General features: G+C 45.2%; 46 protein-coding genes and 2 tRNA genes. 22 read left to right on the forward strand and 26 right to left on the reverse strand.

Annotated features, from left to right (window positions below; all coding sequences use genetic code 11):
• Positions 1-195, reverse strand: a 195-nt coding sequence (locus B5D26_RS16440; protein WP_234985281.1) for a hypothetical protein, incomplete at its 3' end; no start/stop codon positions are given.
• Between the two features lie 377 nt (positions 196-572).
• On the opposite strand from B5D26_RS16440, the gene B5D26_RS11060 reads away from it, so the two are divergent.
• Positions 573-1,154 carry a transporter substrate-binding domain-containing protein gene (locus B5D26_RS11060; protein WP_407668531.1) on the forward strand — a complete coding sequence of 194 codons (582 nt, stop codon included), beginning with the start codon at positions 573-575 and terminating at the stop codon, positions 1,152-1,154.
• A gap of 48 nt (positions 1,155-1,202) precedes the next feature.
• Positions 1,203-1,322 carry a transporter substrate-binding domain-containing protein gene (locus tag B5D26_RS16695; RefSeq protein WP_407668533.1) on the forward strand — a complete coding sequence of 40 codons (120 nt, stop codon included), beginning with the start codon at positions 1,203-1,205 and terminating at the stop codon, positions 1,320-1,322.
• Between the two features lie 83 nt (positions 1,323-1,405).
• On the opposite strand, the gene B5D26_RS11065 is transcribed toward B5D26_RS16695, so the two are convergent.
• A complete protein-coding gene (locus tag B5D26_RS11065; RefSeq protein ID WP_159445651.1) occupies positions 1,406-1,987 on the reverse strand; it encodes a methyl-accepting chemotaxis protein in 582 nt (193 codons plus the stop codon).
• A 60-nt stretch (positions 1,988-2,047) separates the two neighbouring features.
• Positions 2,048-3,109, reverse strand: coding sequence for a cache domain-containing protein (locus B5D26_RS11070; protein ID WP_078745797.1), 1,062 nt, complete (start codon positions 3,107-3,109; stop codon positions 2,048-2,050).
• A 342-nt stretch (positions 3,110-3,451) separates the two neighbouring features.
• Here B5D26_RS11070 and B5D26_RS11075 point away from each other — a divergent pair, with 342 nt between their 5' ends.
• Positions 3,452-4,297: an alpha/beta fold hydrolase gene (locus B5D26_RS11075; protein ID WP_078745798.1), complete on the forward strand. Its 846-nt coding sequence runs from the start codon at positions 3,452-3,454 to the stop codon at positions 4,295-4,297.
• Positions 4,298-4,384: 87 nt separating this feature from the next.
• Here the strand turns inward: B5D26_RS11075 and B5D26_RS11080 are convergent, their stop codons facing one another.
• Together B5D26_RS11080 and B5D26_RS11085 are read right to left on the reverse strand one after the other, a co-directional pair.
• On the reverse strand, positions 4,385-5,092 hold the full coding sequence (locus B5D26_RS11080; protein ID WP_078745799.1) for an anti-sigma factor: 708 nt from the start codon (positions 5,090-5,092) through the stop codon (positions 4,385-4,387).
• A complete protein-coding gene (locus B5D26_RS11085) occupies positions 5,071-5,640 on the reverse strand; it encodes a sigma-70 family RNA polymerase sigma factor (RefSeq protein ID WP_078745800.1) in 570 nt (189 codons plus the stop codon). Before B5D26_RS11085 ends, B5D26_RS11080 begins: the two co-directional genes overlap by 22 nt.
• Positions 5,641-5,769: 129 nt before the next feature.
• Between B5D26_RS11085 and B5D26_RS11090 the strand changes: the two genes are divergently transcribed.
• Positions 5,770-6,075, forward strand: coding sequence for a hypothetical protein (locus B5D26_RS11090; RefSeq protein WP_078745801.1), 306 nt, complete (start codon positions 5,770-5,772; stop codon positions 6,073-6,075).
• Positions 6,076-6,225: 150 nt separating this feature from the next.
• Here the strand turns inward: B5D26_RS11090 and B5D26_RS11095 are convergent, their stop codons facing one another.
• Entirely contained in the window at positions 6,226-7,911 is a 1,686-nt protein-coding gene (locus tag B5D26_RS11095; protein WP_078745802.1) for an acyl CoA:acetate/3-ketoacid CoA transferase, read from the reverse strand.
• Between the two features lie 194 nt (positions 7,912-8,105).
• Positions 8,106-9,539: a sigma-54 interaction domain-containing protein gene (locus tag B5D26_RS11100; RefSeq protein ID WP_139776650.1), complete on the reverse strand. Its 1,434-nt coding sequence runs from the start codon at positions 9,537-9,539 to the stop codon at positions 8,106-8,108.
• Positions 9,540-9,640: 101 nt separating this feature from the next.
• Here B5D26_RS11100 and B5D26_RS11105 point away from each other — a divergent pair, with 101 nt between their 5' ends.
• Positions 9,641-10,162: a DUF3087 family protein gene (locus B5D26_RS11105; protein ID WP_078745804.1), complete on the forward strand. Its 522-nt coding sequence runs from the start codon at positions 9,641-9,643 to the stop codon at positions 10,160-10,162.
• A 21-nt stretch (positions 10,163-10,183) separates the two neighbouring features.
• Here the strand turns inward: B5D26_RS11105 and B5D26_RS11110 are convergent, their stop codons facing one another.
• The gene (locus tag B5D26_RS11110; RefSeq protein WP_078745805.1) at positions 10,184-11,110 is read right to left on the reverse strand and encodes an ion transporter; all 927 of its coding nucleotides are present in this window, start codon (positions 11,108-11,110) and stop codon (positions 10,184-10,186) included.
• Positions 11,111-11,115: 5 nt separating this feature from the next.
• Positions 11,116-12,573, reverse strand: a complete 1,458-nt coding sequence (locus B5D26_RS11115; protein WP_078745806.1) for a CYTH domain-containing protein — start codon at positions 12,571-12,573, stop codon at positions 11,116-11,118.
• Positions 12,574-12,860: 287 nt separating this feature from the next.
• Between B5D26_RS11115 and B5D26_RS11120 the strand changes: the two genes are divergently transcribed.
• The 4 genes from B5D26_RS11120 (at position 12,861) to B5D26_RS11135 (ending at position 17,495) form a co-directional block, all read left to right on the forward strand.
• Positions 12,861-13,535: a TIGR00153 family protein gene (locus B5D26_RS11120; protein ID WP_078745807.1), complete on the forward strand. Its 675-nt coding sequence runs from the start codon at positions 12,861-12,863 to the stop codon at positions 13,533-13,535.
• Between the two features lie 47 nt (positions 13,536-13,582).
• A complete protein-coding gene (locus tag B5D26_RS11125) occupies positions 13,583-14,848 on the forward strand; it encodes an inorganic phosphate transporter (RefSeq protein WP_078745808.1) in 1,266 nt (421 codons plus the stop codon).
• A gap of 142 nt (positions 14,849-14,990) precedes the next feature.
• Entirely contained in the window at positions 14,991-16,301 is a 1,311-nt protein-coding gene (argA, locus tag B5D26_RS11130) for an amino-acid N-acetyltransferase (protein WP_078745809.1), read from the forward strand.
• A 30-nt stretch (positions 16,302-16,331) separates the two neighbouring features.
• On the forward strand, positions 16,332-17,495 hold the full coding sequence (locus tag B5D26_RS11135; RefSeq protein WP_078745810.1) for a DUF2920 family protein: 1,164 nt from the start codon (positions 16,332-16,334) through the stop codon (positions 17,493-17,495).
• Positions 17,496-17,547: 52 nt separating this feature from the next.
• On the opposite strand, the gene ald is transcribed toward B5D26_RS11135, so the two are convergent.
• On the reverse strand, positions 17,548-18,663 hold the full coding sequence (gene ald / locus B5D26_RS11140) for an alanine dehydrogenase (protein ID WP_078745811.1): 1,116 nt from the start codon (positions 18,661-18,663) through the stop codon (positions 17,548-17,550).
• A gap of 191 nt (positions 18,664-18,854) precedes the next feature.
• Here ald and ilvD point away from each other — a divergent pair, with 191 nt between their 5' ends.
• Positions 18,855-20,687 (forward strand): dihydroxy-acid dehydratase, encoded by a 1,833-nt coding sequence (ilvD, locus tag B5D26_RS11145; protein ID WP_078745812.1) that lies wholly within the window; start codon positions 18,855-18,857, stop codon positions 20,685-20,687.
• A 72-nt stretch (positions 20,688-20,759) separates the two neighbouring features.
• Here ilvD and B5D26_RS11150 read toward each other — a convergent pair whose 3' ends face one another.
• From B5D26_RS11150 to vapB, 3 genes are read right to left on the reverse strand one after another with little or no spacing between them, the layout of a single operon-like run.
• Positions 20,760-21,701, reverse strand: a complete 942-nt coding sequence (locus tag B5D26_RS11150; protein WP_078745813.1) for a hypothetical protein — start codon at positions 21,699-21,701, stop codon at positions 20,760-20,762.
• Between the two features lie 34 nt (positions 21,702-21,735).
• Positions 21,736-22,137 carry a type II toxin-antitoxin system tRNA(fMet)-specific endonuclease VapC gene (vapC, locus tag B5D26_RS11155; RefSeq protein WP_078745814.1) on the reverse strand — a complete coding sequence of 134 codons (402 nt, stop codon included), beginning with the start codon at positions 22,135-22,137 and terminating at the stop codon, positions 21,736-21,738.
• On the reverse strand, positions 22,130-22,372 hold the full coding sequence (gene vapB, locus B5D26_RS11160) for a type II toxin-antitoxin system VapB family antitoxin (protein ID WP_078745815.1): 243 nt from the start codon (positions 22,370-22,372) through the stop codon (positions 22,130-22,132). Before vapB ends, vapC begins: the two co-directional genes overlap by 8 nt.
• A gap of 230 nt (positions 22,373-22,602) precedes the next feature.
• On the opposite strand from vapB, the gene B5D26_RS11165 reads away from it, so the two are divergent.
• The 4 genes from B5D26_RS11165 to B5D26_RS11180 all read left to right on the forward strand — a co-directional run bounded on the left by B5D26_RS11165 (position 22,603) and on the right by B5D26_RS11180 (position 23,949).
• Positions 22,603-22,857 carry a type II toxin-antitoxin system Phd/YefM family antitoxin gene (locus B5D26_RS11165; RefSeq protein ID WP_078745816.1) on the forward strand — a complete coding sequence of 85 codons (255 nt, stop codon included), beginning with the start codon at positions 22,603-22,605 and terminating at the stop codon, positions 22,855-22,857.
• The gene (locus B5D26_RS11170) at positions 22,847-23,122 is read left to right on the forward strand and encodes a type II toxin-antitoxin system RelE/ParE family toxin (RefSeq protein WP_078745817.1); all 276 of its coding nucleotides are present in this window, start codon (positions 22,847-22,849) and stop codon (positions 23,120-23,122) included. The genes B5D26_RS11165 and B5D26_RS11170 overlap by 11 nt, the downstream gene beginning before the upstream one ends.
• Positions 23,123-23,210: 88 nt before the next feature.
• Positions 23,211-23,636: a nucleotidyltransferase substrate binding protein gene (locus tag B5D26_RS11175; protein WP_078745818.1), complete on the forward strand. Its 426-nt coding sequence runs from the start codon at positions 23,211-23,213 to the stop codon at positions 23,634-23,636.
• Between the two features lies 1 nt (position 23,637).
• Positions 23,638-23,949 carry a nucleotidyltransferase domain-containing protein gene (locus B5D26_RS11180; protein ID WP_078745819.1) on the forward strand — a complete coding sequence of 104 codons (312 nt, stop codon included), beginning with the start codon at positions 23,638-23,640 and terminating at the stop codon, positions 23,947-23,949.
• A gap of 251 nt (positions 23,950-24,200) precedes the next feature.
• On the opposite strand, the gene B5D26_RS11185 is transcribed toward B5D26_RS11180, so the two are convergent.
• From B5D26_RS11185 to B5D26_RS16620, 10 genes are all read right to left on the reverse strand, one after another.
• Complete coding sequence (locus B5D26_RS11185; protein ID WP_078745820.1) at positions 24,201-25,412, reverse strand: HlyD family type I secretion periplasmic adaptor subunit; 1,212 nt, start codon at positions 25,410-25,412, stop codon at positions 24,201-24,203.
• Entirely contained in the window at positions 25,412-27,664 is a 2,253-nt protein-coding gene (locus B5D26_RS11190) for an ATP-binding cassette domain-containing protein (RefSeq protein WP_078745821.1), read from the reverse strand. The genes B5D26_RS11185 and B5D26_RS11190 overlap by 1 nt, the downstream gene beginning before the upstream one ends.
• Positions 27,661-28,947: a TolC family protein gene (locus B5D26_RS11195; protein WP_078745822.1), complete on the reverse strand. Its 1,287-nt coding sequence runs from the start codon at positions 28,945-28,947 to the stop codon at positions 27,661-27,663. Before B5D26_RS11195 ends, B5D26_RS11190 begins: the two co-directional genes overlap by 4 nt.
• A gap of 1 nt (position 28,948) precedes the next feature.
• Complete coding sequence (locus B5D26_RS11200; RefSeq protein WP_159445652.1) at positions 28,949-29,386, reverse strand: FAD synthase family protein; 438 nt, start codon at positions 29,384-29,386, stop codon at positions 28,949-28,951.
• Positions 29,370-32,672 (reverse strand): tetratricopeptide repeat-containing sulfotransferase family protein, encoded by a 3,303-nt coding sequence (locus tag B5D26_RS11205; protein WP_078745824.1) that lies wholly within the window; start codon positions 32,670-32,672, stop codon positions 29,370-29,372. Before B5D26_RS11205 ends, B5D26_RS11200 begins: the two co-directional genes overlap by 17 nt.
• Positions 32,673-32,750: 78 nt before the next feature.
• Entirely contained in the window at positions 32,751-37,790 is a 5,040-nt protein-coding gene (locus tag B5D26_RS11210; RefSeq protein ID WP_139776651.1) for a beta strand repeat-containing protein, read from the reverse strand.
• Between the two features lie 217 nt (positions 37,791-38,007).
• A complete protein-coding gene (locus B5D26_RS11215; RefSeq protein WP_078745826.1) occupies positions 38,008-39,852 on the reverse strand; it encodes an ATP-grasp domain-containing protein in 1,845 nt (614 codons plus the stop codon).
• Positions 39,845-40,936 (reverse strand): peptidogalycan biosysnthesis protein, encoded by a 1,092-nt coding sequence (locus B5D26_RS11220; RefSeq protein WP_078745827.1) that lies wholly within the window; start codon positions 40,934-40,936, stop codon positions 39,845-39,847. Before B5D26_RS11220 ends, B5D26_RS11215 begins: the two co-directional genes overlap by 8 nt.
• Positions 40,926-43,601 carry a Mur ligase family protein gene (locus B5D26_RS11225; protein ID WP_078745828.1) on the reverse strand — a complete coding sequence of 892 codons (2,676 nt, stop codon included), beginning with the start codon at positions 43,599-43,601 and terminating at the stop codon, positions 40,926-40,928. Before B5D26_RS11225 ends, B5D26_RS11220 begins: the two co-directional genes overlap by 11 nt.
• Positions 43,602-43,689: 88 nt before the next feature.
• Entirely contained in the window at positions 43,690-44,124 is a 435-nt protein-coding gene (locus tag B5D26_RS16620) for a cold-shock protein (RefSeq protein ID WP_078745829.1), read from the reverse strand.
• Positions 44,125-44,382: 258 nt separating this feature from the next.
• On the opposite strand from B5D26_RS16620, the gene B5D26_RS11235 reads away from it, so the two are divergent.
• Both B5D26_RS11235 and B5D26_RS11240 read left to right on the forward strand, forming a co-directional pair.
• Positions 44,383-44,622 (forward strand): SlyX family protein, encoded by a 240-nt coding sequence (locus tag B5D26_RS11235; RefSeq protein ID WP_078745830.1) that lies wholly within the window; start codon positions 44,383-44,385, stop codon positions 44,620-44,622.
• 180 nt (positions 44,623-44,802) lie between these two features.
• The gene (locus B5D26_RS11240; RefSeq protein WP_078745831.1) at positions 44,803-45,687 is read left to right on the forward strand and encodes a tetratricopeptide repeat protein; all 885 of its coding nucleotides are present in this window, start codon (positions 44,803-44,805) and stop codon (positions 45,685-45,687) included.
• Positions 45,688-45,767: 80 nt separating this feature from the next.
• On the opposite strand, the gene gshA is transcribed toward B5D26_RS11240, so the two are convergent.
• From gshA to B5D26_RS11255, 3 genes are all read right to left on the reverse strand, one after another.
• Positions 45,768-47,336: a glutamate--cysteine ligase gene (gene gshA, locus B5D26_RS11245; RefSeq protein WP_200810666.1), complete on the reverse strand. Its 1,569-nt coding sequence runs from the start codon at positions 47,334-47,336 to the stop codon at positions 45,768-45,770.
• Positions 47,337-47,448: 112 nt separating this feature from the next.
• The gene (locus B5D26_RS11250) at positions 47,449-49,773 is read right to left on the reverse strand and encodes a Tex family protein (RefSeq protein WP_078745833.1); all 2,325 of its coding nucleotides are present in this window, start codon (positions 49,771-49,773) and stop codon (positions 47,449-47,451) included.
• A gap of 267 nt (positions 49,774-50,040) precedes the next feature.
• Positions 50,041-51,597: a phosphoenolpyruvate carboxykinase gene (locus tag B5D26_RS11255; protein WP_078745834.1), complete on the reverse strand. Its 1,557-nt coding sequence runs from the start codon at positions 51,595-51,597 to the stop codon at positions 50,041-50,043.
• A 639-nt stretch (positions 51,598-52,236) separates the two neighbouring features.
• Here B5D26_RS11255 and B5D26_RS11260 point away from each other — a divergent pair.
• The 6 genes from B5D26_RS11260 (at position 52,237) to B5D26_RS11285 (ending at position 57,637) form a co-directional block, all read left to right on the forward strand.
• Positions 52,237-52,707, forward strand: coding sequence for a regulatory protein RecX (locus B5D26_RS11260; protein WP_078745835.1), 471 nt, complete (start codon positions 52,237-52,239; stop codon positions 52,705-52,707).
• Between the two features lie 222 nt (positions 52,708-52,929).
• A complete protein-coding gene (alaS, locus tag B5D26_RS11265) occupies positions 52,930-55,557 on the forward strand; it encodes an alanine--tRNA ligase (protein WP_078745836.1) in 2,628 nt (875 codons plus the stop codon).
• An 83-nt stretch (positions 55,558-55,640) separates the two neighbouring features.
• On the forward strand, positions 55,641-56,870 hold the full coding sequence (locus B5D26_RS11270; protein ID WP_078745837.1) for an aspartate kinase: 1,230 nt from the start codon (positions 55,641-55,643) through the stop codon (positions 56,868-56,870).
• A gap of 287 nt (positions 56,871-57,157) precedes the next feature.
• Positions 57,158-57,349 (forward strand): carbon storage regulator CsrA, encoded by a 192-nt coding sequence (csrA, locus tag B5D26_RS11275; RefSeq protein WP_078745838.1) that lies wholly within the window; start codon positions 57,158-57,160, stop codon positions 57,347-57,349.
• Positions 57,350-57,426: 77 nt separating this feature from the next.
• A tRNA-Ser gene (locus tag B5D26_RS11280) sits at positions 57,427-57,519 on the forward strand.
• A 41-nt stretch (positions 57,520-57,560) separates the two neighbouring features.
• Positions 57,561-57,637: transfer RNA gene (locus tag B5D26_RS11285), tRNA-Arg, on the forward strand.
• The last annotated feature ends 34 nt before the right edge of the window (positions 57,638-57,671 follow it).

Below are 57,671 nucleotides of genomic sequence, written 5' to 3' on the forward strand. Positions count from 1 at the left end.
GGTTCCTGCCAATGGAGGCTTGCGTAAATCCGGCCACGCGCCGGTTGCTGCCTGAGAAGTTGGAAGCCTCGCCCGAAAGGGCGGGGAGCAGTCACCGATGTAGTTGGGAGTAAAGCCTCGGCGGTAAAAATGATGCTCGTCAGGCGTTTTATTTTTCATCCAAGGTAATAAGAAAAAACGCATAAAATTCTTCATGTTAGCCTCTTTTATAAATATTGTTCTGTTGAGTGTGAAAATATAGACAATTTTCAGAATAACCTATGATTTGCTCTAAATGCTCTGTGCCTCCTTTTTAAATAGTTTAGCCTTAATCTAAGCTATAACTAGATCAAATTAACCTTATGTTTGAGGATTGATTAGCAAAATTGACTGGAAATGTTGGGGCAATTGCTTTAAAAATGTGACTTTGGTCTAAGCTCAATGCTGCTACATTAGCCTACATAGCTTAGGCAGAGATTGGGGTTTTGACTTGCATTGGATGATGAACAATCAATCCTAAGCGCTTCTCTGTAGCAATCACTATAGCCAGCTTCAATTCAATATAAAAAAATAATAGCCCAGAGGTACAAAAAATGAGTTTGAAAAAAGTACTCGCAACAGTTTCTTTAGTTGCAGCAACTGTTACCGCGCCTTTTGCTTTGGCGGCTGACAATATCCGTATTGCTACCGAAGGGGCTTATGCACCTTTTAACTTTATTGACGAATCTGGCAAGTTGAAAGGCTTTGATGTTGATATTGCAAACGCTTTGTGTGAAAAGATGAAGGCAAAATGCACCATCGTTGCTCAAGATTGGGATGGTATTATTCCGGGTCTGATGGCACGTAAATATGATGCAGTGATTGCCAGTATGTCGATTACCGAAGAACGTAGCCGAGTTGTTGATTTCTCAGCACCTTACTATTCAAACAGTTTGATTTTTGTTGCACCAAAAAACAGCAAGTTTTCTCCAGATAACGTAAAAGGTAAGGTGATTGGTGCTCAGCGTGCAACAATTGCAGGCCAGTATCTAGAGGACAACTTGGGCAGAAAAGTAACCATGAAGTTATATGACACTCAAGACAATGCGTACTTAGACCTAGCGTCAGGACGTTTGGATGCTATCGTGTCTGACCAGCTACCAGCCTATGATTGGTTGCGTTCATCAGAAGGCTAAGCGTTTGAATTTAAAGGCGAAAAGATTGATATCAATGATAAGATTGGTATTGCAGTACGTAAAGGTGACAAGCTACGTGTAGACATGAATAAAGCACTTGAAGCGATTCTGGCAGATGGTACTTATGACCGTATCAACGCGAAATATTTCCCGTTTTCAATCTTCTAAACACTGAAGATATTGTCGGGTAAAAATAATGGCCGCTGAATTGCGGCCATTATTGTTTGAGCAGTGATAGTTAACAGCTCAAGTTAGCACTTAAAACGTGCTACATTCTGCTGTAGCTGCACCGCTAGTTGTGACAGCTCTTCACTGCTTGCAGCAACCTGATCTGAACCTGCGGCAGTTTCTGCTGAAACATCCACAATATTGATTAAGTTACGGTTCATCTCTTCGGCAACTGCGCTTTGCTCTTCTGTGGCGGTGGCCACTTGAGAGGTCATATCTCGAATGGCCTCCATCTGTTGCACAATCAGCTTCAATTCTTCACCGGCATGAATGGCCGCTTGCACACTCTCATCCGCCCATTTACGGCTGCGATCCATCACTTCTACAGCATTTGCTGCAGTTGAGCGCAGGCGCTCATTCATATTGCGAATCTCTTTGGTCGAGTCTTGAGTTCGTTGTGCTAGCTGACGTACCTCATCGGCCACTACCGCAAAACCACGACCCGTTTCCCCCGCACGCGCAGCTTCAATTGCAGCGTTAAGTGCGAGTAAGTTAGTTTGTTCAGAGATGCCTTGAATAACCTGTAGTACGGTGCTGATCTCTTCGGTCTCGACTTCTAAGGCGCGAATAACGCGAGAAGCTTCTTCTACTTCAGCACTTAGCAAAACTCCGCGTAAACCCTCGCCCAATCGGGCGGGGATACAAGCGGGAACCGCGCAGCGGTTCTAATATGCTATATGTGTGATTTTCTCAATGGTATCTTCAACCTCATGGTTGCCTTTATCGGCTTCATTATCGGCGGCATTGGTAGCCTCGGCGCTTGCATTTGCACTGCGAGCGACCTCTTGCACAGTGGCTGCCATTTCATTCATAGCAGTCGACAGCAAGTCGGTTTCATCTGACTGGCGGCGAATACCTGCGCTGGTTTGTTCAGCGGTTGCTGCCAACTCTTCCGCAGAACCGTGTAGTTGATTAGCAGAGCTGGTGATCATAAAAACAAGGTCTTGGAAGACTTGTAGTGTGCTGTCGACTGAACGTGACATGGCACCTAGTTCATCTTTGCTATTCAAATTCACTCGTACACGTAAGTCTCCAGAGGCCACTTCTTTCATAACACGGGTGACTTGGTCTAGCGGATCAAGAATAGAGCGCGCAATGGCCATTGCAATCGCCACCATTACTACTAGAGCAACAACAAGCTGTATGGCGGCGTGGGTTACACCATCCCAAAAAATTTCTTCAATTTCAAAGGTGTAATCACCAGAACCGATCACCCAACCCCATTCAGGCATCACTTTGACATAAGAGATTTTCTCTTTAGGCTCTTTATAGCCCGCTTTAGGCCAACGATACGTAAAGGTGCCGTCCACTTTGCCTTGTCGGCCTAAATTGGCCATGTTTTTAAAGACGGGGGTGCCATCTTCAGTCGTGACGGAGGATAGATTTTTACCTATTACACTGGCGTCACCACCATTGGCCAAGGCTACAGCGTCGTAGTTAAAAACAAAGAAATACTCACCATCGGCGTAGCGCATGGTTTGGATGGCCGCTAAAGCTATTTTTTGAGCCTCTTCTGTATTTAAGGTGCCAGACTTGGCCTGAAGGGAGAAGCCTTCCACCATTGTGTGAGCAGCCTCAACAAGAGTCTTCACCTTTTCGTTTGAGGCAGCATAAAGTTCTTTGCGTTGATCTTGTAGAGCTAATAACTCAATAGTGGCCATAGTGAGAACGGCTAAAGCGATTAAAAAATATAATCGAGCCTTTACTGTGAAGTCCTGTAGTTTCATAACACTCCCTCGGTGATGATGTGGTAAACAAGGAACGCGCCAACAACCAAATCAAATAAGATAGGGGTGGCGTCCAGTGCCTTATTTAATTGTAACAATCATTGCATGCTGATTCACGTGCTCATCAAGTGATTGCCTGTTTTATCAGCAATGAATTTGATATTGGGCAGCCAAACTCGATTGTTATATAACAGACGTTACAATTTCGTGTTGTGAACGGTGAGTCACAGGGAAAAAACAGCTTTTTAGCAGAAGTCGTTATAGTGGTTGGCAAAACAGTCTAGGCTTACCGTCTTTTTAGTGGCGGTTATAATAAAAACAAAAGACAGATAGGTGCCCATAATGACATTGCACACCGATTTATTAATCAATTGCTCAACTCATGTTGTTACAACAGAGGGTTGTAGGGCTCAGTGCCAACAGGTTCAGGTAGGTGAACATCAACTGCATCTGCAACATCTAGAGCCTTCTGAATTGAGAGGTGATAATCCTTTAACGTTAGTTTTCCTACATGAAGGGTTAGGTAGTATTGAAATGTGGAAGCAGTTTCCTGCTCAGCTTTGTGTTGCCACAGGCTGTAAAGGGATCGTTTACGACCGCTATGGCTATGGTTTTTCGACACCTGTAACCTTGCCTCGCCCGTTGGATTATTTAGAAATTGAAGGGTTACAACGAGTACCTGCGTTGTTAGATAGCCTAGATTTAAGCAATGTGGTGCTAATTGGTCACAGTGATGGTGGCTCTATTGCTTTATTGGCGGCAACAGTTGCGCAGGGGCGTGTTAAAGCGGTGATTACTGAGGCCGCTCATGTTTTTGTGGAAGGGATGACGCTGGAGGGTATAGAGGATGCTGTACAGGCGTATGCAACAACAGCATTACCCGAGAAGTTGGCACGCTACCATGGCGAGCATACTGATAATGTGTTTCATGCTTGGTGTGACACTTGGTTAAACCCTGAGTTTAGGGCTTGGAATATCGAAGCGCACTTGAGTAAGATTCAGTGCCCGCTTCTGGTGATGCAGGGCGTACAAGATGAATATGGTTCAGAGCAGCAGGTGCAAAGTATTGCGCATAACAGTAGTGGCATTGCACAGATTGCCATGATTGATAACTGCGGACATGTGCCGCATCACCAGGCAACAGAAACCGTATTTAATGCCATGCGTGATTTTATTCGGCAGCTGTGATCATAATGGGCTGTCCACTCGTTTCTGAGTGCCAACCTGCTTGAGTGCGACCACCGCGGTTAAGCGGTGGTTTTACCGCTTTTTGTTTTAGAAGCGTCGAGTGGAGCCTGATAACGGCATAAAACCACCACGATCAACCACTCGGCCCATCTTGTCTGGGTCGTTGTCGCCATTGATCGGCTCTACGCTAACAAGCACCTCTGCTTTCACTAGCATGGGGCGATAAGGCTCTGGCACCATCATTTTCTCTAAGCCGTTATGTGGCAATGTGCCTAGCATCAAATACTCACCATTAATTTTCAGCCAGAGCTTACAGACCAAACCTGAAGGAAGTTTTGCGGGGTCTATGGTTTGTACCATCACATTACTACGATCCATGCTTGTGTTTACCAACCAAGCAGGCTTTTTCTCATCGTTGTGTACCACATATAAGTGGTCAGCCGTATTATCCATGGGTGGCTTTTGCAGCAACAACGTTAGCCCCAAAACAAACGCGCAGGAAAATGAAACAGCGGTAGACCACTGCCAAAAATTCAGTCGTTTAAACCAAGGTTCTGGCTTCACTATCTCTTCGATGGCTCGCCAAACACGTTTTGGTGGTTGTACAGGCTCTAACTGGCTGTTTAACAGCTGTAAGTGCTCACGCCACTGCTCTACCTCTTTTTGTAGGTCTGTACTGAACACCAATAGCGCTTCAAAAGCTGCTTTATCTTGTACTGACAAAGTGCCCAGCACATATTCACCAGCGGCTTGATTACGCTGTTCGGGATCGGTTAAATCGATTGGGTGATGCATAGCTTTAACCTCTCAAGTCCACGGCGAATCCAAGTTTTTACAGTACCTAATGGTTGTTTTAGGTGTTCAGCCATTTCTTGGTGGCTGAAGCCTTCAAAATAAGCCAGCTCTAAGCATTGGCGTTGATCACTATTAAGTGTTTCCAAACAGTGGTGTACAGCTGTGGATGACTGCCACTGTTCTGCTAAGTGCTCCGTATTTTGGCGTTGATCTGACATCTCCACCAAAACATCATCGCTATCGTGCAAGCGGTCATTTTTGTAACGGCGCAACCAGTCCAGTGCCTGATTACGGGCAATGGTACTGAGCCAAGTCATAGGGCGTGCAATGTCATCATTATATTGTCCTGCGCTATGCCAAATCTTAACAAATATCTGTTGTAAGCAATCTTCAGCATGGCTTTCATTCTTAATAATACGCAGCACAATGGCAAACAGATGCGCAGAGGTTTGCTGATAGAGCTTTTTCAAAGCCCTATCCTCCTGTCGAGCACAGGCTTGTAGCAACTGTTTTAGTTGATCTTGTTCAGGATCTTGGGTGGGTGTCATTATGATAATTCCAAGCTACGCCCTAAGCGATTTTGCTATTTTTACCCGAAAAATCAGTACATTTGTTCGGTAAGCTTTAACGGGGTATGGTAGGGTGCAATAGATCAATTTAACAACAGGAATTTGACAATGGCATCAGATAAACTACAGCACACCGCAGGTATTTGTTGGATTAGCGAGCCACAGTGGACACGTTTTTTAGAAGTTGCCGAAGATGCGAACTTGTTAGAAAACAGCTGGCAAGAATGGGCTGAGAAGACAGACGAGATGATTACAGCGTTCGCGGAGAAAGGCATCACAGTTGTAAAAGTACCTGTAGATGTTGAAGAGTTGATTCAATGGTGTGAAGAGAAAGAGCGTGTGATCACCAGCAGCAGCCGTGCCGAGTTTGTAACCCAGCTAATGACCCAGAAGCATACAGGCGTTAAACATTAGTTTTTGATTAAGCACCAGAATAAAAGAATTTCGGTATTTTCCGGCCAGCGGCCGGAAAAACTCTGCGAGAGTGCTTGGTTCTTGTAAGGGGCGCTTCGTAAAAACCAGATGTTAGTCATCTGGTTCTCTTGGTTTTGAAGCCTGAGATTTTCACTCTGATTCTGCTGTAGTTAACTCATTTAGCGCTTCTGTGTGCTGTGATCCTTCTACTGCCCGATGTCCCCCAGTTTTTTGTGCTTCAACTAAGATTTTGCACATCGAGCGTAACTGCTTTACCGGCGTGCTACCCGCATAGCGAATATTCATTGGTCCTGACTTGAACAGCCGAGAATCCATTAGCCGAAGGTCAGGCGATATGACCGGACGAAAATCCATCTGCTGCAAAATATCACGCTCTAAATCAATACCAGGGGCAATCTCTGTTAGGCAGAGGCCGTCATCGGTTAAACAGAACACCGCGCGTTCTGTAATTAGGGTAACTTTTTGGCCTTGTTCACAGGCATATTGACCATTAAAAGTGATCTGCTGCACCTTGTTACAGAATTTTTTCTGCGAGCCATTACGGATTACTTGCACTTGCTCATTTTCGAAGCTCAGTTGCTGTGAGCCAGAGGTAAATGTACCTAAAAAGAACAACTCTTGGGTGTTTTGCGTGATGTTGATAAAGCCACCCGCCCCCGCCAATTTATGACCAAAGCGGCTGACATTGATATGGCCTACTGCACAGGTTTCCGCTAAGCCCAGAAACGCCTGATCCAATCCGCCACCATCATAAAAATCAAACTGAGCGGGCTGGTCGATAATAGCGCTGGCATTGGCGACTGCACCAAAACTTAAACCACTGGCGGGTTGACCACCAATGCCGCCGGGTTCAACTGTCAGAGTAAAACTGTCCAGCAAACCTTCTTCAGCAGCAACCTCTGCGACCATTTCAGGCATACCAATACCCAAGTTGATTACACCGCCTGTTTTAAGCGCCATCAACGCACGGCGGCCAATCACTTTACGGGCATCAAGTATCACAGGCTTAGTGGCAAGATTAGGGCTTTTAACTTCACCGCTGTAGGCGGGGTTAAATTGTTCGGCAAAGGTTTGTGGGTGATCTTCAGGTGCAGCCAATATCACATGATCCACTAATATGCCGGGAATCCGAATTCGATCAGGACTGACTTGATGCTGCTGCGTAATACGCTCAACTTGAACTAGCACCTTGCCGCCACTGTTTTTTACCGCTTGGGCGATTGCTAAAACGTCCAGAGGTAGTGCCTCTCGCTCCATTGATATATTGCCTTGTAGATCAGAGGTCGTGCCTCTTAACAATGCGATATGGATAGGAAAGCTTTTGTAAAAAAGATGCTCTTGTCCAGCAACTGTTAACAGTTCAACATGATCTTCTAGGCTGATTGAATTGATTTTTCCGCCTTCATAGCGTGGATCAACAAAAGTATGCAAGCCTACTTTGCTGATGACTCCCGGACGCCCTGCGGCAATATCACGGAACAGATGACAAATAACACCTTGTGGCAGGTTATAGGCTTGAATTTGCTCTGCGATGGCCATTTGGCCTAACTTAGGGGCTAATCCCCAATGCCCACCCACCACTTTTTTAACCATACCTTGATGGGCAAAGCGGTTGAGCCCTCGTGTTTTGGCATCCCCTTGGCCTGCGGCATAAATCAGTGATAGCTCAGAAGGGTGCCCTGTTGCTAAAAAGCGCTGTTCAATTGCTTTGGCTAGCGCCTCTGCAAAGCCGATGCCGATAAAACCACCCGTAGCGATAGTGGCTTGGTCTGGTATTAGGTTTGCGGCTTGCTCAGGTGTGATCAGCTTTTCCATAAAAGTTGGTCCTAACTTTTGTTATTGTATAAGTTGGAGCGATTACTTTAACAATACAAACTTTAGGCCAGATATTAATAGTTTAGTAAAAACAATAGGTTAAATTTTTAAATGGGATTGGTTCGAGAAGTGTTAGCGGCCTTTGTGTCTAGATTTATGCAAAAGTGTCTAATCATATTAGACGTATTTTGAGCCTATTTAGACAGTCGGTTCAACCAGTTATACAGTGTTGCCCGTGAGATGCCTAAGTGGCGAGCAGTGGCTGCACGGTTGCCTTTAAACTCTAGTAATAACAGTTGTAACTGTTGAGAATCGAGAGCGTGGCGAGTTGACTTAAACAGATGCTCGGCTGGGGTGTGGAGCGTATTGGCATCATGGGTAAACGCTTCTGTTGAGATACCCTGATTATCGGGTAACGAAACAGGCATAGGGTCTTGTGACCCTAAATCTTGTGGGCTTATCTTAGCCCCTTCCGCCATCACGCAGGCTCGCTCTAGTCGATTGCGTAACTCGCGAATATTACCCGGCCAAGGATAGTGCTCTAACCACTGTATTGCCTCATCTGATAAAGCTAATGCGGGTAGGCTGGTTTGCTTTTGAATCTGTTTAAGCAAATGCTGTGCAAGTAATGGAATATCACCTTGGCGCTGTCTTAATGGTGGTAGCTCAATCGGCAGTACGTTTAAACGATAGTAAAGGTCTGCACGAAACAAGCCTTGTTGTACTTGGGTGAACAGGTCTTTAGCGGTTGCGGCAATAATGCGGACATCCACTTTAATCAGCTGATTGGAGCCTAATGCCTCTACCTCACGCTCTTGCAATACTCTTAAAAGTTTGGCCTGCATGGTGAGTGGCATCTCGGCTATTTCATCCAAAAATAGCGTACCACCATCGGCGAGCTGCACTTTGCCAATGCGGCCTTTACGATCAGCTCCTGTATAAGCACCCGCGCTTGAGCCAAATAACTCAGCCTCAACCAATGACTCAGGTAAGGCAGCCATGTTTATCCCAACAAAGGGGCCATTACGCCGAGGGGACGCTTGGTGAATACCCTGTGCCAGCAACTCTTTGCCTGTCCCTGTCTCACCCAATAACAATAGGGTGGTATCAAGCTGAGCGGCTCTCAGGGCTTGGCGTTTGATTTGCTGAATAGCGGGTGATTGCCCCATCATATCCTCTAGGGCGTAGCGGCTGACTCTCAGCAGATTCTCTTTTTCAAATTGGCGACGCAGACGAGCAAACTTGTCAAACAGTGGTTGCAAGCTGTCGAGATCATCGTGAAATATCAACCCAAGTGCACCAATCACGCGACCTGCTTGGTCTCGTAGGGGTAAACGATTCACCACGCACCAGCGTTGATTAATCTGCATTAAATCGACAAATACAGGTTTGCCCGTTTGCACCACTCTTGGCATTTGTGAGTGTGGCAGTAACTGATCAACTGGCATGCCGATAGGATCAAAGGATTCTGGTAGTGCTAAAAGTTGTCGATAAGCTTGGCTAATCCAGATGATTTTCAGATCAGCATCAATGGCCATTGAACCTTGGCACGCACTAGTCAGCTGCTCTAATAAAGCACCGTAATGTGCCTGATTAGAAAAGAACTCTGATAGCTTGTTGGTGGTCATATCAATCTCCATTGGGCTTACTGATTTCATCGGCCACACGAAAAGTACTGCTTTAATGGTAAAACTCTGGCTAAAATACCACGCTACTAGATGAGGTGACCATGCAGTTACAACCGATTGATAAAGCGGACTATTTGAAACGTAGCCGCGTGCTGAGCATTATTTTGATCAGCTGTTTTGCCGTAATCGCCTTAGGCAGTGCGCCTATCTTGATTCATATCTTTGGAAACCCAGAGGGTGGGAATTTCTACTTAAACCTAGCTGGGGTTGGTCTGGGTGTTGCCATTACGGGCTTTGCATTCTCTTTTTTCCGCCATGATCCTCGCTTAAGCGAGATTTGGTATGTGTTTAGTTTGAAGCGAATGTTGGCGCGTACCACCAATCGTATGCACTTGCTGAAAAAGCTAGCCGCAGCAGGTGACGAGGATGCCATTCAGATTTTGCGCTTTTATTATCAAGGTTTGTCTCAGGTTTACCAGCTTGAAAGCAATGAATACGGCTATACAGAGTTAAACAAAGAGCACGAGGCATTTGTGGCGCAATTGGAAGAGCGTCTAAAAACGGCTGAACTTGTAGTTGTGCAACCAGAGTTTATTGAGTCAGTTGCAAAGCGGGCGGCTTAACCGCCCTCTTTGAGTTTGGTTTTACGACTCTTTCTGTTCTTCGCTTTTCGCAGGCGGCGGATTCTTCATATCTGGCAGGTGTGGTTTCAGGTGGCGCTGGCGGCCATCACGCCGCGACAGTTCTGTGCCACAGAGTTTACAATAATCAGCATCCGCATCGTGTCCCTCTTCGCCACAGCCACGGCAAACCAAATGCATATGGCGCTTCATGGTGTTGGACAACTCTACCGTCACAATCCCTGTGGGTACGGCGATCACGGCATAGCCCATAATCATCACTACGGCAGACAACAACTGGCCTAGATTGGATTGTGGCGTGATATCGCCATAGCCTACCGTTGTCAGTGTCACCACCGCCCAATAGATACTGCGGGGAATACTGGTAAAACCATTCTCAGGCCCCTCCACCACATACATGATTGAACCAAAGACGGTCACCATCGTTAGTACGGTGAAGAGAAACACTGTGATCTTGCGACGACTGGCTTGTAGGGCTTTGGCAAGGGCAGTGGCCTCCCCCACATATTGAAACAGCTTCAATATCCGAAACACCCGCAACACCCGTATCAATCGCACCACCAACATCACCTGAGTCCCCGCAAAAAATAGGCTCAGATAGGTTGGGATGATGCACAGAAGATCGACAATACCGAAGAAGCTGGTGGCATATTTTAAAGGTTTGCCAATGCAGTACAGACGTAACAAATATTCAATGGTGAAGACAATGGTGAAGAACCACTCCAGTAAATAAAAGATGTGGCCGTAGCGTTGATGGATGCTTTGCACGCTATCTAACATCACCAATGCAACGCTGAATAAAATACATATGATCAGCGTCATATCAAAAGCTTTGCCTAAGGGGGTGTTGGCTTCGAATATGACCTTGTAAAGCCACTCTCTATGGTTAGAGCGTGGCGGTTCTGTATTGTTAGAAAGTGAGGCTGACATGACGATTAATAGTGCCTTAAGTTGTCTTGTAAGCTGTTAAACGAAAGCGCAATACGGCCTAGTTCCAGAACTTTTTGATATTGGTCTTCTTCGGTACGCTTTAACAGTGCTGGTTGTTGAGCTTCTGGTAGCTCATTTCTGATCGTCCACTCCTCTGCCATTAAACCGCGTAACTCAGCGGCTTTATTAATTAACAATAAGCAGTCTTTTTGCAGAGCTTTGGTGCCTAAACCCGTTTGGTCAAGATCGTGATAGCTGATCCAACGTGATAATCGCAAAATAGCAGGAGATTGTTGTAGCCACTGATGACGATCAGTTGGATGGCTAGGTAATTTAACAGCGACCAAAAGATTATGAAAAACATCATCGGTAGATTTAACTGCCTTGGCCTTAGGCTCTTTGGCGAACAAATACAACAGCTGGGTGATTTCCAGCAGGGTTTCACCCACCCAGGGTTCTAGTATTAGTTTCTGATATTGCTCGTTCAATACCATGAAGTCTGCTGCTTGGCGCAGTTTGTCGGGGCAGTTTTTTAGACGCTGCCAAGCTTGCTGCTGGTTTTCAATTGCAGCTAGATTTTCAAAGCCGTAATTCAGCATTCTCAGCTTATAAGTCATGACAGCTGGTGGGCGCAAAGTTGACTGCTCTGATAAGCCGTGAAGTTGATACAAACACCAGCGGATTTGAAATAGCGATTGGCTCATGGTGGTCAGTCGTGACCATTGATGATCAAAGTTAAGCTGATCTTTAGCGGCGATAAACTGATCCAGCTCAAACTGTGCTAGCTGTACCAATGTTAACCATGAGGTAGGAGGCGCTGGTTTTCTGGGTGCTAAACCTGCGGCAACAGGGTGAGAGAGACGGAACCCACGCTGTGCTTTGCTAATATTGCTGATCATCAGCGGAATTTGTGCGGAAAGATCATGAGCGATTTTGAATATCAGTTCTGCATCCCCTGATACTAGCTCCAGTTCGATCTCGCTAATAGGGTCACGCTGTTTATTGGCGATAGCATGACCATTATCACAGGCCAATTCAACCTCTGCTCGGCTGTCTTCAAAACTCACATCTAATAGCCAGCGGTCTCGGGTGAAGTTGGTTTCAAAAACAGGGGCAAGATGCTTTTGTAAGTAAGCAGGATCAATGGCGTTAGGCCATAGGTCAGGATCAATCAAACTTAAATCAAGCTTGTTTTGCTTGAGCACCCATTCCCATTCACCACGCTGATGTAAGCCGCCGTTACCTTTGCCTTGAGTTTTTAGGGTTTGAATATAACGCTCGCCAGACTTGCGAATACGTAGCGCGACCTTGGCACGGTTGAGTACTAAGTCAGGTGTGTCAAAGTAGGTGTTTTGTAGCAGGGTTTTATCGTAACTTTTTGCCTGTCTTAGAATTGGATGCTGTCTTATCAGCTCCTGTGCTCTTAATGGGATGGCGAGCTTTAATTCTGTTTCCTTTGCCATAACAGCCTCTGCAACATTCAAGGTACGTGAGTTGGGTTTTTATCGCCTTGCGCTTGATCTTTTTGGCTAAACTAAGGTCATTGTACTGTGTCAGAGCATTCCACCAAAATGCTTTAAAATTATGAATCTGCAATAAAACTGTAACAATAAAGTCATATAAATCTTGTTATCAAATAAAGATGACATTTATGTCAAACAAAGATGACAAAAAGCAGAATTTTTTATGACATGGCAGCAAGCAGCTCTTATACTCTCCGCCCAAATTTCTCACTCCAAGGCAGAAACCCATGAGTAATACATTCTCTAAGCTCTTTGGGCGCTCACCGTTCGGCCCAATGCAAGACCATATGTCCAAGTCTTACGCTTGTGCAGAGCAGTTGATCCCTTTTTTATCCGCTGTTCTGGCTAATGACTGGGAACAAGCGAAACAACTACAGCAACGGATCGCTGTTTTGGAGAACGAAGCCGATGACATGAAGTCTCGTATTCGGGAAACCATGCCAGACAGCTTGTTTATGCCAGTACCTCGCTCAGACTTACTGGAGCTGCTGAGTGCTCAAGATAAAATCGCCAACAAGACCAAAGACATTGCCGGCATCATGCTGGGTCGGAAAATGAGCATCCCAGCAGAAATTGCTGAAGAGATGATCGCATTTGTGAAGCTCTCTTTGTCAGGTGCTGACCAAGCGCGTTTGGCGCTTTGTGAAATTGATGAGCTGATTGAAACTGGTTTTGGTCGTCATGAGTCTGCCATGGTCAAGAAAATGATCATGAAGATTGATGAATTTGAAGGTGAAGCAGACCAGCTACAGGTGACCATTCGCGGCAAGCTTTTTGCCATTGAGGCAAAACTACCGCCTGTGGATGTGATTTTTATGTATCAGATTATTGACTGGATTGGTGATATTTCAGACCGAGCGTCTCGTATTGGTAGTCGCTTACAGATCATCTTGGCGAAATAAAACACAGTTCAATCTGTTATCTCAATCAGGCAAATAACGGTTATTTTATGTCTATTATTGCTCAGTACGCGGATGTATTTATCATTATGGCTTGTATCTTCGGCTTCTTCATGGCTTGGGGTGTAGGTGCAAATGATGTGGCAAATGCGATGGGAACCTCAGTAGGTTCTAAAGCGATCACTATCAAACAGGCGATTTTTATCGCCATTCTCTTCGAATTTGCAGGGGCCTACCTAGCGGGTGGTGAAGTCACCGCGACCATCCGTAAAGGCATCATTGATCCCGGCCTACTGTCAGGCACACCTGAGTTATTGGTATACGGGATGTTGGCATCATTATTAGCCGCAGGTATTTGGCTATTGGTTGCCACCCACTTTGGCTGGCCTGTCTCGACCACACACTCTATCGTGGGTGCAATTGTAGGCTTCGCTGCCGTTGGTATCTCAATGGAAGCGGTCAGTTGGGGCAAGGTCGGTACGATTGCAGCCAGTTGGGTGGTATCACCTCTGATGGCTGGTACCATCGCTTTTGTCTTGTTTAGAAGCGTACAGAATCTGATTCTTGAGAAAGATGATCCATTCGCCAGTGCCAAACGCTATGTACCGATGTACATGTTCTTAGTGGGCTTTGTGATTTCGATGGTCACCCTGCTGAAAGGTCTGAAGCACGTTGGCTTACACCTGAACTATGCACAAGCCTCTATGTGGTCTCTGGTGTTGGGTGCCGTGGTGATGGCAATTGGTGTGATGATGCTGAAATCCATCAAACGTGATGATGCTGCCGACAAAGAGTTTCACTTCTCAAGCGTAGAGAAAGTGTTCGGCGTGTTGATGATGTTCACCGCTTGCGCGATGGCATTTGCTCACGGTTCTAACGACGTAGCAAACGCCGTTGGCCCATTAGCTGCGGTTGTTGGTGTGGTTGAGTCAGGCGGTGTTGTGGCGAATAAGAGCGTTATGCCGGGCTGGATTCTGTTGCTAGGTGCAGGCGGTATCGTTGCAGGTCTGGTGATGTACGGCCACAAAGTAATTGCCACTATCGGTACTAACATTACTGAGTTGACCCCTAGCCGTGGTTTTGCTGCAACTCTAGCCGCTGCTACTACAGTGGTAATTGCATCAGGTACAGGCTTACCTATTTCGACCACACACACCTTGGTAGGTGCGGTACTGGGCGTAGGTTTAGCGCGTGGAATTGCAGCACTGAATATGAATATTGTGAAAACCATTTTTCTATCTTGGATTATCACACTGCCAGCAGGCGCTGGTCTGTCGATTCTATTCTTCTTCATTATTAAGGGCATATTCAGTTAACAGGCCGTATTTCTGTTACATCTGAAATAGTCTCAACAAAGGTCGGATTATCCGGCCTTTGTTTTTTTGCTAATCCGCTGATGCAGGTCTACAATCCCGTCCGTATCTCAGACCTTTTTACACACTAAGGGGTAGGCTGACTTTGGACTACACACAAGACTACGTACGTTGGTTTCGTAACTCCTCACCTTATATTAATGCCCATCGTGGCAGCACCTTTGTGGTGCTGATGGATGGCTATGCTTTACAGCATCAAAATTTCACTAATATAGTGAACGACCTTGCCCTGATGAACAGCTTAGGGGTGCGTTTGGTGTTGGCATTTGGTGCACGACCACAGATTATGCAGCGCTTGGAAGATCGAGGTTTGTCACTCTCCTATCAAAGTGGGCGTCCTGTCATTGGTCCTGATGCTATGGACTGCATCAAAGATGCCGCAGGATCAGCTGCCATTGATATTCAAGCACGTTTATCAATGGGGTTGCCTAACTCCCCAATGCATGGTGCCTCCATTCGTGTGACCACGGGCAACATGATTACCGCTCGTCCTGTAGGCGTGATTGATGGTAAAGACCTAGGCCACACGGGCTTAGTACGTAAAGTTGACTGTAATGCCATCAACCGCCGATTAGACGATGGCACAATCGTATTATTGCCCCCTTTAGGCTTTTCACCTACGGGTGAAGTGTTCTCGCTGACCGCTGAAGAAGTGGCCACCCGTACAGCGATTGAATTAAAAGCAGACAAACTGATTGTGTTTGGCGAAGCCAAAGGCTTATTTGATGAAGACGGTGACATTATTCGAGTGATGTCTCCACGGGATGCCAGTCAGCGTTTAGATCAAATGCCTGACACTGACCCGACCAAACCTGCTTTACAGGCTGCATGGCAATCGAGTCGTTTTGGTGTGGGTCGTGCGCACTTGATTAGCTATCAGCAAGATGGTGCCCTATTAGAAGAGTTGTTCACCCGCAACGGTGGCGGCACCATGATCACGCAAGAGTTATATGAACAAGTACGTGATGCCACCATTGAAGATGTTGGCGGTATCTTAGAACTTATCCAACCTCTTGAAGAGCAGGGTATTTTAGTGCGTCGCTCCCGTGAGCGCTTAGAAAACGAAGTGGATCTTTTCACCGTAGTTGAACTTGATGGCATGATGGTGGGCTGTGCCGCGTTATATCCTTTCCCTGATGCTAAAACAGGCGAGTTGGCTTGTGTTGCTGTTCACCCTCAATATCAAGGTGGTGATCGTGGTGATCTGATTCTGCAACATATCGAAAAACGTGCCTATCGCTTGGGGCTTCGCTCTCTGTTTGTGCTCACCACCCACACCGCGCACTGGTTCCGTGAGCGGGGCTTTGAGCCGACAGGGGTTGAATCGTTGCCACAGAGTCGACAGAAGCTTTACAACTGGCAGCGTAACTCAAAAGTGTTTATGAAGCGGTTGTAGAGCCTAATAAGTATAAATAAGGAGTAGTTTATGGAGAGTGGCGCGCGTTATTGTGAGCGAAGTCCTCACCCCGATGTTGAAAACAACTTTCCTAGGAAGCCAATATCCTATTATATAGATTTTCCATCTAATGGGACTGATTCAGAAACAGGTTTTCTTTTTGTTATTAATGGCTATGGCGCATCGCCATCCGATAGCTATTATCGTCATATTCAAGGCTATTTTGCAGATAGATATAATTGCATAGTTGTTGGTGTGGAGTATTTTGACATAGAAAACAAAAGAAAGAGTATTGCCTCTTGTCGCCTGAGAGATGGTTTTTTTGATGTTTTCAATAGAGTCTATGGCTCCAATATATCTAAAAATAATAATATTGATGATCATGCATTGTTAGTATATTTGGCTAAAGCGCTGGTCGATGCTAAACATAGTCAATTTGATTCTGAATTATTCCTTACTTATACCCCTGTCGATTGCTATCAATCATTTGGTTTAATATCTGCCTTAGATCACCTACAGGTTCTATCTGAAGTGTTGTCTATGTGCAAAATTAATAAAGAAAGAATGTATATAATGGGTACGTCTTTTGGCGGGTATATCGGTTTGTTACTAGGGAAACTTGCACCGCAGACATTTCAATTGATAGTTGATAATTCAGGATTTACAGAGCCAAGGTTGGTAGATGTATATGGTAAAGGTTTTTCAAAAATAAACATATTAGGCTGTGATATAGCAGTTCAGCATATAGGTTATTGGAATGATGATCCATCTAGTGGTAAATACTTTGATGTACATCACTCAGAAATAAGAAGTTTATTGGTAAGAGATCATATCTTTAAAACAAAGACACAATATTTTTGCGCCCATTATGTAGATGATAAAATGGCTCCATTTGATGGTAAAGTTGAATTCTCCTCGCTTCGACCAGATGTTGATGTAACATGTGATTTTGTTGATGAGAGTATGATTGATGGAGCACTTTATAAAATACCTGAACATGGTATGGATGCATCTTTGAAGCTTCTTTTCGAAAGAGCGTATAGTGATTTTATAGCAAAAGATAAAACCTTATCCGTGGAAACTGATTTTGATTTATGCTCTAGCTATAATTTTATTTGTAGTAACGGGGTTTCCTATTTGATTGATTTCTCAAGGGATGACCTGAAGTTTAGAATCAATATGCCTAGTGCATAAAAAAAGCGGGAATTATCTATTCCCGCTCAATAACTTAAGCAAAAGACCTGTATCACCCGACGATTTCTGTCGGATTAATGTAAGCATAGCCCAAAGTCTTAGCCACTGCTGAATTTGTCACCTGACCTGCATGAATATTTAGCCCGTTCATCAAATGCTTATCGTCTTTTAATGCAAGTTGCCAGCCTTTATCCGCCAAAGCCACAATGAAAGGCAGCGTTGCATGGGTCAGTGCCAAGGTAGAAGTACGTGCCACTGCTCCCGGCATATTAGCCACGCAGTAGTGAATCACCCCTTCCTCAACAAAAGTAGGCTGTTCATGAGTGGTGGCACGACTGGTTTCAAAGCAACCGCCCTGATCAATCGCCACATCCACCAATACACTTCCGGGCATCATCTGTTTCAGCATCTCACGGCTGACCAGTTTGGGGGCTGCTGCTCCGGGAATTAAAACAGCACCAATCACCAAGTCACTTTGTTTGATGCAGCTTAAAATAGCATCATGAGTAGAGTAGACCGTACTCAGGCGACCTTGATAGCGTGCCTCAAGCTCTCTCAATCGAGGTATTGAGCGATCTACAATGGTCACACTCGCCCCCAAGCCCATCGCCATTCTGGCGGCATTTTCACCCACCACACCGCCGCCAATTACGGTGACTTGAGCAGGTGCTACACCGGGGACGCCACCCAACAATACACCCCGTCCGCCCATAATTTTTTCTAAACAACGCGCACCCGCTTGTACAGACAGCTTACCCGCCACCTCACTCATCGGTGCCAGTAAAGGCAAGCCGCCCTGTGCATCTGTTACGGTTTCATAGGCGATGGCGGTACAGCCAGAATCAATTAAGCCCTGCGTTTGTGGCGCATCAGCAGCCAAATGCAGATAAGTGAATAAAATCTGCCCCTCTCGTAAGCGCTGATACTCCTGCGGTTGTGGCTCTTTCACTTTGACAATCATCTCTGCACGGGCAAATAGGCTGTCGACATCGGCGACAATTTCCGCCCCTGCATCGGCATAATCTTGATCACTAAACCCTATGGCCTGTCCTGCCGATTGTTCGACCAAAACCTGATGCCCTCTCAGATTTAACTCGCGCACACCAGCAGGGGGCATACCCACCCGAAACTCTTGGGTTTTAATCTCTTTGGGAACTGCGATTAACATAAGCCTTCTCCTGTCTCGACCTAAACAAAGCACCCTAATTGCCTTCAGTATAGTCAGGGCTTTGCCAGAAAAAACAGGCGATACAAGCTGATTACCTAGCAAAGCAGCGGCCAGAATGGTAAAAAAGCGCTCTAGCAAGAGTCTAATAAGTCGCTACCAATAAAGCGTTAACGTATTACAGAGGACAAGAGATGCCTGAGTATCGTTCAAAAACCTCCACCGCTGGCCGTAATATGGCGGGTGCCCGCGCCCTATGGCGCGCAACAGGCATGAAAGATGACGATTTTCAAAAGCCAATCATCGCGGTCGTCAACTCGTTTACTCAGTTTGTACCCGGTCACGTACACCTGAAAGATATGGGACAACTGGTTGCCCGTGAGATTGAAAAAGCCGGTGGCGTTGCCAAAGAATTCAACACCATCGCCATTGACGACGGCATCGCGATGGGTCACGACGGCATGCTGTACAGCTTACCTTCACGGGACATTATTGCTGACTCTGTAGAGTACATGGTGAATGCACACTGTGCCGATGCAATGGTCTGTATCTCGAACTGCGACAAAATCACTCCAGGGATGTTAATGGCCGCAATGCGCCTGAACATTCCGGTGGTTTTTGTCTCTGGCGGCCCAATGGAAGCGGGTAAAACCAAGCTGTCTGAGCACAAGTTAGACCTTGTTGACGCAATGGTTCTGGCGGTAGACCCGAACGCCTCTGACGAGCTGGTAGATGCAGTTGAGCGCTCAGCCTGTCCAACCTGTGGTTCATGCTCTGGCATGTTCACCGCCAACTCGATGAACTGCTTGGCAGAAGCGCTAGGTTTGGCGCTACCGGGTAACGGTACAGTGGTGGCCACTCACGCCGACCGTGAGCAACTGTTCCTACGCGCAGGTCAGCGTATTGTTGAAATGACCAAAGAATATTACGAACAAGACAACGAGCGAGTACTGCCGCGCTCAGTGGGTTTCAAAGCTTTTGAAAACGCCATCACGCTAGACATCGCAATGGGTGGCTCTACCAACACCATTTTGCACCTGTTGGCGATTGCGCAAGAAGCTGAGATCGACTTCACCCTAAAAGATATCGACCGCTTATCTCGTGTCGTACCGCAGCTGTGTAAAGTGGCACCGAACACCCAGAAATACCACATTGAAGACGTACACCGTGCAGGCGGCATTATGGGTATTTTGGGTGAGTTAGACCGTGCGGGTAAACTGCACACAGACGCCCCAACGGTTTACAGCGCCAGTATGAAAGACGCGCTTGATCAGTGGGACATCATGCGTAACCCTTCACCTGAAGTGGTCGAGTTCTACAAAGCAGGCCCAGCAGGTATTCCAACACAGGTGGCCTTTAGCCAAGCGACCCGTTGGCCGACACTGGATGGCGACCGTGAAAATGGCTGCATCCGCTCGATTGAGCACGCATTCTCGCTAGAAGGCGGCCTTGCGGTATTGTATGGCAACATCGCCTTAGATGGTTGCGTAGTGAAATCTGCAGGGGTGGACGAGTCTATTCTAGTGTTTGAAGGCCCTGCCCATATCACCGAATCTCAAGATGAAGCGGTTGCCAACATCCTAGAGGACAAAGTGGTCGCAGGTGACATCGTCATCGTGCGTTACGAAGGCCCACAAGGTGGCCCAGGTATGCAAGAGATGCTGTATCCAACCTCTTACATCAAGTCAAAAGGCTTGGGCAAAGCCTGTGCGTTGCTAACCGATGGTCGCTTCTCAGGTGGTACTTCAGGTTTGTCGATTGGCCACGTGTCACCAGAAGCCGCAGCCGGTGGTGCCATTGGTTTAGTGCGTAATGGCGACATGATCCGCATCGACATTCCAAACCGCACCATCAACGTACTGTTGTCTGATGAAGAGTTGGCAGCACGTCGTGCAGAGCAAGACAAACTGGGTTGGAAACCCGCCAAAGAGCGTCCACGTAAAGTGTCAGCGGCATTGAAAGCCTATGCAAAACTAGCAACTTCAGCGGATAAAGGCGCAGTGCGGGATCTGTCTAAGTTAGATTGATATTGTGTTGATGCGTTAAAAACAAAGCCCATCATGAGTTATCATGATGGGCTTTTTTGTGAGCCATAGTTTTCAGTTATCCATTACAGGCTGATCCAACAGCTCTTCCAGTTTCTGGCATAGTAAAATATATTCTTGAAAGTATTGAGGGATGCACAAGGTACTTTTCATTGGGTCAAGATAATAAGGGCTTGTAGGATCACATTTTTGCGGTATGTATTCTTGCATTAGATAACATGAGTCTATTTTCATTAGCACTCTGACGTATTCATTACCAATTTCACTCCCATGCCAACGGATTGATTTTAAGATATTGATTTGAATTGATTGATAGTGTCGCCACAGTAGCTCGCTAGTGTTACACATTTTATGAGGAGTAATGGTTGTATCATAGGCTAGATATCGGGACTCTTTTGAACCATCTAGTATAGAAAAATACTGGCTAAACTCAGGTTTCCAAGATAGTTTTTCATTCTCACTGATATTACAAATGGTTGCAGGCTTCTCATGTATCTCGCCTAACCCCCTGATCAAAAGCTTAGCGTGCCCCACTATATTTTTCAGAAATTTATTGGAAAGCTCATAAGCATTTTTTTGTTTCTGGTTTCGGCTGTAATTAACGTCAATCACGTAGAAAATAAACGCAGCCACTATGGATTGTAGGATAGGTGTGACTAACTCATGAATCGTACTAGCTTCGGTATCGTTTATCGCTAGTATTACTGAGCCTGCAATGGAAAGTATGACGATTCCCCACAACCAAGGCGAAATACCTCCAAAAGCCATTTTCAGCATTTTGGGTAGTTGGCTACGAAGTTGTGATATAGATATTTTACAAATAATAGAAGGCAGCAAAAGCACCCCGCCCAATGCTATATACCCTGCCCACTCAGGAGCAAATGAGCCGCCGATAACAGCACCAAGTACAATTGCTGTAACAAAACCTACCGCAGTTAATTTTGATCCGTTCATAACAGTCCGTGTTTGCGTAAAATTGCTGCTATCAAACAGCATTGCCAACCTGCTCGCAATAGAAGAGCGATCTGATTTACTCAATCCAGTTCTGCAACCGTAGCCCTTCAACCCGCTCAAACTCTTTCATATTATTGGTTACCAACGTCGCACCTATACTTCTAGCATGAGCAGCAATATGTAGGTCATTAACACCAATTGGTCGTCCCTGCTTTTCTAGCTGTGCACGAATATCGCCATAGTGAAAAGCGGCCTGCTCGCCATACTCAAGCACTTCTAATCGGCTATAAAAATCTTCTACCGCTCGTAGGTTTTTAGCAACTTGTTGGCTTTTCTCAACACCGTGCAACAGCTCGGCCAAAGTTACTGAAGAGATTGCCAAATGCCCCGCTGCCTCATTAAAACGCGATAACACCTCAATTGGGCGGCGTTTAATGACATAAATACAGATGTTCGTATCCAATAGAAACTTAATCATCAAAAGCTTCCCTTGGTGTTTCTATCTGGTCGGCTCTTTGCGCCATAAAGTCTTCGCTAACGGTGGCCTCAGGGTTCATAAAAAAACTATCCCAACTGTTCTCTACTGGGCTAATAATACGATCTGAACCTACCACGCGAATCATCACTTTCTTCACCGATGGCGTAAAACGCACCGCCATTGGCAAACGAACAGCCTGAGTTTTATTGTTTTCAAATACCGTACCTGTGATCATAACGACCTCCTATATACCTTGCATATATAGTATCAGGCAGCCGAGTTTGAGCAAGCAACCTCACTCCAACTGATAAGCCAAGATTGATAACAGTCCCTCATTGTTCCCACCATAAACCGGACAACCCCCTTAAAAACTACCGCTAACGACATCACGAAAACCAAAAAGCTAGCCGCTTAGACCTGAATTCCATGCTAGAATACGTTTAATAGTACGATTAGGAGTGCGATATGATTATTTCTGCCAATGATGTCAAAACCAAAGGTGTCACTTTTTTCGCTAAGCTGCTGAAGAGTGCAGATGAACTCATTATTAACGTGAGAGGCAAAAATAAGTACGTGGTACTGGATATTGAACGCTATCAGGCCTTCCGCCAGCAGGAGCTAGACTTGGCGCACTTACTGGCGATGCAAGATATTGAAGCGGGGCGCTGCAAGACTCAGACCGCCAAAGAACACCTCGATGAGCTGAGAAATGCCTTATAAGATCATCCAAACCGACAGCTATTTTAAAAAGCTGACAAAGTTTATTAAAAAGCACCCTGATCTGTTACCACGCTACGCAAAAGCAATCGAACTGTTAGAGATAGATCCTTATCACCCCTCTCTCAGGTTACATAAACTTAAAGGCCGTTTAGGCGATTATTACAGCGTTTCAATCACGATGCAGTATCGCATAGTGATCGACTTTATTTTGATCAACGACGAGATCATTCCGATCGATATCGGTAGCCATGACGAGGTTTATTGAAGTGGAAGTTGATAACAAAGCCCCGCTGATCCTGCCATAAACCTGATAAACTCCCAAAACCACTTTCAACCAAATCAATAGGCTTGTTATGACAGATGTGCGTTGGTCTCAGCGTTTTAACCACTTCAAAAAAGCTTATACCCAATTGCAGGAAGCGCTTGACCTGATGGCAGCGCGTGAACTCAGTAATATCGAAAAACAAGGCGCTATTCAGGCCTTTGAGTTTACCTATGAGCTGGCTTGGAATGTGCTGCGAGATTTTTTAATCTGGCAGGGTATCGAAACCGTATCCGGTTCCCGTGATGCGATTCGAGAAGGCTTTAAGCGTGAGCTGATCTCAGATGGACATGCTTGGTTGGCAATGCTGCAAGACCGCAATAGAACGGTGTATACCTATAATGAAGAAACGGCGAAAGAAATTCTGAATCATCTGGAGCACCAGTATGCCGTTTTGTTTGCTGAGTTTTTTCAGACCTTTACAGAAAAACAAAACCAGTTAGAGGATGAATTTTGATATGACCGACCGCTTTGGTTTATCTGAGCAGGATATTGCTGCTTATCAATCAACTTTTTCGGCTTTTCCCAGTGTTAAACGTGTAATGATTTATGGCTCTCGGGCGAAGGGGAATTACCGTCGGGCTTCCGATATTGATTTAACAGTAATGGACAAGATCGACTGGGCGACCTTTATCGCATTAGAAGCCCAGATTGATGACCTGATGCTGCCTTATCAGGTCGACCTGTCGATTTATACTCAAATTGATAACCCTGACTTAGTGGATCATATTCAAAGAGTTGGTCAGGTATTCTACGAGAAAACGCCATAAACCCTCACACCAACTGATAAGCCGAGATTGATAACAGTCCCTCATTGATCCCGTTATCAACCTGATCAACGCCCAAAACCCTTCACAAAATTAGATCTAACGACACCCCATGAGCGGATCTCAGAAGTGGCGATACAAAAGTTGCCACCTTTTTCGCTAAGCTACTGAAGAGTGCAGATGAACTCATTATTAACATGAGAGGCACAATACTGGATCTTGAGCGCTATCAGACTAACCCTAAGACAGTATCTCTATCGCTCGCCAAATGCTTCAGACAAGGTTTTGCGTAAAGGTTTTAGCAAATACTCCATCACCGTGCGCTCACCAGTTTTAATATCAAGCTGTGCGGTCATGCCTGGTAAAATCTCTAGGCTTCTGCCTGTTGTCGTTACGGTGCTACGCTTAAAAGAAACATGGACTCGGTAATAGATTTCCTCGCCTTTGGCGCTTTCTTCTTTAAGCGTATCGGCACTGACATAAATCACTTCACCTTGAACGCCACCATAAATGGTGTAATCAAATGGGTCGAAGCGAATTGTTGTCTCTAAACCTGAACGAACCAATGCGATATCCACAGGACTTACTTTGGCTTCAATGACCAAATCTTCATCAACTGGAATGATTTGCATCAGTTCTTCACCTGCTCGCAGTACCCCGCCTACGGTTGTGACTCTAATATTTTTCACGATACCTGAAACTGGCGCGGTGAAGACACTGTCATCCAGCTGCTGTTTACGTTGTGTCAGTATTTGCTCATTTTGAGCAATTTCATTTTCAACTTTGGTTAGTTCAGTGCTGGACTCTTCTAAGTATCTGTTTTTTCTAACAATATATTTAGTTTCTGTTTCGTTAAGCGCCCGCTCTACTCTGATCACTTCTGAGCGATTTACATCACCAGAGCGAGACAGCTTCTTGACTAAGCTAACCTCTTCACGAGCCAGTTCGATAGCATCATTTAGCACTCGCAGCTCTTCATTAAGTCCTGTTCTACGCTGCTCAAATAGCGCCTGCTCAACCTGAACCTGTTCGCTATAAGCTGCAAAAAATGCTGGAAATACCAGCTTTTTTTGACCTGTAACTTCTGCGCGCAAACGTACTGCCTTAGCTTTCAGCGCAAAATAACGTGCTTCAATTTCTTTTACATAGGCATCAAGACGAACTTGGTCAAATTGAGCCAAAACCTGTCCCGCTTTTACTTGATCGCCTTCACGTACATTAAGCTGAGATAAAACACCTGCATCAACCGCTTGGATAATTTGCACTCGGCTACTGGAGATAACTTCTCCGGTAGCGCGGGCAACTTGATCAATGTAAAAAGAATTAGCCCAAGCAACAAAGCCTATAAAACCAGCCAATAGCAGCAGCAATACGGCTGAATAGTGGCGCTTATGATAGCTTTCTAATTTGCTATGCTGGTCAGGTGAGCGTTGATGGTCACTGGAAAAGAAACTGTCTAATAGCATTACACTGTATCCTCACCAGATTGGGCTGAGCTGCCGTTGCTACTTCTAGGATTTGGTGCCGTATCTGTATTGGATGCCGCTGCTGCTCCGGCAGATACCGCCTTTTGCGGGCGTACCATCATTTTGGGCAGTATTTTATCGGCTGGGCCATCGGCAACAATCTTACCCTGTTGCATCACGATGATCCTATTCGCCATCTGAGCCGCCAATGCTGGGCGATGTGTTGCGATGATCAGAATATCTTCTGGCTTCACATAAGCACGCAGTGCGGTCATCACTTGTCGCTCACTTTCATTGTCTAATGATGCGGTTGGTTCATCTAATAACCACACTTTGGGTTGTGCCAAAAAGATACGCCCTAAACCAACCAGTTGGCGTTGGCCTCCAGATAGACCTTCTCCACCCTCACTGATCACTAAGTCCATGCTGTTGGGGCTATCAGCGGCGATACGATCAATTCCTAACGATTCACAGACTCTTAGTAGATGCGAGTCACTGGCCACACCCGATAGTGTGAGATTACTGCGCAGTGTGCCTTTAAATAAATGTACACTTTGGGGTAAATAACTCACATGGTCGGAGACGACTCTAGGATCAATCTCCCACAGGTCAGCTTGTCCTAAGCGGATACGTCCTTCAGAGGGGCGATATAATCCGGCCAAAACTTTCAGTAACGTGGACTTACCTGAGCCAATACTGCCTAAGAGTGCAATGCGGTCACCCGCCTGTGCATTAAACTGTGCAATATTGAGCTGTTGAATAGGGCTGTTGGGATAAGAGAAGCGAATATTCTCTAGCCCAATCTGCTTAGGTGGTTCATCGGGCATTAATAAAGACTGATCAGCACGTCGCTCTGTATCTAGCTTTAAAACTTGATCGACCATGCTGAGTGATTGAGATACGGTTTGCCATTGCACCAAATACTGCACACTTTGGGCAACAGGTGCGATGACACGCCCGCCTAAAATACTACAGGCGATTAATGCCCCCATCGTCAAGTTACCCGCTTCAATTTCAGCGACACCGACAACAATGGCGGCTACAGAGGTCAGTGATGCCAAGGTGCCTGTTGTAACGGTGGCAAAGTTACTGATCGCTTTCTGCCGAATGTTATAGCCTGAGATTGAAGCGGTTATTGATTTCCACTCTTCTGAAAAGCGCCAAGTGGCATTGTTAGTGCGTATAGATTCAGCACCTTGAATGGTATCGACTAGTAAGCCTTGACGTTCATTAGAACGTAACATCTGCTGTTTCAATAACTTACGTAATCGTTTTTGGCTCACCCAGCCCAACATAGCGGCTATTGGCAGTGCCAATAAATACACCCATGCAATAGAGCCACCTACTACCCAGATAAAGGCAATAAACATCAAGGCAAAGGGTAAATCCACTAGCGCAAAAATAACCCCAGATGAGAAAAACTGCCGAACAGAATCTAAACCTCCCACTTGAGCCGCTAATGTACCTAAACTTCTAGGTCGCGTGTCTAATTGCAGCTGCATTACATGGTCAAACACTTTCTGAGTAACTGATTTGTCGGTAGCGCAGGACAAGCTGTCTAAGATTCTGGCTCGTATTGTTTTCAGTGACCAGTCTAGAATCATAACGATGCCCATCCCCGCTACCAATGTCCATAACGTGGCATAGGCCAAGGTTGGCACAACGCGGTCATATACCTGCATGGCAAATAGCGATGACATCACGGCCAGCAAGTTGACAATTAAAGTAGCCACTACAACATCTAACAACCAACGCTTAGTTTTAAACACTTCCGATAGCACTAAGCGCGCGGCAATACTCTCTTTTATAGAGGTTTTACCTTCTGGGTTAGACTTAGGCAAAACTTGCAGCCAAAGGATTAAAGCTTCTTCGATCTCTTCAGCATCAAGCTTTTGGGTTTCGTTATCCGCACCAGTCAGTAAGAGCTGACGCTCTGCATCTCGCTCAATCAGCTGCCATTGTTGCTGATAGAAGATCATGGCAGGTAGTTTACGCTGATCAAACCGACTCCAACGCAACTGTGCCACTTTCACTTGGGTGATCTTTAACGTTTTTAAAACTGCGTTCATACGCTGTGTTGGTGTCGCACCCGCATACTCTTGTTGCGCGTGCTGACAGGCTTGATTAAGTGCACCTGTTGAAACTGATATATTGAGCTTGTCCAACAGGCTTTTTAATATCACCGCAGAAAGTGGCTCTGTTGCAAATCCTGCCTCGGGTGCCTTTGGCGCTGCTGTGGCAGTATTGGTCATAACGCTTCTATTCCCGCTAGGCTATCTAATTGGCCTGTAATCGCTTTTATTCTGAGCGAAAAAACCAGCCATTCATTATTAATTTGAGATTGTTGTAGACGTTGCTCGGTTAAATCGCGCTGAGTATTCAGCACTTCAACCCATGACTTGCGTCCTGTCTCGTATTGCCTGAGAAATGAATCTAAGGTCGCTTGAATAGCCTCTACTGCTTTTTGCTGTGATGTCTGTAATTTAAGCTGTAAATCTCGATTTAAGATTAACGTATTAATTTTTCGCTCTAGTTCATTTGAAGTAACGTCAAGATCTTGCTCGGCAGCATCTAAACGTGCCAAAGCGCTTTTGGTGCGGCCTTGATGAGCAAATCCTAAGCCCTCTAAGTTTGCTTGTAACACCAAACCTGCTCGGGTTTTATCTGTATTACTAGGGGTGTCTAACAGCTCTTGTTCAACTCGAAAAAATAGGGTTGGCATGATAGAAATTTTTTCTTTATTAACCCCAAGCTGCACAACATTCAACCGCTCACGTTGATACGCCACATTAGCACTGGCCGTTTTAGCCAGTTGCTTTGTGTTAAATGCGGTGTTAATTGGACTGAGTTCTAACTGTTCTGATACTGCAAGATTGGCGTTAACCTTTACCTGAGTCAGTGCTTGCAACTCACTTAATGCCACTTGTAGCTCTGCACGTACTCGTTCACGCTGAGCATAGGCTTGAATCAATCGGGAGTAGGCAATATTGACATCAGCCTCTGAGGCTAGCTGCCCTTGGCGGCGGCGTTCTACACGCTGGTGTAAACGTTCATGCTCTTCAATATTTTGATCTGTAACTTGCAGGCGCTGAGACACCCCTTCTACCTTGGCATAGGCAACCGCAGTATCTTCTAATAGCTGGCGCTGTACCTTCAGAACATTGTACTGCTCTGTTCGGTAGTTTACTTGGCTGAGCTCAATTTCATTGTCTATTTTACCAAAGGCCCATAAAGGCTGTTGCATGGTTAATGTGCTTTGCGTATAGCCTTTGGTAAGCGTGTTAGCCTGTAATGATAAAGATGGCAAGCGCCCTGCCTTTGCACTATCTATACCGTGCTCATGAACCCGCAGTTCACTTTTTGCCGCTTGTACAGAAGGGTGATGTTTTAAAGTGGCTTGTAATGCCGCAGATAGTCCTGAACTTGCAGGCTGCTCAATATTTGCAACTGCATAGCCACTTAAAAAAGGCAGTAAACTTGCCAGTACAATATTGCGAGTGTGTTTATGTTTAGCAAAATGATAAAGACTGTACATATTAATGGGTGCTTCTTATTTTATTCACAATACCCGTTGTCGATATTTCAGTTGTATAAGGTGAATACTCAACGGAAATACCTTTGCTATTCAGCAAAGGCTCTAGTTTTTGCCATCGTTCGCTGTGCTCCCAATCGCCACCCACAACAACATGGTCAATACGCCACTTCAGCATCCATGCCACAGACTGCTCTGTCTCACTTAATGAGCAAGGAATGAAGTTAACCTCATCTATCCAGCCAAAGCCTTGTAAAAGCTCCATACGTTGTGATTGGGGGATAATAGGAAGTTTGCCTTTACTACGAAGGCACACTTGATCGGAGCCTAAGGCGACCACTAATTGCTGAGCAACACTTCTGGCATACTGTAAGTATCGAAGATGCCCTACATGAAAGAGATCAAATATTCCGATCACTAATGCTCTATTTTTCACTGTCATTGTTCGCATCAACTGCACGTTTTATCTCAGAGAGCCATTTTTCTTCCGGCAATTTAAACTGTATTTGTTCCAACAAGTTTGAGGCTTTCTCCAACAGACCCGCTCGCCAGAAGAGATAAGTACGTGTTAAAGCATAGCAATAAGTCAGCAATGAAAAACCACTCATATTTTTGGCAGAAACAATAGAGTTAAATTGTTTATTTGGTGTACGCCAATCACCATAAAATAGCGTTAGCCATTGTTCTGGGTTTTGCAACATCCACACCTTGCCATAGCGGGTTATGACCTGTTTTAACGCCAAACAGCTATTAGGAAACACTGTAACACGCTGCCAGTCATTACGGATATTGTTAAGCCATAAGCCACCCACTGAGTGCTCAGTGTCTACACGTCGTAACAGACATAGGTCAAGTACAATCCCTGTTTTAATGTGCCGAAAGGGTACAGGGTTAACAACGGGAAGCTCTGTTTTTTCTCGCTTCCAGCCACTTGTTAGTAACAAAGCTTGTGCCTTTGGAAACTCGTGTTCTGGTAAGCCAACATCTAAGTCTTTATCAAAAGGCAGTAAGTGGCCGTCTCGAATCAGCCCCAACAACGTGCCTGACTGAGGAAAAACATGCACATCTATTGCCGTCAGTGCTGCCAACGTTTGCCACAGTAAATTCTCAATATCGGCATGGTCAAATGAAACGGCAGGTTTAACTTGTTCCATCCGCTTAACTGAAAGCTTACTTTGGTGCTGTAATGCCTGCTTTAAATGAGACAAGGCCACATCAAGCTGTCCTTGCTCCATCAGCTTGCGAGCATAATCTTGATGACAAACCGCTGCGTTACTATGCCAAGCGGTGTTACTACAAGATGAGTGATCTATGAGCAGCTCTGTTGAGCGGTTCATAAGAGGCAGCGCTTCTTTCAGTTTACCTTGCTGCTGTAAACAAGCGCCTAAATAGTGATGGGCGGCAGCATGATTAGGATTGGCTTGTAGTAGCTGCTCGAAAAGCAGCTGAGCCGCCCTCAAATTATTTTGTTTTAGTAGCGCCATACCATCAGAAAAAAGCCCTGCATCATGCTTTGCTAGTGGAAGCGGCTCAGGGGGATTGGGCACCACTGCCAATGCAGCCTCTAAAGGCGAAAGGAACTCGGCATAGCGTTTCCATTTTGCTTTTGAGCTGGTGTAAATCGGCTGCCTGACTTGCCAAGATGAAGCGGTTTTAACTGCACGCTCTAACTTTTGGAAAGAGAGCACAGTCTCCTCCCATGGCAGCTGTAAGTAATCAATAATTCTATGCGCCCAGCTTTCGACATCTTCAACCAGCAGGTCATAGTCAACTTCTAATATCTGCTCTGGAAGCACTTGATGCCAATGGTTCATCAATCGCTGATGATCAACCAACTGCTCACCAATCCAGCTTTGATCATAGGCAAAGCCCATACCACCAAATTTAGCCGCATAGTCGATAAAATAATTAGAGATGGCCACATCTCTTGGTTCACGTTTTAAGTGAATAATTTTAGCGTTAGGGAATAAAAGCTTAATAAAGCCAATATGTTCAAAGTTATGAGGCAGTTTATCGACAATTCTAGCTTTATCAGGTGCAAGAGCTTGTAACTCAGCCAGTAAACGTTGGGCTTCTTTTTTAGACGCAGCCAACCCCAAGTCTTGCAAGCACTCTGGGTAGCTACGTTGAGAGCCTTGCTTATATTCCCACAAATTTAAGCGATGAATAGCGGCAGGTATTTGAGACAGCTCACCCGCACCAAATACCTGACTGTGGCTGCCCAGAATTTGCTCTACTAAAGTGGTGCCAGATCTTGGCATACCCAAAATAAATACAGGCACATGGCTTGAATCACCATAACCCTGACGGCTTTGCATAAACGTTGCAGAGAAAAAAGCCATTTCATGCTCAACTTGGCTACGGTGCTCAGCGGGGCAATAGGGCAGATGCTTTTTAGACGCTTCATTAGCCGCCTCTGCACAGCGCCATGCTTGAGCATAATCAGCTTTTTGCTCCCAAACCTTAGCTAAAGTGAACAATAGATGTGCTCTTACAGGGCCTTCTAAGCTGGGCTGATAGGCTGCTGTTTCTAAGCGTTGAATCACTTCAGGTTGATCTGGAATTTTACGGGCGTTAATTAGCTGGCTCCATCCTTGCAAAGGTGCTACATGGCAGAGCTGCTCAAAAAGTGTTACCGCCTCATCAATTCTACCCAGCAACATCAGCAAATGGCCTAAGCCACTCAACGCATTAGGTGCAGTGGGTATCAGTTGCAATGCTTGTTGATACACTTGTTCTGCTGCTTCCAACTGCTCTTCGTTTTCCAGCACATGAGCCTGCGCACAGAGCGCCAAAACCCGTTGTTCAACCCCTTCTTTTTGGCTGAGCTGCAAAGCCTTATCTGCCGCGATACGGCTATCAAAGTCTTTGAAGCGTTTTGATGATAATAAAGCCAGTTGGCTCCACAGGGCGCTGCTTTCAGGCTGACGCACAATGGCTTGTTGCAGCCAATGTGCGGCCTCGTAAAAACGGCCAGAAACATTGGCTAGCTCTACCGCTAAAGACAGTAGCTCATCATTGTTAGGCTCTGCATCTAAGGCTTGGTGTAACTCTAAGCGGGCTTGGTCATGCTGACCTGATGCCGACAATAACAACACCAATATCGCATGGGCGCGTTTCACCTGATTGGCAATACCTGCCCGTGCCAATACCTCTGCTGCGTTATAGTCTTGCTGTAGTAGCAGTACTTCAACACGGCTTTTTAAATAAGTGGCCTCGTCTTTATCCTTTAATGGCGCAGCGGTTTGTAACGCTTGCGTGGCTTGCTCTAACTGCCCTTGCATTAAATAGGCACGAGCTAGGTTAAGCCACACCCCGCCTGTATTGGGCAATAACTGCGAGGCCTTTTCTAAGTGGGGTTGGGCAGTCTGCTGCTCACCCAAAATTAAATAACAAGCGCCAGTACGGGCTTGAGCCAAACCATTGTTAGCGTCTAGCTCAACCGATTTTTTTAAATAGGCTATGGCTTTAAAAGGTTGCTTTAAAAGATACCATGCACTGCCAATCCATAGTGCTGTTTTAGCACAGCTAATGGTTTTGGCATCGGCTAATTTATCAGCTAAGGTTTCAGCTTGCTCTGGCTTAGATAAAGCTAAAGATAAAAAATATAAAGCCATATAGGGCTGTATATTAAATTTTTCATCACAACCTGAAATAAAGTTTTCTAATTGATCGTTAAGATCAATAAAACAAGATTTAGACAGTAGTATTTCTAGATTTTCAAGCATGATTATTGATGTCTGATAAATATATTAAAAAAACACCCAGCACAAGGCTGGGTGTACATTTTTAATGTTAATTAGGCCTTAAATTGAACCTGATCCTGGTCCTGATACAGAGTAAACCAAGAAATCAATATCTTCGAAGTTAACACTGCCTGCATTATTACCAATAGTATTGGTGTTATTAAATGTGACGTCATGAAGATACGAGGTATGATAACTATTTGAACCAATTGAGAAACGATCAGTGTAATGTCTGCTTGTTTTAGTCCCGACTAGTAAATTGCCACTAATATCAATGCCTATAGCTTTGTTTGGGCTATTTATGTATTCAATATAATAGTACTTATTATCTGCAAAAGTATTATAGTCTTGAACCTTTTCAAGGTAGCTAAGGCCTATCAGGCTAGAAGGGGACAATATGGCAGAAATATCTAGCTCTATCTGATCATCTTCACCAAAGCCTGTTAAATCAAGCGCTGTGCTTGGAATAGCGTTATAATGAATAGTAACCTGCTTGTTAGCCAAGTCTGCATTGTCACCTGAAGCGAAACTGGCAGTTGTTACTTCATCTTCACCTTTAATACCATCACCATTAGCATCAATGTAAGCACCCGTTGTTTCAACAATAACGCGGATAGGTGTGATATTTTCAATAGCTAAGGTACTAAATGAGGCTAGATCATTACCTGCAATATCTTGTATTGCACTTACATCGTTATTGGCAGTTGGGCCAGTATAGCTAAGCTGCAAGGTTTCCCCTGGCACCACAGTACTAGTCAGCGTTAAAGTCACCGTTTTGGCGGTTGCATCAACGCTTAGGCTGTTCACGGTTATAGTATTTGACACACTACCCGTTACCGTAAAGGCACTTGCAGCAGCAATATTAGTGCTGTCTAGGTTTAAGCCATCTTGTAAGGTAAATATCAGCTGGTTGCCATTGGCATAGGCATTTTCAACATTTAAGTTCAGTATACTAGGAGCTACAGTATCTAAAGTGTATGACAGCGAGCTTGAGGAACTTGAACTATTGCCCGCTAAGTCTTCCACTGTTGCGCTCAGTGCTTTTATGCCATCTTCGCCTAAGCTGCTAGTGGTAATGTCTACATAGCCATTATTTAAATCTTCCCTTGTGATATTCGCAAAACCAACCTCTTCACCATTCAACATGATGCTGGCTTTACCCTCAAGGCTTGAGTCTTCACCACCAAAGCTTGAGTCTTCACCACCAAAGCTTGAGTCTTCACCATCAAGGCTTGAGTCTTCACCATCAAGGGTGATGCGTATTGTAGGCGTGTCATCACTGCTGATATTGTCAGAGCTAGAAGCGCCTGTATCAGAGTCTTCTCCAACAACGTACAAGGTTGGGATATTGGGTACTGTTGTATCTAATGTATATTGCAGTGAGGCAGAGGAACTTGAACTATTACCCGCTAAGTCTTCCACTGTCGCGCTCAGTGTTTTAACGCCATCTTCGCCTAAGCTGCTGGTTGTGACCTCAACATAGCCATTGCTGAGGTCTGTATTCGTGATACTCGCCCAGCCCACCACACTACCATTCAATGTGACGTTGGCTTTACCACCCTCAAGGCTGGCATCTTCACCATCAAGGCTGATACGTACTGTAGGGGTTGTGTCGCGGCTGATCTTGTCAGCGCTAGAAGCGCCCGTATCAGAGTCTTCACCGACAATGTTTAAGGTTGGTATATTAGGTGCAATAGTATCCAGCACATAGTCTTGACGACTTTCTGTGCTGCTATTACCTGCAATGTCTGTCACTTTAAACCTGATAGAGCTGCTACCGGATAACGACACTGAGCTCCAACTTAGTTGTGTGCCATCCTCTCCCAGCATGTTGTTCAGATTAACCCAGTTTTCGCCACCATCACTTGAGCCATACAAGGTGTCACCGCTAGCTAGTTGAGTATTTAATGTCCCTCTTACCCACTGGTTTGATATGCTGGTTACAAAGTCTTCGCCACTGATACCCGTGTCTTCACCTATGGTAATGTTGTTCACAGTCTCTGTCGCAACTGTGTCAAGTGTATAAGACAGAGTATCCGTCGAATTGGTGCGGTTGCCTGCAAGGTCTTCCACAGTCGCGCTCAGTGCTTTAATGCCATCTTCGCCTAGAGCACTACTGGTGATCTCTACGTAGCCGTTGCTGAGGTCGGTAGCGGTGATATTCACGCTGCCTACTGCACTTGCCCCTGAGCTCAAGATCACTTTGCCACCAGTGAGGCTGGTGTCTTGGCCGTCTAAGCTAATACGTATGGTTGGGGTGGTGTCATAGCTGATATCATCGGTATTTAAGGTGCCTGTATCGGAGCTTTCCACAAGATCCAGCGTAGGTGCTGTTGCTGCTTTGCTGTCCAGAGTATAGGTTTGGCTGGTTTCTTCCCCATTATCACCTAGGCTGTTACGCACTTTAAAGCGCAGTGAGCTACTGCCATTGAGTGTCACTCCTGTCCAGGTTAGGGTGGTAGTGTCACTGCCTATCATGTTGTTGATATTCACCCAATTGGCACCACCATCGGCTGAGCCATATAACACCTCGCCTTCGGCCAATGCTTCACTTAGCGTTGCGGTAACCGTTTGACTGGCAACATTGGTGATAAAATCATGACTACTAGTGCCGCTGTCTTCGCTGATATCAATATTGGTGACTTTAACGGTGGGTAGAGCCGGCGTAGTGTCTTTTAGGGTATAAGACAGTGACTGAGTCTGAGTATTTCCTGCAATATCTTTGATGCTGATGGCGATATTTTTTACGCCACTGTCACCTAGGTCTCGGGTCTTAATATCAATGTAACCCGTGTTTATATTGGCTTGGCTTATGGTGGCAGAGCCTATTGGGCCCAGACCCGAGTACAGGTCTATTTTACCTCCTAAAAGGCTGGAGTCACTAGAGTCGAGACTGATGCGAACGGTTGGTGTTGGATTGCTGTCCAATCCATCCAGTATCTTAGCTGACAACGCAGGTGTTGTTGTATCTAGGGTATAGGCATAGATGGCAGAGGTAGACTGGTTGCCTGCGGTGTCTGTTAGTGTGGCGGTTAACGCTTTACTGCCGTCTATTCCTAACGTGCTGGTTTCTATTTCAATGTAACCACGACTGATATCGGTTGTACTGATCACCGCGCTACCGACTGGCGCACCATTTGCGTTGAGTTGTACGGTAGTGCCAGCTAATCCTGCATCTGATTTTAAGCTAATGCGTACGGTGGGCGTTGCATCTTGGCTGATGTTGTCGGTGTTAGATAGCCCTGTATCCGAGCCCGTATTAAGGCTGAGCGTTGCAGCCTGTAGATTGGTATCTAGCGTATAAGATAAAGCGGTGGCTGCACTCTCGTTACCTGCTTTATCGACTATTGTAGCTACAAGCTGTTTAACGCCATCTGCACCCAGTGCCGAGGTTGTAATGTCAATATAGCCTTGACTACGGTCAGCTTCTGTCAGAGTTACAGAACCAATCAATGCACCATTACTGGTTAAACGAAGCTGCCCTCCCACTAACGAGCTATCAGCGCTTTCAAGACCAATACGCAAGTTAGGCGTGGTTTCTTTACTGATGTCATCGGTGTTTGACAATCCGGTGTCTGAATGGTCTGCAACGTCTATTGAAAGAACAACGGGGGCGGTGGAGTCAACTAGAATAAGGGTTGCAGGGCTTTCGATCCCCTCATTAATATGATAACTAACAGAGGTACGCCCTTCTTGTGTTGAGCTGATCAGGTTGCTAGGCACTGCTAGGTTTGCTAGGCCTGATGCGTCAAAATCTGTGCTGGAAATGGTGGCTGTAAATATACTTCCTCCCCAGTTTACCGTCACCACATCCCCTGCTACCGCACCTTTAATGCCTACAGTAATACCTGCTGCTTTTTCCGCGGCATTAATACCGTCTGTGGCAGAAGAGATGATCGGTGGTTGAACTAACGAGTTACCTAAGTCTGCTTTGTCTTTATTCTCACCTTCCTCGAACTTTTCAACCCCTTTTTTAAGTAAATCTACCCCTTCTTGGTTCATCGCAAGGCTATTTTGGCCAGTTGTGCTTGAGGCTTGGGGCACAATAGCATCTTCTAACTGCTTCAGTGTGTTCGATAGACTGCCAGTGTGTTTATCTGCACCCGAAAGTTGAGCCAGTACTTCACCGTAACGCTCAGCACTATTGATGCCATCAGTTGTCTGGAAATTAACATCCACCACCGTAGTCACAGGGGCTAGAATGTCGTCCAAGCCGAATAAGGTGGCCACTTGAGCGTTTGCTTCAAGGTTTGCTTCAGTCACAATGACTGTTTGTGTGCCATTGGCTTTATTCGCATCAATAGTGGCTTTATCTGCGATATTGGCTTTACGCGCTGCTAACTCCGTTAAAGGGGTTACGCTTAAATAAACATCACCAGTCCCGTTGGCATAGCCCATTGCTCGTAAAGGTTCACTACCCAAGCTCACTAAAGTATTGGTTGCTTCATCTAGGTAGTCGCCTTGGTCACCGTTAATGTCGCTGACAAACACCACAAAAGGGCCTTTATAGTCACTGGCGATGTTCAGCTTGAATTGGCCGCTTGCCACATCATATTGACCGCTGCCTAATGAGTTACCATTGTTATCATAGATGTCCACTTGAACTTCTGAGACAAAAGGTCCCGCTACGGCAGAGACCACAATGTTGTAGCTTGAAGGTGTTGGTGTCGGTGTGACCTCTTCAGATGCACTGCTAGAACCATTGCTTGAAAATAATGCACCAGCACTTGCCAGAGCGCCCCAGAGTATGCCTGAGCCATCGGAGGTAGGCCATACAACCACCTCACCTTCATCACTCTTTGTTGTATCTTCACTGCTGGCGACAATATTCTCCGCAGAAATTTCAGCACCGATGCTGAAACTGGCAGCGGTACCTTCAGTATAAAACTGATCAATAATGGCGACGGGTTTATCATCAACTTCAATTTCAAGTTGATCACCCTTGCGTTTTAATACCAAGTTCTCAGGTTGTTGTTGCGTCTCAGAGTCTACAATAATGTAAGTAGCACCTTGCGATGCAGTTAAGGTTGCAAGGTTATGCAAGGCGATTTCACGCGTAATTTGCCCACGTGTTTTTTCAATTAACATTATTGTATTCAAGTAGAACTCCGGCGAGCAGGATTAGGGTTCGGTATTATCGGTATTATCGGTATTATCGGTATTATCGGTATTATCGGTATTATCGGTATTATCGGTATTATCGGTATTGTCATTAAATTATTTATTTTATTGATTTTTATTTATTAATAGATTGTACGCATTATTTTATTTTTAGATACTAGGGTTTTCCCTAAGTTTTAATAGAGTGGCTAAGTGTTTAATAATATTGAGTTAATTGTATGCAGATCTCTTCAATACCACAGGTCGACAGAGTATTTTTGCTCGGTAATCCCTTCAGCATACCAATCCAAGGTCTAGAAAGCACTTTTACAGCCATAGGTGACACTAAAACTTGCTCACACTGGCTGATTGGTGCGCCATAGCGCATAAGCTGTTCAGTGTCGTAAACGACAATCGCTTGATGTAAACTTTGATGTCGCAACATCACCTCTGTTGCTTGCTGTGGCGACATACCTTCTGTGTTCAGTGTCAAGCTTCCGATGCTAACCTTTTGCTTACAGCTCCAGCCTTTGTCATCTGACAGGCTTTTCTGCTGCAAAATCTCCATTACAATATCTAGCTCCTCAGGCGACACCACAATAAAACAAATAGGCACAGAAGCAATAGTCTCACCTAAAACTTGCGTCCCCACGGTTAATGGATCTAGCCCAGATGAAATTAATACATCAAGTCCGGGAGTTGTATTAACCTCAATAAATGTGCCTGCTCCCTCGCTCCAAGAGCGACTAATATCAGTGGTAATATAGTCAACCCCTGTGGTGTGAAGCCCCATTGTTGTTGCTATCGCTTCTGCTGCTTTAATTAAATCAGGATGAACGCCTGTACTAACATCAGTACCACTGCCACCTGTTGAAATATTGGCATTGCTTCTTAAGCTAATTTTAACTCCAGTGGCAGGTACATAGTTTAAAGAAACATCCTGCTGCTCAAGTTGAGCAATTAAGACATCGTCAATCATAATCGGTCGCTTATAAGCCGATTTTACTAAATTAGTAGTTCTGTTTTTGTTGAGTTGTTTTATTAGCTGGGAAATAGTTTGAATGCCATCCCCAGTAATAGAGGCAGGATCGCGTCGAATAACCGCACTTACTTTTCCTCCTATCACCATTATTCGGTAGTCATCGCCTTCAATGTGACGCTCAACCATTAAACTGTCACTACTGAACTTTCGAGCATAGTGATAACCTTTCTTTAATGTTGCTAAGTTTTGAATGTTAGCACTAACCCCTTTGCCGCCTCCGCAGTTCAGCGGCTTAATTACACAAGGCCATCCTACTTTTAACGCAGCCTCTTCAAGCTGTTCTTGATGCTGAACCAGAAGGTACTGAGGAGTGGGCATTCCTAACTGAACAAATATCTGTTTGCTGCTCACTTTTGAACCTGCCCAATGGGCAGCAAGCATACCGTCTTTATTTGAGGCCGATTCCATAAAAACTCTGGCATTGCAGCCCCATCCAAACTGCCAAAATCTAGAGTTCTCAATAAAAGGTAGAAATGGGATGCCGAGTTGTTGAGCCGCATACATTAATATTCTAGCTTGATAATCTGGATGGCACTGCTTGCAATCTAGCCACAACGCATTGAGTTGCTGATCAATGATGGCTTTATTCTGTATGCTGATACCTTCTGTAGAGTCTCCAGCTAACAATAATGCTCTAAGTGTAAGCTCTAAGGCCGTTTTACTGACTTGAATATGGTGAAAACCTAGCCAAACTTGAATACGGCCATCTGGAGTAACATCCGCACCTGCTGCCTGTATAAAACCTCTAACTTCATTGAGCGCTGCCAAGGTCCACTGGGCAATGGTTTTACCAAGAAGAACTTGAGGTGATAGCTCAAGTGGAGGAGGATCTTTCATCTCAGTTAAGTGCTGGCTGAGTTCATCAGAAAGCCACTCTGGATAATGAGCAAATAAATTCAGGCACCGTTGATATATTTCTTTGCTTATCAAACCTGATGGTGTGATTAATGCGAGCAGTATTGGTTCTTTAGCGAAAGGGCTGATACCAGGGTAGTTGTGAATATATTGAATATCAAACATAATCAGATTTATTTCCCAAGGTAATTCTAGCGATTTCTTTCAATTCTTTATTACAAAACCAATGTGCATTAACCACTTTTTCAGATTGAAATCCCCTGTAGTTTTTGTGTGATGCACTAACACTTGTGTTGATAAATTTGATGTTGTTTTCTATCGCATATTCAATGGGTTTGTAGCAAACAAGCTCAAAACATAAGTTAGGAGTATTTTTTGACATAGACCAAGTCTGAACATGAAGAGAACTTTTACTTAATAGGCAGAATACTCCTCCTAAAAAAACATTATCTTTATAAGCGGAAAAAGTTAGAATGGAATTAGGGATTCTCCTATGTAATTGTTCGAAAAAAGCTGTTGTTAACCAAGGTTTGCACTGATGAGAGGTGCAAACCTTCTCATAGCCTAAGTAAAATTCATGCCAGAAGTTTATATCAATATCCTCTCCTCTATGAGTTAGTATTTTTATTCCATTGTCATAGATTGAACTTCTGTCAAGGCGCATCATTCTACGTTTTCTATGTCCAATACTAGCTACGTAATGATCAAATGATGAAAAATTATTGTTATACCAAACAGAGCTTTCTTCTTGACTTATTAACCAACCTTCTTTTTCTAAAATATCTGCATCCTCTGGCTGAGTATGCATAATGTTTAAAGCTTGTATAGAAGGGTTTGAGTTGGTAATGTCATAAAGTGCTTGAATTAGAAGCTTTTTTATATATTGCTCTTTTTCACCTTTAAGTGTGAGCAACCTTGGTCCTGTTACTGGGAATAGAGGTACCCCTACCTGTAGCTTTGGCCAGTTAAAACAATGTCTCTCAATTCCTTTGTTCAGCCAGTTTATTTCTGGGCCAAACTCTCGCTTATTTCCCCACTTCATAGCAGCAGGAGCGCAGGCAAATATTTTCCCTGACTGATCTGTCATCGTAATATAAACGGGCTTAATTCCTTTTTCAGCAAGATTAATACTGTGTTCTAGCGCTAAAAAGAACTCATGCCGTAGATAAGGCTCATCTTCGGAGCAAGCATTCCAACCAATAGAATCAATTTCAGATATAGATGAATAAATATTTGTTCTAAGATTCATGCTTATTGAGCTCTTTTTCTACTGCAAAAAATATTTCTGGCTCAGATAAAACAACTAATATATCGCCATCCATAGAGTCATTCATCGCCATTTTTATTGCTAAAGATTGATCAGGCTCCAGCTGTATTTGGCTCAAAGCCACGCTTTGCTTTTCTAGTTCTTTAGAAAATGCTGTCAGCATATTTTGAACGGGATTATTTCCCTTATAGTCAATGGATTTTTCAACAAGCTTAGCATCACAACCTAGATAGAAATGGTTGAATGTTTTTGCAAGATAGGGTGCGCAAGCTGATAGGTGTGAGCGATGACGGTTACCCAGCTGTAAACACAGTACCCGTTTTTTTCCAGTAACTTCTAAGCTATCAATAGCCTGACATAATACCTTGACGCCATCAGCGTTATGTGCGAAATCAAGCAGGACTTTGAATGGATAGCCTTCAATAAAGTTGTATCGCCCAATATTATGCAAAGGAGTATTAGTAAAAGACGCTAAGCCAACTTTAATATAGTTAAACTCTACACCTTGCGCCCAAGCCAAAGTCGCAGAGAATAGAGCATTCATTTCATTAAAGTACCATAATCCTTTCATCGTTGCAGGAATGCTATTCACTGACATAAGAGGCGTCTGAGTCGCACCCTCTGCGAATACAATCCAAAGCTCTCCTTTGTGTTGTGCTAGGAATGCAGCGCGATTACCTTTGTGGAGATGCTGTTGAATAGCTGTATTAGATGCACTTCTTGATACTAGAATTAGCTCAGGTTTGCTGATAAATTTCTCTGACAATTGAGCTTCATTTAAACAAAGAGCATCATCTGCGTTTACAATAATCGCATTTTGTGTTCGATGTAGCACACTAGCCTTTAGATTAGCCATCTCCTCTAAACTATTGATACCATCAACACCAATATGGTCATCTTGAATATTCAATAAAGCTGAGACTTGATACTGATCACAAGGATGACCAAAATACAAAAGCCCTTTTCTAGGAAGCTCAATTACAGCAGCCTCAACCACTGGGTCTCGTAGTAATATTTTAGCTCCCGGATGGCCTGAAAGATTCCGATCTATAATTAAATCATTGTTAATCCAAACTCCATTGGTGGTACAAACACCACTTGTTTTACCAGAAGTTTTCCAAATATGGTGCAGCATTTTAGCAACGGTGCTTTTACCATTACTTCCAGTAATCGCGGCAACAGGTATGCGCGGCGATTGACCTTGAAATAGGGTGTCGAGTATCTCACTGTTGATATCGCGTTCAAGAGCAGAAAGCCAATGTGGCCTAAAGCCGGGTTGTGCGTTTACCTCAATAATTCCACCGCCTACATCTCGCCAAGACTGGCTAATATCTGGACATAGTAGATCAATGCCAGCAATATCTAAGCCTATAATTCTAGCTGCTCGCTCAGCAATAAGGCGATTATCAGGGTGTACTTCGGCACTAACATCAATAGCGGTTCCCCCCGTGCTAATATTAGCTGTGCGTCGCAGATAGATTGACTGGCCTGCTTTAGGTATTTCATTCACCTTCAAGTTTTGCTCAGCTAAACAAGATTGAGCTTCTTCATCTAGAATTAGCCTCATTAAGAGGCTGCGTTTATCCTGCCCTCTTCGGCTATCTTGATTGGCAAGCTCTATTAATTGGGCTACTGTCGACTGCCCATTACCAATCACAGATCCTGCAACTCTTTCTGTCGCAACTAGTAACTGCCCCTTAACAACTAAAAGACGGTAATCCTTACCTACAATGTGTTGCTCAACAATAACTTCTTGGCTTAGCGCTTTGGCTGCTTTAAAAGCCTGCTCCAGTTGTACCTGATTCCTAATATTTGGCGTAATGCCAACACCTTGGTCTTGATTATTCGGTTTGACGACTACAGGCCAACCAAGTTGCTGTGCAACCTGAAGTGCTTCTGACCAAATGCTCACTAAACAAGTATTAGGTGTAGGTATGCCATTGGCTGATAAGATTGCAATTGTTTGCGCCTTGTTTCTAGCTAATCGAGTAGCGATAGTACTGGTTGACTCGGTAAAGCTACTGTCTAAACGTTTCTGCTGGGCAGCCCAGCCAATGTTTAACACCCCATGTTCGATATCAATAGGGTAGCGTTTATCCAATGCTGATAGTGCAAAGCGCAAAGTGTTAGGTAATAAACCTGCTGGCTGGACTTGGTTAAGCCAAGTGTTAAGTTCAGCTGAAAGTTTCTTTTGAACGGTTGTATTAGTTGTTTCTTGTGACCAGAGCAGTAAATGTTTTATAGCCAATGACAAGGCTGCTTTTAGCACCTCTTTTCGTTGCCAAGGCAGTGCAATAGCGACACGAGTGCTTGACGCCTCTAGAACTTCACCTTTGCCCACCGCATCTCTAGCAAGGCGTTGAATGGCGATAGTTAAAGAAATCACTTGTTCTGCAAAAAAAAGTGCTCCGCTGCTTTTGGTGGAATAGGATGAGTCTGCTGACACCAAACACCGCTCATCCATCGATTTATGGGTCTGTGCTCTACTGTGCATTGCACTTATATTTGCAGTAATTTGGGCTGCATTTTTAGGCCAGTTATGAAGATCCGTATCAGTTGTTAGAATAGCAGTAGCAGTTGAGCCTGATAGTTTAGACTTAGCGCCGACATAAAAAAAAAGCGAGCTGAGATCTACATGAGAAAGCATAAATACCCCAATAACTTAAATCACAAAAAAGCCCGATCAATAGTATTAATTGATCGGGCTATTTAGAACAACAGCATACGGTATTGGATTAACTGATAACAGTTACATCCTCAGCCTGCATACCTTTGTCACTTTGCACTATGGCAAAACGAACGCGTTGCCCTTCAGCCAGTGAGCGATGTCCAGTTCCACGAATAGAGCGGAAATGAACAAAAACATCACCACCGGAGTCACGGGTAATAAAGCCAAACCCTTTTGAAACGTTAAACCACTTAACAGTGCCCATTTCACGGTCATCATTTTCATCAATAACAATATTATTCGCAGGCTGCGGAGCCAACTGACCAACAATCGCAGCGCCAATAAAAGTGGTGATAAAAAACACAACAGCAGCACTAATATAGTGGCCATTTGCCAATAAGCCCTGATCCGCAGCTCCAGTAACCACATCAAGAACAAACGGGGCAGGGATTGCCATAACCAAACCAATTAACACACAACGAACAAATGAACTTTTGCTCATACTTACTCTCTCATATACGCTTCGTTATTATTAAAATTACTTCATAAACAAAGGAGTAGCAGCCAGATCTCCTTATCTAGGCGGCGTCAACCCAAGGGCTGGGTGAGGCAAAAAATGAAGCAACTAACCGAAAAACAGGCATAAAAAACGACATCTTGCCCCTACTTTGCATAGTCTATTATACAGAGCATGCTCTGCACTTGAAGCCTATTGTGCAATTAAGCGTTATAATCTAGACAAAAGTCAGGAGTATCTCTCATGAAGGATGAAAAAATGGAATATGGCGTTGAAGGCCGAATCGACGAGCTTGAAATTCGAGTTGCCTTTCAAGATGATGCTATTGATGCTTTGAATAAAGTAATCACGGCTCAAGATAAGCGTATCAAGCTACTGGAAGAGGCTATTCGCCATTTGTACCAAGAAGTAAAAGAGCGTCAACCTGCGGATGAAAGTTCTCAGGCTTTTAATCCTGTTAATGAAGTACCACCACACTACTAAGGTTTAAAGCGGGCTTTCCCGCTACAAGCACTTTGTCTAACAGGCTATCTGCTGATAACTATTTAATATATAACCCTGGCAAAACATAGGGTTTTCCCTAATATTTTTTGCAGCGCAGAAGCGTTATCATGGCCGCAATTTACAAAGCGTTACTTTTCTAGCTGTGGCCATATCCTATCTATGAATATTGTGTCTAAAATCACCATTGCTTTATGTTTGCTTACTGCGCCAATAGTCTCTAATGCTTCTTATATTGAAGGACAGCGTTACTATCAGCAGGAGCTTTACACTCATGCTTTAAATCTTTATCTAAAAGCAGCTGAAGCAGGTGATGTCAAAGCACAGGTTGCCGTGGCGCAGATGTATCTATCAGGTAAAGGCTTAGGCGGTTTGGTAGATGTTCCACAAGCTCTGCACTGGTTTAACAAAGCCTCAAAAGCTCAAGATAAAGTGGGTCAATATGGCCTAGGCATGCTTTATTTTGAAGGTAAAGGGGTTGGTTTAGATCGAGTTGAAGCCCTGCATATTTTGTTAAGGTCAGCAGCACAAGGCTACGCACCTGCTCAGTATCAAGTGGGACTGATGTATAAGAAAGGTTTAGGTAATGGCATTAATTATCAAAAAGCTGAACATTGGTTTACTTTGGCCTCACAGCAGCGACATGCGGAAGCTCAATATCAACTAGGTTTGCTGTATGAAGATGGTAGTGGCGCGCGTCAAAATTACAAAAAGGCGTTGCAGTGGTACAAAGCCTCTGCTGAGCAGGGTTATACGAAAGCGCAAATGTCAGTGGCATTTCTATATTACTATGGTTTAGGGACTGAGGTTGATGAATCAATAGCGCTGCACTGGTTACAGAAGGCGGCCAATAAAGGTGTTGCGGTTGCACAATATAATATAGGCATTCTTTATGAAGGCTATCCAGCTAGAAAGCCTAATAAAGCAGCTGCATTACAATGGTATAAAGTTGCTTGTAGTAATCACTATGCCCGTGCTTGTGAGGCTTATAAAAAGGCTGAAACCAGTTATAAACGCCAGCTAGAGGTGGCGCTAAGTGATAGGTAATTACTAAAACCTGATAATAAAAAGCCAATGTATTTCTTAATACATTGGCTTTTTTGTTTTTACAATAATCTATTTTAGGCTCAACCTAAATTTGCCATGTAATTGGCCAGATATTCTTCAAAACTGATTTGATCAGCAGCTTCAATATCAGCTTGTTGCTGAATTGAGGTTTCAGCCAATTGGCTAAACAGTGCCTGACGGGCTTTATCCATCTCAGTGTTATTGAGTTGTTCTGCCTGTGCTACGGCTTGTTGTAAGGCAAAAGGCACAAAGCCCCCTGCGGCTTGAATACCCGCTAATACCTGTGCGGAAGGTGTCAGTTCCGGTTGGTCAATCATCGGGCGGTATAGATCCAGTGCGTTTTGGTGTTCTGGTTGTTCCAAGCCTGAATCCAGTAGTGCGGCAACAGCTTGTAGCTGATCAAACAACTGATGGCTCCAAGCTTCGCGGCTGATTTCACCCTCTGGTGTGTGCAGCATTAAGTTGCTTTGACGACCAAAATTCACAATCTGATGGTGGTTTACATCAAGTTGCTCACATTCGTCATCAGGAATCTGCGGGCTGTTTTCCAACAGGCAGAACAATAAAAAAGTATCGACAAAGCGCGCTTGGCTTTTGTTAATGCCGATTGCTTCAAATGGGTTCAGGTCGATACAGCGTACTTCGATATACTCTACACCACGCTTCAGTAGTGCTTCTGACGGACGCTCGCCAGATTTGGCAACACGTTTAGGGCGAATGTCGCTGTAATATTCGTTTTCGATCTGCAAAATATTGCTATTCAGCTGACGATATTCCTCACCTACCTTTACGCCGATCTCTGCATAAGGCTTGTGAGGGGTTTTAATCGCATGGCTTAGGGTGGTGACATAGTTGGTCAGCGAGTTGAAACAGATCTTCAAACTGGCTTGAGCATTGTTCTGATAACCCAAGCCGCTCATACGCAACGAAGTGGCATAAGGCAAATAAAGGGTTTCATCATCTAATGTTTCAAGCTGATGCTGTTTGCCTTCGACAAAGCTTTTATGAATTGCTGGAGAGGCGCCAAACAGATATAACAACAGCCAGCTATAACGGCGGAAGTTACGGATTAAGGCAAAGTACTGATTGGATTTAAAGGTCTCAAGCGGCTGTTTGTCACCTTGTAGGTGTTGCAAGGCAGGCCAAAGCTGATCAGGTAATGAGAAGTTGTAATGCAAGCCCGCAATCGCCTGCATAATGCGACCATAACGATAAGACAAGCCGTTACGATACACCGTCTTCATGGTGCCTGTGTTCGAGCGGCCATACTGTGCAATTGGCACACTCTCATTGCCCTGTAACTTACATGGCATACTGGCAGGCCAGATCAGCTCATCTTGCAGATGACGATAACTGAAACGGTGCAGATCCTGCATAAAGGCCAAAGTATCATCCAGTTTGCTAACCGCTGGTGTGATAAATTCCAATAGCGCTTCAGAATAGTCGGTGGTGATATGGGGGTTTGTCAGCGCAGAACCTAAGGCCTTTGGGTGCTCAGTTTGAGCAAGATCACCCTTGTGGGTAACCCTTAGCCCTTCTTTCTCTAATCCGCGTTGAATTTGATTAAAAAGGCCACGTTGAGCAACTGGCTGCAGGAACTGCAAGCGGTCATGAAGTGTGACTGACAAGGTAAATCCCCTATGGTTACAACCGACAACCGCCGGTAATCTGAGCCTGATCAGCCAATATGGGGGCGACTAATCAGGCTTCAAGTGGTGGCTAACATTTAGTGAGCATAACTCACTTATTCTGTTTCTTCTGCGCTTGTGCTAACAACATACCCAAAGAACCTAATGCCCCTGAGTTTTTAGGTTCAGCTTTACTCTGATAGCTGTTTTGGCTGTTACGCTTACGGGGAGCTTCAGCACTGCTGCCACCTTTACTGGTTTGTGCAACAGGCTCATCATTTAAGCGCATCGATAGGGCAATTCGGCGACGCTGGGCGTCTACATCCAACACTTTTACGGTGACAATATCACCCGCTTTGACGACGGTGCGCGGATCTTCAACAAAGCGATCTGCCAGTGCAGAAATATGCACTAAACCATCTTGGTGTACGCCAATATCTACAAAGGCACCAAAGTTGGTCACGTTAGTGACGGCACCCTCTAAGATCATACCAAGTTTAAGGTCGCTGATCTCTTCAACCCCTTCCATAAACTCTGCGGCTTTAAACTCAGGGCGTGGATCACGACCCGGTTTATCCAGCTCTTGCAGAATATCGGTCACTGTGGGCAGACCAAAATGCTCATCGGTGTACTGGGTCGGATTCAAGGTTTTCAGAAACTCACTGTCACCAATCAGGCTCTCTAAACTACGCCCCGTTGTCGCTGCAATTTTCTTCACCACCGGATAAGCCTCGGGGTGAACCGCAGAAGCATCCAGTGGGTTTTTGCCGTTCATCACACGCAAGAAACCGGCACATTGCTCAAAGGCTTTTGGCCCTAAACGCGGCACCTCTAATAGGGCTTTACGGCTGTCAAAAGCGCCATGAGTGTCACGATGGTTGATAATATTTTGCGCCAAGGTCGCATTTAAACCTGACACTCGGTTCAGCAACGCCACAGAGGCCATGTTCAGATCAACCCCTACCGCGTTTACGCAATCTTCAACCACGGCATCAAGGCTACGCGCCAATTGGGTTTGTGATACATCATGCTGATATTGACCTACACCGATGGATTTAGGGTCAATTTTCACTAACTCTGCCAATGGGTCTTGCAAACGACGGGCGATTGACACCGCGCCGCGAATACTCACATCTAGATCGGGGAACTCTTTGGCGGCCAGCTCAGAGGCGGAATACACTGAAGCTCCCGCTTCACTGACCATGATTTTGGCCACTTTGCGATCGGTGATCAGTTTCACCAGATCTGCTGCCAGTTTGTCGGTCTCACGGGATGCGGTGCCATTACCAATACTGATCAGATCAACATTGTGTTTCTGTACTAATTTTGCCAATACTGCCAGTGATTCATTCCACTGATTTTTGGGGACATGGGGATAAATTGTGGCATATTCCAGCAGTTTACCCGTGGCATCCACTACCGCCACTTTTACGCCAGTACGTAAACCGGGATCAAGACCTAATGTCGCCCTTGGCCCTGCAGGTGCCGCAAGCAATAGGTCTTTTAAGTTACCGGCGAATACTTTGATGGCTTCTGTTTCGGCTGCCTCGCGCAAGCGCCCCATTAACTCGGTTTCCAGATGAGTGAGCAGCTTCACACGCCAAGTCCAACGCACCACCTCTTTTAACCAACTGTCTGCCGCACGACCTTGATCTTGAATGGCAAAGTGGTTGGCGATCATCTCTTCACAAGGGTGAACTTTGAGTTCTTCGCTATTGGGAATCACTAAGGCCAGTTGTAACGCCCCTTCGTTACGCCCCCTAAACATGGCCAATGCACGGTGAGAGGGTGTGTTTTTAATCGCTTCGTTGTGAGCAAAGTAGTCGCTGAACTTCTCACCCGTTTGCTCTTGGCCCGTCACCACGCGTGACTGTAACTCACCCTGTTGCCATAGGGTGTCACGCAAGCGTTGCAGCAGTTGCGCATCTTCGCTGAAGCGCTCCATCAAAATTTGTTTGGCGCCATCTAATGCTGCTTTTACGTCAGTAATGCCTTGATCTGGGTTGAGATAAGATTCAGCAGTGCTGCTCGGATCAAGTTCTGGCTGAGAAAACAGCGTCTCGGCCAAAGGCTCTAAGCCTGCTTCCCGTGCGATTTGCGCTTTGGTACGGCGCTTGGGTTTATAGGGTAGGTAAAGGTCTTCTAAGCGAGTTTTGGTGTCCGCTTCTAAAATCTCTTTTTTCAACTCGTCGTTGAGTTTGCCTTGCTCTTCAATACTTTTTAAAACCGTAGTACGGCGATCTTCCAACTCGCGCAGATAACGCAAACGCTCTTCCAAGTTACGCAGTTGAGTGTCATCTAAGCCCCCTGTGACCTCTTTACGGTAACGGGAGATAAACGGCACTGTTGCGCCTTCATCTAATAAGGCAATGGCAGCACTGACCTGTGGATGACGAACGTTTAGTTCATTGGCGATTCGCTGGGAAATCAGTTCCATGAGTGGATTCTCTAATCGGTAAATATCAATAGCGGTAGTCAGCTCAACAGAAAGGCAGAGTGTAAATGAAATAGACGGCACTGCCCTAAGAATAGATGCTGAATTCTATCTGGCTTTTTATACAGTAAAACAGTCGGTTAGGCAAAAAAATGACATAGAGGAAAAGACTGAGTGTATTGAGAGCGGGCATTCGAGAGTTGTAAAAAACATGCGTTAGAAACAACAAAGGCGGACAATGTCCGCCTTTGCAGTGCCGAAATCAGAAGATTACAGCTGTGGGCCTGCCGCGATGATCGCTTCGTCCACATCTTTGAACTTTTTGAAGTTCTCAACAAACTTAGCCGCCAGCTCTTGAGCTTGTGCGTCATAAGCTTCTGGATTGCTCCAAGTGCCACGTGGATTCAGCAGTGCTGTATCCACACCTGGTACTTCAACTGGAACAGACAGGTTGATACCTTCTAGGTGAACAGTTTCAACTTCTTCCAGCGCGCCGCTCTGAATTGCAGAGATGATGCCACGCGTGGTTGGAATGCTGAAACGTTGGCCTTCACCGTAAGAGCCGCCAGTCCAACCTGTGTTCACTAGGTAAACTTTAGAGTTGAACTCTTCGATACGCTTGATCAGTAACTCTGCGTATTCAGCCGCTGGACGTGGGAAGAATGGCGCACCAAAACAAGTTGAGAACGTAGACTTAATGCCGCCGCCTGAACCCATTTCAGTTGAACCTACCAATGCGGTGTAGCCTGATAGGAAGTGGTAAGCCGCAGCTTCTTTAGACAGTACAGACACTGGTGGTAGTACACCTGTCAGGTCGCATGTCAGGAATACAATAGACTTTGGCTCGCCTGCGCGGTTTTCCAGAACGCGTTTTTCAACGTGCTCTAAAGGATAAGCGGCGCGGGTGTTTTGCGTTAGGCTCACGTCGGTGTAATCCGCTACGCGGTTTTTGTCCAACACCACGTTTTCTAACACAGCGCCAAACTTGATCGCATCCCAAATGATCGGCTCATTTTTCTGAGACAGGTCGATACATTTTGCGTAGCAGCCGCCTTCAATATTGAACACAACGCCTTTGCCCCAACCGTGCTCGTCATCACCGATCAGTGAACGCGCTGGGTCGGCAGACAAGGTGGTTTTACCTGTGCCAGACAGGCCGAAGAACAGTGTAGTTTCACCGTCATCACCCACGTTGGCAGAGCAGTGCATTGGCAGCACGTCTTTTTCAGGCAGCAGGAAGTTCTGTACAGAGAACATCGCTTTTTTCATTTCGCCCGCGTACTGCATGCCAGCCAGAAGCACTTTGCGTTTTGCGAAGTTGATGATCACTGCGCCATCAGAGTTGGTGCCATCGCGCTCTGGTTCGCAAACAAAGTAAGGAGCGTTGATGATCTGCCACTCACTTTTGCTTTTCGGGTTGAACTGCTCTGGACGTACAAACAAGGTACGGCCAAATAGGTTGTGCCATGCAGTTTCAGTGGTCACACGGGTTGGCAGATAGTGCTCAGGATCAGCGCCAACATGCAGCTCAGAAACAAAAGTATCTTTTTGAGTCAGATACTCTTCAACTCGATCCCATAGGGCATCAAATTTCGCCGCATCAAATGGACGGTTGATTGCACCCCAGTCGATGGCATCCGCAGTGCTTGGCTCTTCAACAATGAAACGATCCATTGGAGAGCGGCCCGTGCGGTGACCAGTAGAAACAACCAAAGCGCCATTGCTGGCTAACTCACCTTCCTGACGCTGAACGGCCAGTTGAACAAGTTCAGCAGTGCTAAGGTTAGTGAAAGTCATTACAGAACTATCGTTAATCGATGTCGTCATTTACTTGTGTCCTTCGGCTCCAGCCGATCAACTACTACCAAACGGTTAAAAACCGCCCTGTGCCTATGTTTTTCAGGAGCCCAAAGCGAGTCCGAAGAGGTTTTAGGGCGGTATTATGGCAAAAAAAAGCACCTTGTGCGAAGCCTTGCACTAAAGAAAATCTGAAAAAATGGTTAGAAAACAAAATTCTTGGTGCGGTTGCACAATTTTGAATAGCAAATTAGTTTGAAAAAAAAGCCATTTCTAGTGTTTAAGGTCATTAGATTTGTTTTTAACGATAATAATTGCTGATAACTGCGAAAATGTCTTTTTTGATGGGGTTATCAATTTTTTTGATAGGGCAATCGAATTTTTCTATCAAGAGCTTCGATAGTTTGAATATAACACTTAGATCTATTGATATCTTGTTTTTATAACCCTTGTCATTTTTTATTCCACCATAGACAGATAGATCCAGTTTTATTACTACCTAGATAGCTGTCTGATGTCGCAAAAACTGTGCCGTGTGAAAAGGGGAGATTCAGGCTGAATACTTGGTTGATCAGAGTTAAGTTTGATCATTTCATCAATATGCACAAAAGCCTCAGGCTTCAATTCATCAAATGATAAAATAAGCTTATTTGCGGATAAGTTGGAGGCATGCTTTTGAGAATCTTAACGACAGAGTCCGAAGTCTACCAAGCAGCGATTGACTACTTGTCACGCCGAGAGCACGCTAGCCAAGAGCTAAAGTCTAAGCTAAAAGCCAAAGGCGCTGATGATAACCTGATTGATGTGGTGTTAACGCGTGTACAGACCTTAGGGTATCAAAGTGATGAACGTTATATAGAGATGATCATTCGGTCACGCAAAGCTCGAGGCTATGGTCCCAACTATATCCGTCAAATGTTGCAGCAGTTTCGTTTGGACAGCAGTTTAATAGACGCTTATATCGATAGCCGAAATCCTGAATGGAACCGCTGTGCGTATCAGCAACTCAGCAAAAAATTTAAACAGCCCGAAACAGAATTTAAGCTGCGCCAAAAACAACAACAGCATCTTTATCAGCGTGGTTTTAGCCCTGAGCAGATTCGCTCGGCGCTCTCTCTGTTCGATCAGGCCTTTGAATAACCTATAACACCAAAAATGCCCCCAAAATCGTCAATAAATGCTGAGCTAAGATCAAAGTAATACTACCTTTCCTTCGCGCAGGTCTTATAATGTTTGCCTTTTTATATTGCGTCAGATCTATTTCTGGCGTTTTGTTGCGCCCTTTTATCGGGTGAAAAAAGAATTAACTTACACGCCCGACAGACGGGCTATTGCTCACGTATTCGCCAACGGACCAGTTGTATGAAAAGCGCAGAAATTCGTCAGGCATTTTTGAACTTCTTCCAGTCAAAAGGCCACCAAATTGAAGCCAGTAGCTCACTGGTGCCTGTAGATGATCCTACCTTGCTGTTCACTAACGCAGGTATGAACCAGTTCAAAGATTGTTTTTTAGGCCTTGAAAAGCGCCCATACACTCGCGCCACTACGTCTCAGAAGTGCGTGCGAGCAGGCGGCAAACATAATGATCTAGAAAATGTGGGTTATACCGCACGTCACCACACCTTTTTTGAGATGCTGGGTAACTTCAGCTTTGGTGATTACTTTAAGCAAGATGCGATTAAATACGCTTGGGAATTTTTAACCTCTAAAGACTATATGGGGATTCCCGCAGAAAAATTGTCGGTGACCGTGTATGCGACCGATGATGAAGCTTACGACATCTGGACTAAAGAAGTCGGTGTACCTGCGGAGCGTATGATCCGTATTGGTGACAATAAAGGTGCACCATACGCATCAGACAACTTCTGGGCGATGGGTGATACAGGCCCTTGTGGACCATGTACTGAGATTTTCTACGATCACGGTGAAGATATTGCGGGTGGCCCACCGGGTTCTCCAGACGAAGATGGTGATCGTTTCATCGAAATCTGGAACGTGGTTTTCATGCAGTTTAACCGCACAGCAGATGGTGTCTTGCACCCGCTACCGGCCCCTTCTGTTGATACCGGCATGGGCTTGGAGCGTATCAGTGCCGTGATGCAGCATGTCCACGCCAACTATGAAATTGATCTGTTCCAAAGCTTGTTAAAAGCAGTGGCAGACGCTGTGGGTTGTGCCAATGATGACAACCCATCACTTAAAGTGATTGCGGATCATATTCGCTCATGCAGCTTCTTGATTGCCGACGGCGTGATTCCTTCAAATGAAGGCCGTGGTTATGTACTGCGTCGTATTATTCGCCGTGCTTGTCGCCATGGTAATAAGCTGGGTGCTAAAGGCTTATTCTTCCATAAGGTTGTGGCTGCTTTGGTGGCTGAGATGGGCGAAGCCTACCCAGAGCTGCGTAGCCAACAGAGCACGATCGAGCGTTTACTGAAAACAGAAGAAGAGCAATTTGCCAAAACCTTAGAGCAAGGCTTGCGCATTCTTGAGCAAGATTTAGCTGAGCTGAAAGGCGAGCAAATTCCGGGTGAAACCGTATTCAAGCTTTACGATACTTTTGGTTTCCCAATGGACTTAACCGCCGATATCGCCCGTGAGCGTGGCTTAAGTATTGATGAAGCAGGTTTTGAAGCTGCGATGGAAGCACAGCGTGCACGTGCACGTTCTAGCAGCAGCTTTGGTTTAGATTACAACAGCTTGATCAAGGTCGATGTGGACACGGTTTTCACTGGTTATGAACAGACGGCTGGTGATGCGACCGTGTTGGCGCTGTTTGTCGATGGCCAAAATGTTGAGCAAATTAATGCAGGTGATCAAGCGGTTGTTGTGCTGGATCAAACGCCATTTTATGCTGAATCGGGCGGTCAAGTGGGTGACTGTGGCTTGTTAACCGCAACAGGTGTGCGCTTCGACGTGCGCGATACTACGAAAGCCAGTGGTGCCTATCTGCATCATGGTGTATTGGCTGAAGGATGCCTGAAAACAGGCGCAACCATTCAGGCCAAAGTTGAAGCGGATGTTCGCCAGAGAACAGCTCAAAATCACTCAGCTACGCACTTGTTACACGCTGCTTTACGCCAAGTCGTAGGTGAGCATGTACAGCAGAAAGGTTCTTTGGTTGACAGTCAGCGCTTGCGTTTTGACTTTAGCCACTTTGAAGCCGTAACTGCGGAGCAATTGGCTGAAGTTGAGGCTTTAGTGAATGCTCAGGTTCAGGCTAACAGCGATGTTCAAACTGAGATCATGGATTTAGAAGCGGCCAAAGCTAAAGGTGCAATGGCGCTATTCGGTGAAAAGTACGCGGGTAACGTGCGTGTTTTAACCATGGGCGATGGTTTCTCGATGGAGCTTTGTGGCGGTATCCATGCCAAGCGCACAGGTGATATTGGTTTAATTCGCATCACGTCAGAGGCGGGTATCGCTTCTGGTGTCCGTCGTATCGAAGGTGTGAGTGGTGCAGAAGCTATTGCGTATCAGCAAAGTCGTGATGAGCAGTTAAACGCGGCTGCCGCTTTGCTAAAAACCAAACCTGATCAGCTAGTTGAGCGTTTAACCAGTTCAATGGAGCGTACCCGTGCTCTAGAGAAAGAGTTAGAACAGCTGAAAGCCAAGCTGGCCAGTGCCGCAGGCTCTGATCTGGCAAGTGAAGCGATTGAGCTTGCAGGCGTTAAACTGCTGTCTGTCTTGGTGCCGGGCGCAGATGGCAAATCCCTACGTGACTTAATGGATCAACTAAAAAATAAGTTGGGACATTGTGTGGTTGTGTTGGCAGCAGCAGAAGGCGAGAAGGTTTCCCTGATTGCAGGTGTCAGCAAAGATCTGACCAGCAAAGTAAAAGCTGGTGAGCTGGTTAACCATGTTGCAACCCAAGTGGGCGGCAAAGGTGGTGGCCGACCTGATATGGCTCAGGCTGGAGGTAACAATCCAGCAGCATTGCCGGATGCGTTGGCATCGGTACAGGCTTGGGTTGAGGCAAAATTGGCCTAACCCAATTGAGTGACTCAGTTGACTTAAGCTCCGGTGCTTTATAGTGCCGGAGAAACTATAAAATGCTAACGGAACGCTGAACAATGGCTCTTTACGTTCAAAAGTTTGGTGGAACTTCTGTAGGTTCTATCGAGCGTATCAAGGCCGTTGCTGAAAAGGTTAAAGGTTATCGCGAGCAAGGACACGATGTTGTTGTCGTAGTTTCTGCTATGAGCGGTGAAACCAATCGCCTGATCGCACTGGCTAATGAAATTAATGATGATCCGACTCCACGTGAAATGGATATGCTGGTTTCTACTGGCGAACAAGTGACTATTGCACTGTTGTCGATGACGCTGAACCACATTGGTTGCCCTGCTATTTCTTATACAGGGCCACAGGTGAGTATCGTAACAGACAGCTCTCATACGAAAGCGCGCATCAAGCAGATTGATGATCAGAAAATTCGTAATGACCTGAAAGAAGGTCGTGTAGTTGTGGTTGCTGGTTTCCAAGGCGTTGATGAGCAAGGCAATATCACAACCTTGGGGCGTGGTGGCTCAGATACAACGGGTGTAGCACTGGCTGCTGCTTTAAAAGCGGATGAATGCCAGATCTTCACAGACGTTGATGGGGTTTACACCACTGATCCACGTGTTTGCTCAAGAGCGAAGCGTCTGGAGACCATCACTGTTGAAGAGATGTTGGAATTAGCAAGCTTAGGCTCAAAAGTGCTACAGATTCGTTCTGTTGAGTTTGCTGGTAAGTACAATGTTCCGCTTCGGGTTCTGTCTAGTTTTGAAGAAGGCCCGGGCACCCTGATTGTTGCAGAGGAAGTCGAAGAGATGGAAGATCCATTAATCTCTGGTATCGCGTTTACTGCGAACGAAGCCAAACTAACTGTATTAAACGCACCTGATATGCCTGGTGTTGCTTCTCGTATCCTAGGCCCAATTGGCGATGCCAATGTCGAAGTCGACATGATTGTGCAAAACGTTGCACATGATGGTAAAAGCACAGACTTCACTTTCACTGTAAGCCGTGGCGACTACAAAAAAGCCAAAGCAGTTTTAGAAGGTGTGGTAGCTGAGTTGGGCGCAGGTAGCATTTCTGGTGATAATGCTATTGCTAAAGTATCCCTTGTGGGTGTAGGTATGCGCTCTCACGCAGGTGTTGCGAGTAAAATGTTTAAAGTACTGTCTGATGAAGGCATTAACATTCGCATGGTTTCCACCTCTGAAATTAAAATTTCAGTGGTAATCGATGAGAAGTTTATGGAGCTGGCAGTACGCGCCCTGCACACTGCGTTCGGCTTAGACAAAGTAGAAGATTAATTTCAGCTTTGTTTTTATTAATAGGGTCTACTTTAATAAGGTAGACCCTATTTTTTTGTGCTCAGTATTTGTAGTCTTAACACTCAACCGATAGTCATAGGCTAAAATGTCTAAAAAGTGTCAACTTTTTGTCATTAAGCGGCCTGTTAAAACAGGAAATAGTTGAGCAAAATACTATTTAACGCATAATAGGCGCTCATTTTTACAGATGGCCTCTACATCCATCTAAATGTGCCGGACGCTTCATAAGAGCTGAAGGAACCCCGAGGAAATAAGGAGATTCAACCATGTTGATTTTAACTCGCCGTGTTGGTGAAACCCTGATGATTGGTGATGAAGTTACCGTAACTGTACTAGGTGTTAAAGGTAACCAAGTGCGTATTGGTGTAAACGCACCAAAAGAAGTTGCGGTACACCGTGAAGAGATTTACCAGCGCATTCAGCGCGAAAAAGAAGATACAGACCAGTCTGATGCTTAATATTTGAAAAATAAGTAAATTATTTTCAAAAAATAGTAGACAGCAAAAAATAATCTGATATAGTTTGCCTCGTGTTTGGAGAGGTGGCCGAGAGGCTGAAGGCGCTCCCCTGCTAAGGGAGTATAGGGTTTATACCCCTATCGAGGGTTCGAATCCCTCCTTCTCCGCCACGTTACACCGCTAAGATGTTTGAAGAAATGTTTTATACTGTGCGCTCATAGCTCAGCTGGATAGAGTACCTGGCTACGAACCAGGCGGTCGGAGGTTCGAATCCTCCTGAGCGCACCATCTAACCTAACCCTTAGGGATGCATTAGGTTGGA

Origin of the sequence: Oceanospirillum multiglobuliferum (genome assembly GCF_900167095.1) — a bacterium.
GTDB lineage: Bacteria > Pseudomonadota > Gammaproteobacteria > Pseudomonadales > Halomonadaceae > Oceanospirillum > Oceanospirillum multiglobuliferum.

Excerpts from the sequence above, each read along its gene's own strand:
- B5D26_RS11060 (WP_407668531.1), top strand. The coding sequence starts at position 573 with ATGAGTTTGAAAAAAGTACTCGCAACAGTTTCTTTAGTTGCAGCAACT.
- B5D26_RS11070 (WP_078745797.1), bottom strand. The coding sequence starts at position 3,109 with ATGAAACTACAGGACTTCACAGTAAAGGCTCGATTATATTTTTTAATC.
- B5D26_RS11075 (WP_078745798.1), top strand. The coding sequence starts at position 3,452 with ATGACATTGCACACCGATTTATTAATCAATTGCTCAACTCATGTTGTT.
- B5D26_RS11080 (WP_078745799.1), bottom strand. The coding sequence starts at position 5,092 with ATGCATCACCCAATCGATTTAACCGATCCCGAACAGCGTAATCAAGCC.
- B5D26_RS11085 (WP_078745800.1), bottom strand. The coding sequence starts at position 5,640 with ATGACACCCACCCAAGATCCTGAACAAGATCAACTAAAACAGTTGCTA.
- B5D26_RS11090 (WP_078745801.1), top strand. The coding sequence starts at position 5,770 with ATGGCATCAGATAAACTACAGCACACCGCAGGTATTTGTTGGATTAGC.
- B5D26_RS11095 (WP_078745802.1), bottom strand. The coding sequence starts at position 7,911 with ATGGAAAAGCTGATCACACCTGAGCAAGCCGCAAACCTAATACCAGAC.
- B5D26_RS11100 (WP_139776650.1), bottom strand. The coding sequence starts at position 9,539 with ATGACCACCAACAAGCTATCAGAGTTCTTTTCTAATCAGGCACATTAC.
- B5D26_RS11105 (WP_078745804.1), top strand. The coding sequence starts at position 9,641 with ATGCAGTTACAACCGATTGATAAAGCGGACTATTTGAAACGTAGCCGC.
- B5D26_RS11110 (WP_078745805.1), bottom strand. The coding sequence starts at position 11,110 with ATGTCAGCCTCACTTTCTAACAATACAGAACCGCCACGCTCTAACCAT.
- B5D26_RS11115 (WP_078745806.1), bottom strand. The coding sequence starts at position 12,573 with ATGGCAAAGGAAACAGAATTAAAGCTCGCCATCCCATTAAGAGCACAG.
- B5D26_RS11120 (WP_078745807.1), top strand. The coding sequence starts at position 12,861 with ATGAGTAATACATTCTCTAAGCTCTTTGGGCGCTCACCGTTCGGCCCA.
- B5D26_RS11125 (WP_078745808.1), top strand. The coding sequence starts at position 13,583 with ATGTCTATTATTGCTCAGTACGCGGATGTATTTATCATTATGGCTTGT.
- B5D26_RS11135 (WP_078745810.1), top strand. The coding sequence starts at position 16,332 with ATGGAGAGTGGCGCGCGTTATTGTGAGCGAAGTCCTCACCCCGATGTT.
- ald (WP_078745811.1), bottom strand. The coding sequence starts at position 18,663 with ATGTTAATCGCAGTTCCCAAAGAGATTAAAACCCAAGAGTTTCGGGTG.
- ilvD (WP_078745812.1), top strand. The coding sequence starts at position 18,855 with ATGCCTGAGTATCGTTCAAAAACCTCCACCGCTGGCCGTAATATGGCG.
- B5D26_RS11150 (WP_078745813.1), bottom strand. The coding sequence starts at position 21,701 with ATGCTGTTTGATAGCAGCAATTTTACGCAAACACGGACTGTTATGAAC.
- vapC (WP_078745814.1), bottom strand. The coding sequence starts at position 22,137 with ATGATTAAGTTTCTATTGGATACGAACATCTGTATTTATGTCATTAAA.
- vapB (WP_078745815.1), bottom strand. The coding sequence starts at position 22,372 with ATGATCACAGGTACGGTATTTGAAAACAATAAAACTCAGGCTGTTCGT.
- B5D26_RS11165 (WP_078745816.1), top strand. The coding sequence starts at position 22,603 with ATGATTATTTCTGCCAATGATGTCAAAACCAAAGGTGTCACTTTTTTC.
- B5D26_RS11170 (WP_078745817.1), top strand. The coding sequence starts at position 22,847 with ATGCCTTATAAGATCATCCAAACCGACAGCTATTTTAAAAAGCTGACA.
- B5D26_RS11175 (WP_078745818.1), top strand. The coding sequence starts at position 23,211 with ATGACAGATGTGCGTTGGTCTCAGCGTTTTAACCACTTCAAAAAAGCT.
- B5D26_RS11180 (WP_078745819.1), top strand. The coding sequence starts at position 23,638 with ATGACCGACCGCTTTGGTTTATCTGAGCAGGATATTGCTGCTTATCAA.
- B5D26_RS11185 (WP_078745820.1), bottom strand. The coding sequence starts at position 25,412 with ATGCTATTAGACAGTTTCTTTTCCAGTGACCATCAACGCTCACCTGAC.
- B5D26_RS11190 (WP_078745821.1), bottom strand. The coding sequence starts at position 27,664 with ATGACCAATACTGCCACAGCAGCGCCAAAGGCACCCGAGGCAGGATTT.
- B5D26_RS11195 (WP_078745822.1), bottom strand. The coding sequence starts at position 28,947 with ATGTACAGTCTTTATCATTTTGCTAAACATAAACACACTCGCAATATT.
- B5D26_RS11200 (WP_159445652.1), bottom strand. The coding sequence starts at position 29,386 with ATGACAGTGAAAAATAGAGCATTAGTGATCGGAATATTTGATCTCTTT.
- B5D26_RS11205 (WP_078745824.1), bottom strand. The coding sequence starts at position 32,672 with ATGCTTGAAAATCTAGAAATACTACTGTCTAAATCTTGTTTTATTGAT.
- B5D26_RS11215 (WP_078745826.1), bottom strand. The coding sequence starts at position 39,852 with ATGTTTGATATTCAATATATTCACAACTACCCTGGTATCAGCCCTTTC.
- B5D26_RS11220 (WP_078745827.1), bottom strand. The coding sequence starts at position 40,936 with ATGAATCTTAGAACAAATATTTATTCATCTATATCTGAAATTGATTCT.
- B5D26_RS11225 (WP_078745828.1), bottom strand. The coding sequence starts at position 43,601 with ATGCTTTCTCATGTAGATCTCAGCTCGCTTTTTTTTTATGTCGGCGCT.
- B5D26_RS16620 (WP_078745829.1), bottom strand. The coding sequence starts at position 44,124 with ATGAGCAAAAGTTCATTTGTTCGTTGTGTGTTAATTGGTTTGGTTATG.
- B5D26_RS11235 (WP_078745830.1), top strand. The coding sequence starts at position 44,383 with ATGAAGGATGAAAAAATGGAATATGGCGTTGAAGGCCGAATCGACGAG.
- B5D26_RS11240 (WP_078745831.1), top strand. The coding sequence starts at position 44,803 with ATGAATATTGTGTCTAAAATCACCATTGCTTTATGTTTGCTTACTGCG.
- B5D26_RS11250 (WP_078745833.1), bottom strand. The coding sequence starts at position 49,773 with ATGGAACTGATTTCCCAGCGAATCGCCAATGAACTAAACGTTCGTCAT.
- B5D26_RS11255 (WP_078745834.1), bottom strand. The coding sequence starts at position 51,597 with ATGACGACATCGATTAACGATAGTTCTGTAATGACTTTCACTAACCTT.
- B5D26_RS11260 (WP_078745835.1), top strand. The coding sequence starts at position 52,237 with ATGCTTTTGAGAATCTTAACGACAGAGTCCGAAGTCTACCAAGCAGCG.
- alaS (WP_078745836.1), top strand. The coding sequence starts at position 52,930 with ATGAAAAGCGCAGAAATTCGTCAGGCATTTTTGAACTTCTTCCAGTCA.
- B5D26_RS11270 (WP_078745837.1), top strand. The coding sequence starts at position 55,641 with ATGGCTCTTTACGTTCAAAAGTTTGGTGGAACTTCTGTAGGTTCTATC.
- csrA (WP_078745838.1), top strand. The coding sequence starts at position 57,158 with ATGTTGATTTTAACTCGCCGTGTTGGTGAAACCCTGATGATTGGTGAT.